Raw genomic sequence first — 57,274 nt, forward strand, 5'->3', positions numbered from 1 at the left:
CGCGCTGCTTCCCATTCACCCTGACTTCAATCGTGTCTCGTTTAGCGTCTGTCTGTAATTCGTAGACATGGGTTTCCGGAACTTCCTGCGTCTCGCCCGATTCATCCAGCTGGATGATGACCGTATTGTCTTTGATTTCGTAGTCTGCTGCCACAGCCTGCTCAGATTCGAAGACGATGTAGGACTGGTCTTTAGAAGAGAGCAGCTGAAGGGCCTGGTCGGGTTTGACCAGCTCCCAGACATCGCCCGGCACCTGATTGACTTCAGTGAAGCTCGTGACTTCCGGGTCACTGCAGGCTGACGATACGAGAGCTGCAGCAATCAACCAGCCATGTAATATCCTTTTCACATTCTTCCCCTCTCCCCGGGTGATCCGTTCGTTTATTTCAAATCAGGGCTCCTTGTTTCAAGTCGGGCTCCCTTATTGCAACTTCACACTCCTTATTTCAAGTCGGCACTCCTTATTGCAACTTCGCTTTCCTTATTTCAAGTCGGCACTCCTTATTGCAACTTCGCCCTCCTTATATCAAATCGGCATCCCTTATTGCAACTTCGCCCTCCTTATTTCAAATCGGGGCCCTATGCGGCAAATCAGATCCCCATGTGGCAGATCGGAGGCCTATGTGGCAAATCCGGGCGCCATGTAGCAAATCGGCACCCCATGCGGCAAAACCGGGCTCCTTGTGGCAAATCGGCACCCCATGCAGAAAATCACTGCGCCACACCGCAATTACACGCCCCTTATTGGGAACTCCCCCTCCTCACGGCACAAGCTTAAGCTCATCACCTTCCGCGGTCCCATCAATCCGGGTCTCATGGTAGTCCCCGTTCACCCAGTCCTCGACCTGGTCATGGAACCAGTCGGATTTGACATGGCCGCTCTGGCCGGGGCCGACGATATGCCAGGCGCGGGAAAGGTCAGAGAGATCCGCCACGAACCGCCAGGACGCGCCGTGGTCGGCCGTGCCGTCATGGTTGAATCCGGCGGCCTGGACGGTGATGTGGGAGCCGGAGACCGGCGTACTCGGCGGATTCAGGTACTGCTCCAGGATCGGAGAGGCACCGCCTACCGGGTGCGGGAAGACGAGCTGGTGATAGTCGCCCCATTTCCAGTTGTCCGCGTCATCCCCATAGGCGTCCGCGATTGACATGATTGCGCGCTTGAATGAATCTTTGACCCAGGCGTCCACGCCACCGTAACCCGTCACCCATGCACCCGGGTTACCGGCGTAAGCCTGCCGCATCATCTCATCGGATATGTGGTTCTTTCCGGTCATGAGCGAGTAGACATCGTCCGGCATGGAGGAGCGGAACATCGTCCGGGGCAATTGCTGGATCCAGCGATGGAAGATCAGCGGCGCACCGAGATCCTTATCGTCCTCGAGTTCCCACTCTTCCAGTATCCGGACGGCGGAAGCGTATTCTTCCGCAGCGCCCGTCGCCTGCAGCGAGCCGATCATCTCATCGAGAAACTCCTGTGCATGCAGGTTTTTCACATCCATCTGGAGGGCCATCATGTCCTCCGGCGTCAGGTCATCGCCTTCCCGGAGCACTTCCGCGATGCGTTCATAACGGTAAGGCTGTGCCCAGAAGTCTGTGATGTGGTACGGATAATCTTCCCCGATGACCCGGTTGTTCGCCGTTGCGATAAATCCTTCTTCGGGGTTTACGGAAGCCGGCAGCTCCTCATACGGGATATAACCTTCCCATCCATACTCCGGCGAATAAGCGGGCACCGGCAGCTGACCGTCCCCTTTCTTGCGGATCGGAATGTTGCCGTTCGCCTTGTAGGCAATCGTCCCGTCCTTCGAGGCGAAGACAAAGTTCTGCGCCGGCGCATTAAAGTTTTCCAGAGCCTTCTCGAATTCCTGCCAGTTGGACGCTTTGTTGTACGTCAGCACGGCTTCAAGCTCCCTCGTCGGCTCAAGCGCCGTCCATTGCATGGACAGCACTGCGCCCGGGCCGGTCTCTTCCAGCAAGAGGTTCGAGATGATGGGCCCCCTCCGTGTAGTGACCGCGTGGAATTCGACCGTCTCTCCGTCCTTCACCCGGATCGGCTCGTCGCGCACGTCCGCCTGCTCCCACTGCCCGTCGTAGAGGAACTGTGTCGGGTCTTTCGGGTTCGGCTGTTCGATATACAGGTCCTGCACGTCCGGTCCGACATTCGTCACGCCCCAGGCGATGTTCTCGTTGTGGCCGAGGATGATGCCGGGAACGCCTCCGAAGATGACGCCGGCAACATTCTGCTCCGGCGACTCCAGATGCATCTCGTACCAGATGGACGGCGTCGTGAGACCAAGATGAGGATCGTCGGCAAGAAGGGGCTTGCCCGATGCCGTCTTGTCGCCGGAGACGACCCAGTTGTTGCTGCCGTTGAACTCAGGCGGAATCAACGATGCATCAAAAGCTCCCGCGATCTGAACAGGGTTTTCCCTGTTCGCTTCAATGACAGAAGACGCATCCTCCGGATATTGAATAAAGAGTTCCTCCATCTTCTCCCCGTCGAAATGGTTCACTGCCCAGTGACGGAAAGCCAGCGCCTGCCAGTTTCCTCCCAGGTCATAGGCCATGAACTTGCCGATCGTCAGAGAATCAAGCGGTGTCCACTCCTCCGGCTCGTACCCGAGCAGGCTGAACTCGTACGGCAGCTTTCCGTCTTCTTTCGCCTGCCCGATATAGGCATTCACCCCTTCGGCAAACCAGCCGAGGACCTGCTTGGCTTTCTCTCCGTATGCCTCATGCGACTGTTCTGCAGCATGGCGGAGACTGAACGTGCGGAACAGCTTGTCGGATGGCACCGCTGCCTCGCCGACCACTTCCGCAAGCGTGCCGGATGCCTGCCTCCGGGCCAGGTCCATCTGGAACAGCCGGTCCTGCGCCTGGACATACCCTTGTGCCCGGTACAGATCCGCATCAGACTCCGCACGGATATGCGGCACGCCCTTGCTGTCCCGCACGACCGTCACACCCGACTCCAGCACCGGCACGCGGAGCTCGCCTTCGGTGACGGGCGCGGACCTTCCTATGTAGATGTTAATAAAAATCAGTGCGGCAACACCGAGTATCACGGCCACCCCCGCCGCATACAGGACGAAACGCAGCCATTTTGGCCACTTCCTCATTCCATCATCCCCCCTGACCTTTTGAATTCTCCCCTTTCCTGGAAAACCCTTCTTGACCCGCATTGGACACGCACAAGAAAAAGCAGACCCGGACGGCTGTCAGCCGTCGGATCTGCTTTCTTTTTCCTGTATGAGTTTTTCCCTGGCTTCCGCCAGTTCGTCCCCTTTCGAAATATCCGCCAGCCTGACGCCCGACCTGTGCGCAGCACGGATAATGACGTGTCCGGCTACAGGGGCCGTCAGGAAGACGAAGATGATTCCGAGCAGAAGGCGGACACTGATGAATCGCTCGACAGCCCAAAAATAGAGAAAGGCACCGAGCAGCGAAAGCAGGACCGCGAGTGTGGAACTTTTCGTTCCTGCGTGGGAACGGGTGTAAACATCAGGCAGGCGGATGATCCCGATGGCACTGATGACACTCATGACACCGCCGGTCACCATCAGGATCGCGGCAATGTATTCAACGATTGTGTCTGCGTTCAACGATGATCCCCCTCTCGATGTACTTCGAGAAGGCGATCGTCCCGATAAAGCTCAGTATTCCGAGAATCAGGATCACTTCCATGAATGCCTTTGTCAGGAGGATGCAGGACACGACTGCGATCGCCGCCAGCAGGTTCACACCGATCATGTCGAGTGCAATGACGCGGTCCGGCTTTGTCGGCCCTTTGATGATCCGGTAGACCGCAATGAGAATCGTGAATGAGAACAGCACGAGCGAGATGAGCATGAGGAACTTCACCATTATCGCGTCACCTCCATAATCGCTTGTTCGAAATTATTCAGCTGCGCAAGTAGCGCTTCTTTGGAGGAATCAAGATCCATCGCGTGGATGTACATCCCCTGACCGTCTTCGGTGATTTCCATTACGACCGAACCCGGCGTAAGCGTTAGCAGCAGGGAGAGCATCGTCACTTCGGCATCGCTCTCAAGGACGGTGTCGTATCGGAATATGCCCGGACGAATTTTCAATGTCGGGCTCAGGATCTGGGCGATGACAGAAATGCTCGACTTGACCAGTTCCCTGTTAAAGATCAGAACAAGCTTGATGATTGCGAACAGCTTGCGTAAATAAAATTGGGTTCCGAAGAAACGGTGCATGAAGAAGACGATGAAGATCCCGACGATGAAGCCCGCGATAAACGTTGTCGCACGAAACTGGTCCTCGTCAAGAAGCAGCATCCAGAGGAACGCGATGAACAGGTTCAGGAGGAACTGTGCGGCCGTCGCACCGAACCCTTCGTCTCCGGCAAACTTGTTCATGACTCCACCTCCCCGAGAACAGCATCAATGTACAGCTCCGGATTCGCCATCACGCGGGCCGCATCGGAGACAAACGGCTCAAGCGCCTGGGCGCCAACGCCGATCGCAACGACCAGCACGCCAAGCAGCGCAATCGGGATCAGCCTTCTGGTAGGCAGCAGCCTCTGATCTTCCCGATTGATGATCGTCTCGCCCCAGAAGCAGTTCATAAAGATGCGGAGCATCGAATACAGCACGACGAGGCTCGAGGCGAACCCGACGAAGAGCAGGAAGTAATCCCCGCCCTCGACTGCACCAAGGCCGACATACATCTTGCCGATAAATCCGCTGAGCGGCGGAATTCCGGCCAGGCCGAGCGTCGTGAGGAAAAGCAGCCAGCCGAGCGCGGGATAATTCCGGATCAGGCCGCTCATCTCCGTGATTTTCGTTTTGCCTGTCAGATAGACCATCGCCCCGACGATCAGGAAGAGGATTCCCTTGATGACCATGTCATGGATGAGGTAAAAGACAGACCCCTTGAATGCTTGTTCGTTAAAGACGGCCAGTCCGAGGATCATGAACCCCACCGCAATGATGACATTGTACGAAGCGATCTGGCGGATATCGGTATAGGCAACGGCGCCAAGACAGCCGCCGATGATGGTAAGGACCGCCATCGTTCCGATGATGGTGCCGAGGATGAAGTCATCGTGATAGAACATGAGCGTAAAGGTCCGGAACATCGCATACACGCCGACTTTCGTGAGCAGAGCCGCCATCAGCGCTGCGATCGGACCCGGCGGCGAACTGTATGAGCCCGGCAGCCAGAAGTAAAGGAAAAGCCCGGCCTTCAGCGCAAAGACGACCAGGAAGACAATCGCAATTGCACTCAGGAGAGGTCCCTGACCGGCTTCCGCCACACGGACCGAGACATGGGCCATGTTGAGTGTGCCGACCGTCCCATACAGAAACGCGAGAGCCACCAGGAAAAACCAGGAGGCAACCACGTTGATCGCGACGTATTTCATCGATTCGGCGAGGCGGACCTTGCCGCCTCCCAGTGTGATGAGAACATACGAAGCAAGCAGCATCACTTCAAAACAGACGAACAGGTTGAACATGTCTCCTGTCAGGAACGAACCGTTCACGCCCGCGACCAGGAAAAATGCGAACGGGTAAAAGAACATGTTCTCCATCCGCCGCTCAGTCGCCGTGAAGGCATAGGTGATGATCAGGGTGGACACGACAGAGGCTGTCAGGACCATGAGCGCGGAGAACGAATCCCCGACGAACAGGATGCCGAACGGCGGCTGCCAGCCTCCGAAGTCCAGCCGGATAATGCCGTCTTCACGGATCCTGAAGAGGATGTTCGTTGAGACCGCGACCAGTGACAGAAGCGACAGGATACTGACAATCTTCTGCGCCCTGATGGAAGGGCGCAGGAAAAACAGCACAAATCCGGTGAGCAGCGGAATCAGCATCGGGAGGACAAGAATGTTATTCACGATCAATCCTCCTGATGGTGTTCATATTGTCGGATCCGCTTTCCTCGTAGGTCCGGTAAGCCAGCACGAGCAGGAGCGCCGTGGTCGCGAAACTGATGACGATCGCCGTCAGGATCAGCGCCTGCGGCAACGCATCGGCGTACGGGCCTTCGGACTCCCGGAGGAGCGGCACCTTTCCTTCGCCCGCCCCGCCCATCGTGATGAGAAGAAGGTGGACGGCATGCGACAAAACTGCCGTGCCGAGGATGATGCGGACCATATTGCGGGACAGCAGCAGATAGACCGCCACAGTCACAAGGATGCCCACCAGGATGGTCATATGGAATTCCATCTGCTACACGTCCTTACTGATACTCAAAATGATGGTGACGACCGTGCCGATGACGGTAAGCGCGACACCCGCCTCGAAAATGGTCACGGTGGCGAGCTCGGTCAGACCGAAGATCGGCAGGTCAAAGTAACCGAAGCCCTGTGTGAGGAACGGTTTGCCCAATACGGCGGCACCTGTCCCCGACAGAAGGGATACCATCGCACCGAACGCCGCAATTTTGCGGAAGTCGAATGGCACTCCCTGGTGGACGGTCTCGATATCGAAGACGACGTACAGGAGGACGAGCGCCGAGGACAGGACCAGCCCCCCGACAAATCCGCCGCCCGGGTTGTGGTGCCCCGACAAAAACAGCTCCACGCCGAAAGTCAGGATAATGAACACAACGACCCGTGTAACGGTGCGGAGAATGACATCATTTTCCTTCAATGTCATCCCCTCCTTTCTTCGGCTTGAGGGCGATCAGCGTATAGACGCCGATGCCCGCGATAAAGAGGACCACAACTTCGAGCATCGTATCAAATGCACGGAAGTCCCCGAGGATGGCATTCACGATGTTGCTTCCGCCCGCCAGCTTGTACGAATCCTCGAAGTAAGATGATATGGATTCGTACACATCGTATCCCTGGACCGTCAGTCCGAATGCCGTGACAAGCGTGCCGGCGCCGATTGCAATCATCCCGTTGACGACTTTAGTCCGCAACGGGGAATCCTCGGGTTTCCATTCCGGTAGGAAGTGGAAACACAGGAGGAACAGCACGGTTGTCACCGTCTCGATGACCGTCTGGGTAAGCGCCAGGTCCGGCGCCCGGAAGAAGACAAAGAAGATGGCGACGGAATAGCCGAGCACACCGTTCAGAAGTGTCGCTGTGATGCGGGACCGGACAAAGAGCATGGCGATGGCGGCGAATGCCATGATGATGACAAAGGATATTTCAAAGATGCCGACCGGACCTGTGCTGAAGTCAGGTTCGTAGGCCCCGGTAAGGAAGAACATTCCGCCCGCGGCCACGAGGAAGAACAGATAAATGAAGACGAAATAATCACGGCTCCTGCCCGTCATATACAGGTCTGTCAAAATCGTGGAGCCGGCTTCACCTGTCTGGAGCAGCCATCGGTAGATGGAGTCCATCGTCCACCGGAACGGTGCGACACGATAGATCCTCTTCCAATGGCGGAACGTGATGAACAGCAGCAGGCCGAGAGCGATGACACCAAAGGTCATGAGAAGCGGCAGATTGAATCCATGCCACGCCTCAATCTTGGGGACAAGATTTGCCTCCTGTGAAAGAGCCGGGAACATGACCTGCATGGCGGGGCCGATGACATATTTCCCGACCACGTTCGGGAAGAAGAAAATCAGGATGACAAGTGCCGCGAGAATACCGGGGGCGACAAGCATCCCCTTTGGAGCCTCATGCGGCGCACGGTCGATCTTCTCCGGCTGGACCGGTCCGAGAAACGTCCGGTAAACAATAATGGTGCAGTAGACGAATGTGAACACACTGGCCAGCCACCCGATCACAGGAAAGATCACTTCGGCGCCTCCGGCAAATGGCTGTCCGGATGCGATGTCCACTGCAGCACCGAAGAACATTTCCTTGCTCAGGAAGCCATTGAACGGCGGCAGTCCCGCCATTGAGAAGCTTCCGATCACGGCGAACGTGAACGTCACCGGCATAAAGGACATCAGTCCGCCTAGTCGGCGGATATCCCGCGTGCCGATTTCATGGTCGACGATTCCGATGACCATGAAGAGCAGTCCCTTGAACGTTGAGTGATTCAACAGATAGAACAGCGCTGCAAACCCGGCAGCCGCATAAACCGTCGGATTCCCCGCCGCATCAGCGGACAACGCTGCGGAACCGAAGCCGAGAAGGCTCATGATCAGTCCGAGCTGGCTGATTGTGGAATAAGCCAGGAGAGCCTTCAGGTCGTTCTGCTTCATGGCGTTGAACGCCCCCCAGAGGAGCGTCACAATCCCGGCTATGCTCAGTGACCAGAACCAGGCATCCAATCCGCCGAACAGCGGTGTGAACAGCGCGACCAGGTAGATCCCCGCCTTGACCATGGTTGCGGAGTGCAGGTATGCGCTGACCGGGGTCGGCGCCTCCATTGCATCCGGCAGCCAGATGTGGAACGGGAACTGGACTGATTTGGTGAACGCACCGAGCAGGATCAGGAACATGGCAGGGACAAACAACGATTCTCCTGCAAGTGTATCCCGCATCCCGATGATTTCACTGATGCTGAACGTACCGGTCATGAAGTAAAGCATGAGGAAGCCGGCCAGCATCGAGACCCCGCCCATGACCGTGATGAGCATCGCCTTCTGTGCCCCGTAGCGGGAACCCTTCCGGTGATACCAGAAAGCGATGAGCAGGAAGGACGAAATACTCGTCAGTTCCCAGAATGTGTAGAGAAGCATCAGATTGTCCGAAAAGACGACGCCGAGCATGGCGCCCATAAATAGGAGCAGATAAACATAGAAGTGGCCGAGCGATTCCCTCGGCGAGAGGTAATAAATAGAATAAAGGGCGACAAGCGTACCGACCCCGGTGATGAGGAGCGCAAAAATCATGCCGAGTCCGTCAACACGGACCGCAAGATCAATGCCGGCATCCGGAATCCAGGCATAGGAGACCGCGACGACCTCACCGTCGGCGATCCGCGGGATGAGCCGGACGAGGCCGGCAAACAAAATGAGCGGCACCGCCATGACATACCAGCCAATCAGCCGGTCGCCGAGCAGCCGGTGCGCGGCGGGCAGAAGCGCTGCCATGATGAATGGGAGAAAGATGACAAAAACAGCGTACATGTGAACCTCCAATCAGCGTGGTGAACCCCTTCCGGGTAAGCCGCCTTGACGGAATGACCGGCAGGGCGCATAATATGGGGCAACAGCGTCCGGACCCCTGGCGGAAAATACGGACAGCCGTTATGTAGAAAGGGCATACGAAACACAGCGGCCGCATCCGACGGCCCTGATTTCCCACTTAAAAGTATACAGGAAATCCGACCCTTTCGCACTTCATGCCCCACCTGTCGCCGGTTTTGTTGTATTTTCCGTGAAGATGTCTTATAATGTTTTGGTTTTCGAATGAGGCACCGGGCAGTTGTCCCCGGGAAGCCAGCTATTATGAACAAGAGGTGACTCACCGCCATGTTGAAAAAGCCGGGAATGGATGAGTGCATTCTCGTTTGCGTCTATTATGGCCCGAACGGCGAACGGTTGATCCGGAGAGGCCATAAAATGGCCAGCATGCTCAATTGCCCGTTTTATATCCTGACGGTCGACCCGCTTCCGTACGACCAGTTTGACGCAGACAAGTCTGAGTATGTGGAGCGATGGCAGGAGCTCGCGGAAGATCTCGGGGCGCAGGCGTTTATCCTCCGGGACAACGAGCGTCTCCCGTCCGCCAAGGCCATCAAAGAAGTGGCCTACGATAAAAATGTGACCCAAATTGTCATCGGCCAGACCGCCCAAAGCCGGTGGGAGGAAATCACGAGGGGATCATTCATCAACGTCCTGCTCCGGGAGATCCCGTTTGCCGACCTGCATGTCGTTTCTGTCGCGAGGAACATCAAATCCGTCGAAGAGGATATGTATGAAAAGGGTGTGCGTGCATACCTGGTGAAGGACGGCGAGGGCTACCGAGTCAGCTTCACCCAGTCGAAAGGCTGTGAATTCGAGGGAATCTTCTTCAAAGAGATGGGGACCGACTTCAACAACGGAATCTTCAAGTTCATGCACGACCACAAAATGTGCCAGGTGCATGTAGATGATGACCGGATTGCAGAGACTGGAACCGTCGAACGCATGGCGGAGGAAAAGCACGTCCAATAATTAAAATCGGCTGTCCATCAGGGCAGCCGATTTTTCTGCCGCTTGCAGGAACAAACTCAAAAAAGGAGCGCGGACATCAGTCCGCGCTCCTTCCCGTTTATGATTCCTCACCGACAATCTTCACTTCAAGTTCAAGGTCGACGCCGAAGTTGCTCTTGACTGCATCCCGTACCATTTCAATGGTGCGGATATAGTCGGTTGCTGTTGCGCCGTTTTTGTTCACTATGAATCCTGCGTGCTTCGTCGATACTTCGGCACCGCCGAACCCTTTCCCCTGCAAGCCGGAATCCTGGATCAGCTTGCCGGCAAAGTAGCCCGGGGGCCGCTTGAACACGCTCCCCGCAGACGGAAACTCAAGGGGCTGCTTGGATTCGCGCTGGTGGGTAAGATCGGCCACTTTCGCGTCGATCTCTTCCTGGTCGCCTTCTTCCAGAGTGAACTCCGCGGACAGGACATAATAGCCCTTTTTCGCGATGATACTCGTCCGGTAACCCAGCTCCAGTTCCTCCTTCGACAGTACCATGCGCTCGCCCTCCGGTGTCAGGATCGTGCACCGGTGGATGATGTCCTTGATCTCGCCGCCGTAGGCGCCGGCGTTCATCACCATCGCGCCGCCGACAGAACCCGGGATGCCGCAGGCAAATTCAAAACCGGTCAGGCCGCGCGAAGCAGACTCCCTGGAGACCACTTTAATATCCGCCCCGCTTTCGGCATAAACGGACTTTCCGTCAAAGCGGATCTCGTTCAGGTTGGAAAGGTTCAGCACAATTCCTCGGACGCCTCCATCACGCACGACCATATTCGATCCATTCCCGAGCAGGAGTACCGGGATGCCATTTTCATGGGCATAGCGGACAACCGCCTGTACGCCCTCCTCGGTCTCCGGATCGCAGAACAGGTCAGCCCGTCCGCCCATCCGTGTCACCGTATGAAGCGAAAGCGGTTCATCTATTTTTACCTTATCATCCCCGATGACTTTTTTAAGATCATCGGCCCATTGCTGTTTGCTCATTGAATTGCCATTCCTTTCAGAGGCTCTCCGCCTTGACGCGGCGGGACTCTTACTCTCAAATCTTCATTCACAATTATATAGTATGCTGTCTGCCCGGCGTTTTGACAAGTCGCACCCATGAGGCAAATACATCCTGAGACGTATCAATTGACTCTCTCTGAATATTGTCTTAAATTCGAATTATCACAGCATTTCCAAGGAGGAGTTCCAATGGCAAAGACGAAATGGCAGATTGACGCGGCGCACTCTCACGTAACGTTTACAGTGAAGCACATGATGATCTCGAAAGTCCGGGGATCATTCGGAAATTTTGACGCAGAGGTCGAGGCGGACCCCGAAGATCTTACAGGAGCCTCACTCAAGTTCACGATTGATGTAAATTCGATTGACACGGACAGCGAGGACCGCGACAATCACCTCCGCTCTGCCGACTTCTTCGATACGGAAAATCATCCGGAAATCACATTCGTCTCCACCGACATCAAGCCGGACGGGGACGGCGAGTACAAAGTGACCGGTGACCTGACGATCAGGGGCGAGACCAAATCGGTCATGCTTGAAGCCGAGTATGAAGGCAGGGCCAAAAACCCTTGGGGCCAGGAAGTGGTCGCGTTCTCCGTGGACGGCAAGATCAACCGGAAGGACTTCGGCCTGACCTGGAACCAGGCACTTGAAACGGGCGGCGTCCTCGTCGGCGAAGACGTCAAGATTCACCTCGACCTGGAAGCGACCGAGGCGCAGCCCCAGACAGAAGATGCAGAAGAAGAAAGCCTCGAATCCTGATTGATATTAAAGGCGGCTGCCCGTTCATGGGCGGCCGCCTTTTTTACGTCAGAAAAGCCGCATCCTCTCCATAGGATGCGGCAGCTCCATCATTTCATGATTCTTCTTCTGCAACTTTACGGAGCGCCTGCTCGAACACTTCATCAGGCTGTGCTCCGGAAATGGCATATTTGCGGTTGAGGACGAAAAACGGAACGCCCTGCACGCCGAGCTGACGTGCTTCTTCGATATCTGCCCGGACATCTTCCTCGTAACGGCCGGATCCGAGGACGGCTTCCGCCTCTTTGCGGTCGAGCCCTGTTTCTTCCGCAATATCCGCCAGAACCTCCCTGCGCCCGATTTCACGATTTTCGATAAAGTAAGCGCGGAGAAGATTCTCTGACATTTCGGTTGCCTTCCCCTGCTCTTCCGCCCATTTTGCCAGCCGGTGTGCGCTGAAGGTATTGGCAGGGCGCATTTTGGAGAAGTTATATTCGAGTCCGACTTCTTTGGCAGCAGCGGTGACATTGGCTGTCATTCCTTCGGCCTGAGCAACGGTCGTACCATATTTCCCGGCAAGCACGGAGACCATCGACTCCTCTGACGTCTCGGGGGAATGCGGATCCAGCTCATAGCTTTTAAAGATCACTTCCGCCCCGTCCCCCAAGCCCGTCTTCTGGAGGGCATGTTCCAGTTTCCGTTTGCCGATGTAGCAGAACGGGCAAACATAGTCAGACCATACTTCTATTTTCATGTTAACGATCCCCTTCCGAATTGACTGTCTTCATTGTAGGGGGATACAGAACACGGGACAAGGAATCAGCCCGGCACGGTGCAGAGCAGAACGAAAGCGATTGGAGGACGCTCTATTGAATCAACCAAAGAGTAATGAGTCACTCTGGCTCGACACGGGATATCCGCGGGATCAATATCCGGAAGCCCAAGGCTCACTCCGCTGTGATGTATGCATCATCGGCGGCGGGATGGGCGGAATCGCGGCGGCCGAGCAACTGGCCAAGGCAGGGAAAGACGTCATCGTCCTGGAGAAGGACCGGGTCTTCGGTTCCACGACCAGCCACTCGACAGGAAAGGTGACCGCCCAGCATGACATCATCTATGCCAAGCTGATCAAGCAGTTTGACCTGGAAACGGCACGGACCTATTACAAGGTGAATGAACGCGCCGTACGCAGAGCCAGGGAAATGGCACGGGATGATGAGGCCCGCCCGCTTGACTCCATCCTGTACGCCCGTACGCCTTCAGGTACGGAGAATCTCAGGAAGGAATGGGAAGCCTACAAGGAAATCGGCATCCAAGGCGCATTCATCAATGAGACAGAGCTTCCGTTCACCGTGGAAAGTGCGCTGTCGATGCATGATGAGCTGCAGATCCACCCGCTCCGGTTCGGCCAGCGCCTGACACGGATGGCCGCGGACTCGGGTGCGCGCATTTTCGAAGATTCCGCCGTGAGGAAGATGGATTTCAAAAAACGGATTGTGGAACTTGAAAACGGGTCGGATGTCACCTTCAGCGAGCTGATCCTCTGCACACACTACCCGCTTGTCGGACTGCAGAACCTGAACGTCCTTAAACTTGAGGTGAACCGCTCCTATATCGTTGCCTCCAAAGCAGAGACGGAGCTGAAAAATCAATATCTGGGCGTGGATGCGGACTCACTGTCCATCCGCACCGCAGGAATCGATGGCCAGCCGTATCTATTGCTCTCCGGCAGCAATCACCTCGCCGGCATGAAAGAAGAGACCGGTGAGAACTACGGCGAACTGGCGGAGCATCTCCGGGAACAGTTCAGCGTGACCGACATTTCACACCGATGGTCGGCCCAAGACCCGAAAACGCCGGATGATGTACCGTATATCGGCCGCATCACTCCGGACCTTCCCCACATTTATATCAGTACCGGATTCCGGAAATGGGGGCTGTCCGGGTCGCTGGCCGGATCAGAAGTGCTGCGCGACCTGATCACCGGCCGCCCCAACGAAGCCATCCAGCTGTACAGTCCCGACCGCACCGGCTTCGGCGCGAAACTTCTCCAGGGCATCAAGCTGGCGGGGCTGACCGTCGGAGAACTGGCCGCCGGATATACAGTCCGCCTGGAGTCTCCAACCTGCACGCACCTGGGATGCAAAACCCGATGGAACGAGGGCGACCGCACGTGGGACTGTCCGTGCCACGGCTCCCGCTTCCGGGAGGACGGCTCGGTGCTGGAAGGCCCTGCGAAAAAGCCTCTCAATTTGTAACCACGATCCGCCTCCGGCATGTCCGGAGGTGTTTTCTTGTTGGTGCGGGACAGATGTGATTTCTGCTAGAGTGGTAGCAAAGGGGGAGCCGATGATGATTCTGAAACAGATCCGACTTAAAAAGCCGATGCCGGCTAAAGACCGATTTCCGTTCGGGCTGCCGGTCGTCCGGGAATTCGATTCCTTCACGTTCCGCTCCCCGGTCACCATCATCGCGGGTGACAACGGCACGGGAAAGACGACACTGCTGGAAGGCATCGCCGCAGCGGCGGACAGCATCCTGATCAGCCGCGAACCGATTGAAGGCAACCCTGCACTTGAACATGCACGGGAAATTGCGGACCACCTTACGCTCAGCTGGTCGGTGAAAACGCGGAACGGCTTTTTCTTCCGGGCACTGGATTTCGTGACCTACACCATTGCCGTGTCTCAAATGCGTGAAGATGCACGGGAGACACTGGAAGAAATCAGGAGCCGCAATGCACACAGCCTCGAAGCACAGCCCAATGCCAGGACGTACGCGGAGCTTCGGAATCTGTACGGCGAGGGGCTTGAATTCCGCTCCCACGGAGAAAGCTTCCTGGACCTGTTCACTGCCCGTTTCCGGCCGGACGGCTTTTACATTCTGGATGAGCCCGAGGCGCCCCTCTCTCCCGCCAAGCAGCTGACCCTTCTCGCGATGCTGCATGAAATGGTTGAAGAAGGCGCACAGTTCCTGATTTCCACCCATTCCCCGATCATCATGGCCTATCCCGGCGCCGACCTTTATGAGATCCGCGATGGCCGTCTCGACCCGGTATTGTTCGATGAAATCGAACATGTCCGCATGACGAAAGACTTCCTGGATGCGCCCGAACGATATCTGAGGCATTTATTCGGTCATTAAAAATCACCCGGCTCCCTTCAGTGGGAACCGGGTGATTTTTGTCAGTGTACCGGTGTCTTGAAATTGCTTCCGGAAATTTCACTGACCCGTTGGACGATAACGAATGCTTCGGGATCCGTCTCACGGATTGCCGTCCGGACATCTGCCATCTCAAGGCGGTCGACGACGACGTAAAGGACTTTCTTCGAATCATTGGTGAACGCGCCCTCACCGTTCAGAAACGTTACGCCTCGTCCCACGTTCTCGATGAGGCTCTTGGCCAATTCTTCCGCATGGTCTGAAATGACCATGACCGACAGGGACTCTTCTGTACCTTCGACGACCATATCGATCACCTTTGAGGCGATGAAGTAAGTAATCATCGAGTAGAACGTCGTTTCCCAGGTGAACACGAGCAGACCCGCCAGGATAAAGATGAAGACGTTCATGATCATGACCGTCTGTCCGACTGAGATCGGCCGCCGCTTGCTGATCAGGATTGCAAGGATCTCCGTGCCGTCCAGCGCACCGCCCATACGCATGACGAGCCCGACCCCGAAACCGAGGATGACCGCTCCGATGACCGTCGCAAGGAACAGGTCATCCGTCACCACGTCAGCCCGATGGAGAAAGCCGGTCGCGAAAGACAGCACGATAATGCCATAAAGCGCATATACAGTGAACCGGATCCCCATCCTTCTGTACCCTAGGAAAATGAACGGAATGTTCAGGACGATGATGAATAGGCTCAGCATGAACGGGGTCAGTTCCGACAAGATGATTGACAGTCCGATGACCCCGCCGTCCAGGATGTTGTTCGGGACGAGAAACAGTTCCAGCCCGATGGCCGCAATAATCGCACCGGCAGTGATCAGAAACAGCTGGACCGGGATGGACTCGGATAAAAACTGATGCTTTGAACCTGACATCTGATAGACTCCTATTCTGAGGCAGTGGCCCACAGTAAAGTATGAGGAAAAGACCCGCACTGATGCAACCTAAATTTCCTTCCGGTTCCAAAGACAGTAAAAGCCCCGGCGATGCCGGGGCTTTACTTCATCTCTTATTTTGCCAGGGCTTCCGTCAGGACCGGAACAATCTGCTTTTTGCGGGACACGATGCCCTGCAGAACAGCCAGGTTGTCTTCCAGCGCAACATTGAATGCGCCGCATGCTGCCTGTGCTTCGCTGCCGAGTACGAGAACGGTCGAATCATTGCTCAGGATGTCCGTAATTGCCAGCATGTAAAGACCCAGCTCACGCTCTGCAATCACACGGTAAAGCAGGTCTTCCAGCTCTTTCTTGCGGCCGATAACATCGCTGACGTCGACCGTGTTGACCTGGGCGATAACCACTTTCTTGCCGCCCATCTCAAACTCTTTGGCATCCATGTTGACGAGCTCCTCAAGCGTCTTCTTGCTGAGGTCGGCACCCGCCTTCAGCATGGCAAGTCCATACTCTTCGGCATTGACGCCCGCGATTTCCGCCAGCTCGTCCGCAGCCTTGCGGTCTTCGGCCGTGAATGTCGGAGATTTGAAGAGCAGCGAGTCGGATATGATTGCCGACAGCATGAGACCTGCGATGTTCGCCGGGATCTCGATGCCATTTTCTTTGTAGAGCTTGTTCAGGATCGTCGCCGTGCAGCCAACAGGCTCAGCACGGTAGTAGAGAGGATCGGCCGTCTCGAAGTTCGCAATCCGGTGGTGGTCGACAACTTCGAGGATCTTGACGTCCGCGATATCATCCGCACTCTGCTGGAACTCGTTATGGTCGACAAGGATGACACTGTCTGTTTCACCGCTGACGTTTTTGACGAGACGCGGCGCTTCAAAGCCGAACTTCTCCAGCGCGTAGGCCGTCTCGTCATTTACCTCACCCAAACGGACCGCTTCCGCGTCCATGCCAAGTTCCTTTTTCAGATGCGCATAGGCGATTGCTGCCGTAATCGAGTCCGTATCCGGGTTCTTATGTCCGAAAACCAGTACTTTAGACATTGATGATTCACTCCTGACCGTCTTGTTCGAATTTTCCTTCCTTATTCTATCATAACTCCCGGCCCGATAATAACGCCGCGAGGTCTTCTTTATTGATGAGAAAATCGGCGAGCGTATGCCGGTCGAGCACCGCGAGATACGCAAGCAGCGCCTGGTTCAGCGCACCGCGCAGGCCGCAGACCGGACTGAGCACACACTGATTCGCCGTGGTGCTGAAGCACTCCACAATATTGAAGTCATCCTCGGTCTGCCGGACGACTGTCCCGATGTTGATGTCATCCGGCGGCACAGCCAGCCGAACACCGCCTCCGCGGCCGCGGACAGTTTCCACATACCCTAACTGACCGAGCTGGTGTGTGACTTTCATCAAATGGTTCTTTGAAATTCCGTAGGCATCCGAAATGCCCTGGATTGTAGACAATTCACCGTCTTTTTTCGCGCCGAGGTACATGAGGACACGTAGCGCATAATCAGTATACATCGTCATTCTCATGCATCGTCACTCGCCTTTCCTTCCATATTATAATCTTTCGCATCCATTTCAATAAAGGAAAGCGACTTATTTGAATATTGACAGTTCCTTGAATGGATTGTGACTGAATTCTGACACCAACTTAAAGATGTATTTTATATATTGCTTTGAAGAAAGCACAGGAATATGATTAAGACAGATAAAGAACACCCAATCCAAACATCCGAAAGGGAGATGTAAAATGCTTTCCCAACAGACGATCGATATCGTGAAGTCCACCGTTCCCGTACTCGAACAGCACGGCAAGACGATTACTACAGTTTTCTATAAGAATATGTTTGAAGCGCATCCCGAGCTCCTGAACCTCTTCAACCACGCCAACCAGTCCCGCGGCCGCCAGCAGACCGCACTTGCCAACACCGTGCTCGCCGCAGCGAAATACATCGACAATCTCGAAGCGATCGTTCCTGCAGTTGTTCAGATTGCTCACAAGCACCGCGGACTCGATGTACGGCCGGAACACTATCCGATCGTCGGCCATCACCTTCTCGGCGCGATCAAGGAAGTACTCGGCGACGCAGCCACACCTGAGATCCTCAACGCTTGGGGCGAAGCCTACGGGGTGATCGCGGATGCCTTCATTGGCGTCGAGAAATCCATGTATGAAGAAGCGGCAACTGCAGAAAACGGCTGGGACGGCTTCAAGGACTTTGTCGTCGCGAAGAAAGTGGAAGAAAGCGACGTCATCACTTCCTTCTACCTGAAGCCTGCAGACGGCAAAGGCGTACCGGCTTACAAGCCAGGCCAGTACCTGACCGTCCGCGTGACGATCCCTGGCGAGAAGTACCTGATGATCCGCCAGTACAGCCTGTCCCGCGCGCCGCAGGAAGACATGTTCCGCATCTCCGTGAAGCGTGAAGACGAGTGCAATCCGGAAGGCAAGGTCTCGACCTTCCTCCACCGCAGCGTGAACGTCGGCGACACGATCGAAGTCAGCGCACCTGCAGGCAACTTCTTCCTCGATACCGAAGCGGCCACTCCAGTCACACTTATCAGCGGAGGTGTCGGCCTCACACCGATGATGGCCATGTTCGACCATATCACCAGCAATCAGCCGGAGCGCAAGGCGGCATTTATCCACTCCGCACGCAACCCGCAGCTCCAGGCGTTTGACGGCGACCTCCGGGAAATGGCGGCAGGTAACGACAACGCCACTTACTCCGTCCGATACTCTGATTCGGACGGCTTCCTGGACCGCGACTTCCTCCGCAGCCGCGTCATCGATGGCAGCGATGTCTACCTGTGTGGCCCGGCACCATTCATGAACGCGATGATCATTGAACTGAAAGCGATCGGCGTACCGGTCGGCAAGATCCACTACGAATTCTTCGGACCTGCGGCAGAACTTGAAGCCATCACGGCGTAATTCCGGAGCATGCAAAACCCCGACCGGAATCCCGGTCGGGGTTTTATTGTGTACGGTGTTTGCTTCACATTCAGAGGTCTATTCTTAACACTCGCACGGATTTACTTAACATTCATGAAGCTTTGCTTCACATTCACTCTCCACGTCGTCGCTTGTGGAGTTTAGGCAGCGCCGTGCCCCGATTCCATTTCTCGGATATACCGGATCGAAATCTGGTTAAACTCATCCGGCTGGTCGATGTTGCAGACATGCCCGGAGTTCCTGATCGTGATCAGACGGAACTTCTCGCTGCGGCTGACCACTTCCTCGACGGGCGGGATGAATAGATAGTCTTCTTCCCCCATCAGGAAAAGCGTCGGCACACCGGTCGTCGTCGACTGCAGGCGCGCCAGATAAGGGTTAATGAGCTTTGTTAGCGAGAACCACTTCACAAATTCCTTCTGGCACATCTTCTTCGCCTGATTGACGAATGCGAGACGGGATTCTTCATGTTCTTTCCTTGGCATGATGATGTAGGCAAAGAGTTTATATAGCAGCATGTACGGAACGAACCGCTTAAACGTGTTCCCTGCCCAAAGCAGGAGCTTCGTGCGGATGTTGAGCCCGATTACCGCGCCGCCCAGAATCAGCGACTTGACCCGCTCCGGATGCCTTTCCGCCAGTGTTTGGGCGACAATGGTTCCAAGGGACATGCCGATCATATGTGACCTTCTGATGCTGAGTTTGTCCATGACCTCGATCACATCATCGGCCACTTCGCGGAATGAGTCTCCCTTTTTCCACTTGCCCCGCTCGGAGCGGCCATGGCCCCGGAGGTCAAGCAGCAGCACATTATGTTCTTTCCTGAATTCCTTGATCTGCTTGAACCAGATGGATGAACTGCCTCCTGCTCCGTGGATAAACGTCACCCACGGATGTTTGTCACCCTTGATGTACGTCTTGTAGTGTAGCATGGGGACCTTCCCTTCAATACGGATGCTACCATTTAAACATCTTTCAAAATACTTTTCATCATATAACAATTACCAATAGGATATAAGGCTGCATTTTATTGAAGGTTGAATGACAATTTCGGAGACACTTCATCCATTATTCAGCGATTTCATTACGAAAATCGGCTCCGGTGATTCCTGAAAAGGATCATCCGGAGCCGGTTTATGATTACTTCTAATCAAATAACAATTTCAGTTTTCTGCGGGAACCTGCTTCCTTTCATATGTCCACATGCACCATTTGCCGATGTCCCGGAAGCCGATCCGCTTGTAGATGCGGCCCGCCGCAGGATTGTCGTAGAAAAGGCAGAGCATCTTCCCCTCATCCAATAGTTCACGGCAAAGCGCAGACATGCAGTAGGAGGCGAGGCCCTGCTGCTGATATCCCGGAATCGTCCCAACACCGACAATCATCGCGGACATCGTATTTTCTGCCGTGCTTGAGGCGGAGCTGATGATTCGGTCATCTCCCTCGATCAGCCACGCTCTTGCCGTCCCTTCCGCCAATGTGCGCCGTTTGTGCTCCGCACTGTATTCTCCGTCCGCAAATTCCGGGATTGCGTACATCTGGTCGATCAGCGCCGCCGCATCATCCGGAACCGCCTTCCGGACAGCAATTTCCGCCGGGATATCCGGAAGTTCCGCCGCCGTCTCGCATTTTGCATAGTAAAGGATTCTCGGATTGTCCGGCTTTCGATCCAGATACGGCTCCACCTTCCGGACGATCGGTTCGATCCCTGATAAAAAGCGGAACGACGGATCGGCGTTGAGGATTTCTGCAAAGCCGGCCGCGTCAAAGTCGCCGGGTGCCCACGCAATGTAATTATCCGTGTACTTCAGGAGTATGCCGCGTATCACCCCATCCTCCCCGAAGTCTCCCCACAGCGTCTGGATCGGATCGTCAAAGCCGTACGCCTCGATATCACCGATAATAAAGAGATTTTCTGCCGGCTGAACGCCGACAAACGCCATCGTTTCCTGCCGGTCCGCTTCAAGCAGCTGCCTGATCATGGTCCCGCCCCCCCTTTTTCGGTTTCGGGATATCATAGCACAACCAGGCAGCTCCATTCAATAGAATTTTCGGAATTCTTGAACCAAAGAAAACACGCCCCGGCTGAGGCGCGTTTCCCGGTTATTTTCCTGTTTCCGAAAAGCGTACGATACGCTCCCGGATTTCATCCCGGACCCGGCTGAAGACCTTGCGTCTTTCTTCTTCCGTCCCTTCCGCGCGTGCCGGGTCATCAAATCCCCAGTGATCATGGACCGCCTTTGACGGGACCGCGGGGCAATTGTCGCGGGCATCCCCGCACAGAGTGATCACATAGTCGGCCCGCTTCAGGAGGTCTGTATTGATCGTCTCAGATTGCTGGTCCGAGATGTCTGTGCCGGCCTCCTTCATCGTCCGGACTGCCTCAGGATTCAGGCCATGAGCCTCGATACCGGCGGAGCGTACGTCGAAGCGGTCTCCAAGAATGGCTTTTCCGAATCCCTCCGCCATCTGGCTCCTGCACGAGTTGCCCGTGCAAAGAAAGTAAATCATCTTCTTTTCCATCTGTAACACCTCAGTTAAGCACTTCCAGCCAGAGATAAAGGCCGGTCAGTGTGATGAACAGGACGGGAAGCGTCAGGACGATCCCGACCCTGAAGTAGTAGCCCCAAGAGATTTTAACGCCCTTGAGAGATAAAACATGCAGCCAGAGAAGCGTCGCAAGCGAGCCGATCGGCGTCATCTTCGGGCCCAGATCAGACCCGATGACATTCGCGTAGATCAGCGCTTCCCGCACACGGTCCGGCACATCCGCATCCCGGATGGCAAGCGCGTCGATCATGACGGTCGGCATGTTGTTCATGACCGACGACAAAATCGCCGCGATGAAGCCCATTCCGATGGTCGCCGCATACAGGCCGTGGCCCGCCGTCCATTCAATGAGGGAGGCGAGCACATCGGTAAGCCCGGCATTCCGGAGTCCATACACGACGACATACATCCCGACCGAGAAGAAGACGATCGCCCACGGCGCGCCTTTTACGACAGCCTTTTCATCCACCGCCTTGCTCGGTGCGGAGATGACGAGGAACAGGACGGCGACAATTCCTGCGATGATCGAAACCGGCAGGCCCAGCGCCTCGCTCAGGAAGTAACCGGCGAGAAGCACCGCAATGACCACCCATGAAAGGCGGAACAGCTTCATGTCCCGGATAGCCGAGCGGGGCTCCGCCAGCTTGGAGGCATCAAACCGCTTCGGAATACTTTTGCCGAAATACAGATAAAGCACGAGCATGCTCGCAGCCAGACTGAACAGGTTTGGCACGATCATGCGCGAGGCATACTCGGTAAACCCGATGCCGAAAAAGTCGGCAGAGACGATGTTCACGAGGTTAGAAATCACGAGCGGAAGAGATGTCGTATCGGCGATGAATCCGGACGCCATGATAAACGGAAGGATCAGCTTGTCCTTGAGGTCAAGCGCCCGCATCATGGCAAGGACAATCGGCGTGATGATCAGCGCCGCCCCGTCATTCGCGAATAATGCCGCAACTATCGCGCCGAGGAGCGTGACAAGGAAGAACATGCGGATCCCGCTTCCCTTGGCGAAGCGCGCCATATGAAGCGCCGACCATTCAAAGAAGCCGATTTCATCCAGGATGAGCGAGATCAGGATCAGTGCGACAAACGTGAGCGTCGCATTCCAGACGATGCCCGTCACATCCCACACGTCCTGAAGACTGACGACACCGGCAAGCAGTGCGACCACCGCTCCCGCAATCGCAGACCAGCCGATCGAGAGCCCCTTCGGCTGCCAGATCACAAAAACAAGCGTAACGAGGAAGATAAGTGCTGACAACAAGGCCATCATGGGGTGCAGCACCCCTTCTCGCCGGTTGCTTCAAGGTCGGTGACCGTCCGATCGGGAGCCGGCACTCTGGAAAGCAGGCCAATCAGAATGTCATGCAGCGGATGTGTTTGGTCGAGCGACCAGAACGTCCAGCGTCCCCGTCTTTCTCCCGATATGATGCCCGCTTCCTTCAGCCGCTTCAGATGCTGGCTTACCGCAGGCTGTGTCAGCCCGACAAGCGGCGTCAGGTCACAGACGCAAACCGGACCGCCTGTCAGCTGCTGCAATATTTTCAGCCGCGAGCCGTCGCCCGCCGCTTTCATGAATGTTTCAAGTTCCGTCAGTTCCACCGGAATCCCTCCAAAAAAGAATACCGGTTCATTGTATTTGTATCGGAACACATAAGTCAATGCTTATTTGTCAGCCAGATTTGAGCGCGCATAGGTTTCTATGCGCGCCCTGGAGTTCATAGTTTTTAGAAAGGGGGCAAGGGGGATATTCTCCTTGCGGGTTTGGGACCCAAGGTTTGGTCTTGATTGATAACATCTATGTTCTCTACTTATATTATAATCCTATCTGAGAATTATTTGCAGACTGTTTTTTCACTGATGTCCTGCCCTATACTGTTATACGCAAGTCTAAAAACATAAGGGATGTGGCTATATGAATGACCAAAAAAACGTCTTAGATCCTGGTCCGTTTTTTCACGGTACTAAAGCAGAACTGAAAATTGGAGACTTGCTTGAACCGTTGTACTTATCCAATTATCAGGATAAAAAATCAAACTATATCTATTTTACCGGAACATTAAACGCTGCTAAATGGGGTGCTGAATTAGCAAGATCTAATTCAAAAGAGAGAATTTATATTGTAGAACCCTTAGGCGATTTTGAAAATGACCCGAATTTAACTGATAAAAGATTTCCCGGAAACCCAACACGTTCTTATAGATCTAAATCTCCCTTGAAAATAATAGCTGAATTAGGTTCATGGGAAAGGCATTCGGATGAAGAAATTAATCATATGCTTGCATCTTTAAAAAAGTTAAGTGAAGAAGGAAAAAATGTAATATACGATTGATTTTCCGTTGAAAAGCTGTTGAATCGCCCAGCTGGATCTTTACAGGAGATCCTGCTGGGCTTTTCTTTGGAGGAAGGCGGTCTTCGGGCATCGACCTTCCGAAAGAGGAATAATAATTCTAATATACTTACCCCTCCACTTAGAGTGGTATTCTATGAGCGCTTCCGGCGATTCTATGCGCGCTCCCGACAGTTCTATGCGCGCTCGAGCGGATTCTATGCGCGGTTACCTGTTTCCTATGCGCGCTTGGGCGGGTTCTGCGCGCGCTCCTGCGTTTCATGAGAATCCTGCTCCGCTTTTCTCCCACAAAAAAGCGCGCCACACCGGGCGCGCTTCAAGATCAGATTTTATTTCCCTTCCAGCACACGCAGCGATTCGCGGTTGAATGCCGGGATGTCGTCAGGCTGGCGGCTCGTGACAAGCTGGTCCTGGCAGACGACGACTTCAGAGTCTTCGAATTTCGCACCGGCGTACTTCATGTCCTGTGCGATCGATGTGTAGCCGGTCGCATTGCGTCCTTCCAGCGCCTTTGCCGTAATCAGGAGCTGAGGGCCGTGGCAGATCGCAAGCACCGGTTTGTCCGCGTCCATGAACTCCTTCGCGAAGCTGACGAATCGCTCGTCCGCGCGGAGCTGGTCCGGCGAGAAGCCGCCCGGGATGAAGAGGGCGTCATAATCGGAGGCGCTGACTTCACCGATTCCCTTGTCGACAGTGACCGTCGCCTGTCCCTGCTTGCCTTCTACCGTCTTGCCGGCTTCTTTTTCGATCGTGACCACTTCGTGGCCTGCATCCTTGAACGCTTTTGCCGGGTCTGTGTACTCGCTGTCCTCAAACATGTCTGTAATGACCGTTGCAATTTTAGCCAATCTGATCACTCCTTTTTGAATGTCCCTTCCTACTTTTCCCTCCTCATTCCCAACTAAACATCAACGATATTTAGAGACGAACGGATTGCCCTCTTCAAAGAATCGCCACGGGTAGTGGACCGCATCTCCGGAGTTCCCGATGCCGACCCGCGGCCCTGTCTTCAGTTCTCCGCCGATTCCGGGCCCGGGGGCGATAAAAAGCGGCTCCTCGTACCAGAAGCCGCCGTACGATTCCATTGTGACCCCAAGGGCTTTCGATAGCTTGCCGGGTCCGTTAGTCAGATCAGGAATCTTAAGATGCCTTCCTCGCCGGTCCTGCATAAGTTCCACTCCCTCGATGGGTTCCGCTCCCCGGATCAGGACCGCATGCGGGGTTCCCTCCTGCCCGGCAACCACATTCATGAGTGTATGGGTGTGCATCTGATACGTATAAATGCGCCCCGGATCCGCGAACATCACCTCTGTCCGTTTTGTCCGGCGGTTGTTGAAACTGTGTGCCGCGCGGTCTTCCGGGCCGCGATACGCCTCCGTCTCGACAATCCTGGCGACTGCCAGCCCCTCCGGCGTCTCATGGACGATGTACTGCCCGAGCAGTGCGGGCGCCAGTTCCAGGACTGGCAGGGCAAAAAAATCGGGATCGATCGGCTTGTACATTCGTCCCCCTCCCTTTCTTAAAACCGAAACATTCTTCCATTCATTGTCTACCCGATATCGGTTATACTCAAATCAAACAGATTTAGGGGGAAATATCCACCATGAAGACACTCACCGAGGAAATCCTCGCCTTCAATAAAGCCCGCGGTTGGACGGAGGGCAACCGGGACGCGCGGAACCTTGCCATTTCCGTGTCGCTCGAAGCATCAGAACTCCTTGAACACTTCCAGTGGCAGTCCGGAGAACAGGCTGTCGCAAATAACCGCGAGAGCATCATGGAAGAGGCCGCGGATATCTATATTTATCTGCTCCAGCTGGCCGATGTCGCCGGGTTCGACCTGGACGAAGCTGCACTGGCCAAAATCCGGAAAAACGCCCTCAAGTATCCGCTGCCGGCGGGTGAACACCAATGAAACAAGTCAAGTTCCTCCTGCTCCTGGCCGCAGCCGGCGCACTCCTGCTTCTTTTCCGGCCGGAAGGAAAAGGCGGTAAAGCATCAGCCGATGTCGCAACCATCGAATCAGTCGATCCTCTGAAAAATCCGGGCCAGCCCGTCGCAGATTACCTTGTCTACCGTGCGCTCACGACAGGCGAAGCACGCATGGCCGTCACCGGCAGCAGCGTCACGAAAGGCTCAGGCGCATCCAACCAGTCGAAAACCTGGCGCGCCCTTACGCAGGCGCACCTGCGCACCGTCTATCCATCCCTCAACACCATAAAAGTTGAGAACCACGGGCACTCCGGCTACACATCCGTCCGCCTGCTCGAGGATGAAGTGACCGGCCCGGTCATCGCAGGACGTCCGGATGTCCTCATCATCGAAACGTCTGTGATCAACAATCATAATAAGAATGTCACACTTGAAGATACCTATGCATCACTGGAACAATTGCACACCCTTTATTCCGGGACACTGCCTGAAGCCCGAATCCTTTTCATCTCGCCGAACCCGATAACCGAAAACAAGTTCGGACCGCCGGTGAACACACTCGGGCTCCGCTTCACCGACTACGTCTACGGCACCCAGACTTTCATCGAGGACAAGGGCTGGGCATACATTAACATTCATGATGAAATGCTTTCGCTTATGGACCAGCGGGGTGTCAGACTTCAGGAAACGCTCAAGGACGGCATCCATCCGAACGACCTCGGATACCGCATCTGGGCAGACGCCATCTGGCCGCATCTGACAGCCAAGTAAAGGGAGTTTGGGGATTTTCACACTGGGGGGATTTCAGATGGACCTGCATTCACTGAAACAAGACCTTGCACTGCGCAACAAAAACGGGCTGCCGTTCCTGCTTTCGGGAATGGTCGTCTGGACACTGATCACCGCCGCCTTTTTATTGCCGATCGAGCTCCGGTTCCAGAATATCGCTTTGCTTGCGCTGACCGGTATACTGTTCCCGCTCGCCATCGGGCTTGCCGCCTTGCTGAAAGCCGACTGGAAATCGGAAGGCAATCCGCTCGGCAGCCTGGGGCTGGTGTTCAACGTTGCTCAGTTCGCCTACTTCCCGCTCGTCTTCTGGGCATTCGGCAGCCAGCCGGAAGCAATGGTGTTTGTCTTCGCCGTCATCACAGGCGCCCACTTCCTTCCTTATGGCTGGCTGTATGATACCCGTGCGTTCTACCTCATGGCACCGGTCATGGCAGTCGCTGCAACGATCGTCGGTTCGGCAGCTGCACCGGACAGCCTGTGGGCGGTCCCGCTCACCATCCTTGTCCTGCTTGCCGTACTCAACGCATGGTTGCTTGCAGATTACAAAAAGAAAGCCGGCATCGCCGGAATGGAGAAAAGAGCCGTCTGAATCGGCTCTTTTTTTGAACGGGGGAACTAGTGGATGGATATTCGATTGGAACCGCTCCGGCGCGAAGACGCCAAGTTGCTGTATGCCTTTGAAGCGGATAACAGAAGATTCTTCGAAACTGCAGTGCCTGGCCGCGGCGATGAATATTACCGTTATGAAGTGTTTCTGAAGCGGTTCGACGACCTTCTTGAAGAGCAGGCTGCAGGCGGATCCCGCTTTTTCCTGATCAAGGACGAAGACAACCGGATCCTCGGCAGAATAACCCTGACCGACATCGACGCTGAGACCGGTACCGCCGAGCTCGGCTACCGGATGGCCAAAGCGCATGGAGGAAAAGGTGTGGCATCCCGCGCTTTGAAAGAGTTGCTTCATCTCTCAGGCGGTTTCGGAGTTCGGAGGATTCTCGCCAAAACCACAACGTCGAACATTGCTTCCTGCAGAGTCCTTGAGAAAAACGGATTCCTCTGCACCGGGACAGATCAAGAAACATTTGTCATGAACAACGGGATCATGAGATTCACCCATTATGAATGGAACCATAATTAAAGCACGCCGGGACTTTTCCCGGCGTGCTTTATTTGCTGTCGGCGGAGATGAAAAAATCCGCCAACAGCACGGTATCTCCAGGCTTACCGGGCATGAGCCACTCCCTAAGTCCGAACCCAACGTTCTGAGTCCGGTTCCGGCATCTTAAGTCCGACCGCGGATTCCTAAATCCGAATCCGATGCCCAAAGTCCGATTTCCCACCTTTTCGGAGCCGGACTCCAGTAAACCGCTCATACCCGGAACTCCGCCAGTGCCTCTTCCGCCCTCGCGGAAAAACTGGCGCCCGCTCCCCAGTCGAATTTCATGAAGGCGCCGCTTCCGCCGCCGGAGCCGGTCAGCCGGACCTTGGTGCGCCCGTCACCGTCAAAGTTGTCGGCGATCATCGTGAGGGTGGCCCGGTTGCTCGTTCTCATAAAGTATTTTTCCATGATGAGGACGACCATTTCCCGGCCGCCCGTGTTCCGCGTATATTGGTCGACGATCCGGCCACTGACCGAACCGGCTGTCAAAGCCTCGATGACCAGGTCCGCCGCACGCGACGGGTTGACCGACACAAAGAGATCTCTTGTCTCCATCAGAAAACCCCCTTTCCGGTTTTTACGGAAAGGGGGTTGCCGAGGTTTCACTCAAGCTCGATCTGCTTTGTCTCGGTTCCGAGAATCAGGACAGCTGCGACTCCGATGAGCACGGCGCCGGTGAAGATGCTGAAGATCGGGCCAAGCCCGACACCGGCACCCGCAAGCGAGCCGACAAGCAGCGGTCCGAAGATGCCGCCAATCCGGCCGACAGCGGCTGCCGTCCCTGTTCCGGTCCCGCGGATCACGGTCGGATACTGCTCGGGTGAGTAGGCATAGAGTGCGCCCCATGCCCCGAGGTTGAAGAAGCTGAGGAACGCGCCTGCCGTGAGCAGCAGCCAGGTTGTATCCGCGTTTCCGAATACAAACGCACTGATCGCCGTACCGATCATGAAGACACTCAGCACGAACTTGCGGCCGACCTTTTCAATCAGCCAGGCCGCAGTGAAGTATCCTGGCAGCTGCGCGAGTGTCATGAGGAGGACATAGCCGAAACTGTGGATCATGTCAAAGCCCTTCATGACCATGACACTCGGCAGCCATAGGAACATGCCGTAGTATGAGAAAACCACTGTGAACCAGACGATCCAGAGCATGACGGTCGCCCGGCGGTATTTCGCCGAGAAGAGTGCCTTCATATTTCCGGCAATGCTCCCCCGCTTTTCCTTTTTCGCCGTGAATTCCGGCGAATCCGGAAGATGGATCCGCAGGTAGATGGCGTAGAGTGCCGGCAGTGCAGTGATGATGAGCGCAATGCGCCAGCCGTACTCCGGAATAACAAAGTACGAAATCAGGGCAGCGATCAGCCAGCCGCCTGCCCAGAAACTTTCAAGCAGGACAACGACCCGCCCCCGCTCCTTCGCACCGACACTTTCGGAAACAAGCGTGGAGGCAACCGGCAGTTCTCCGCCAAGTCCTGCCCCGACGATAAATCTCAGGACAAGGAATGCAGCGAGGCCCGTCGTTGCCGCGGACAGCCCGCTCGCAAGCGAGAACAGCACAAGCGTCAGGATGAAGACGTTCTTCCGGCCGATCCGGTCAGCCAGAATACCGAAGACGAACGCACCGACCGCCATGCCGATTGAGTTGACACTGCCGATCCAGCCCATTTCCCCCGGAGTCAGCGCCCAGTCTGCAGCAAGCGCCGCAATGACAAAGGAAAGGATGCCGACGTCCATGGCGTCGAACATCCAGGCAAGCCCGGCCGTACCGAGCAGTCTGTTACGGGAAATGGCAGGCTTTGGAGCCTGCCGTTGTGCAGTTGAGGCCATATATCTTCACCCGTCTTTACAGTTGTATAGTTTTGTTGACTCCATAACTATACAATGTCCCAGACAGTTTGACAATATCCATCATGAAACGAGTACAAGACTGATGGCCATGACCGCCATGCCGGCAATCATGCCGTAAATGGACAAATGGGCCTCGTCGAATTTCTGCGCGGCGGGAAGCAGTTCATCCAGGGAGATAAACACCATAATCCCTGCTACAGCCGCGAAGATGACTCCAAACATGACGCCGTTCAAAAACGGCATCAGGATCAGGAAGGCGATCACGGCTCCCGCCGGCTCCGCAAGTCCCGACAGAAAACTCAACTTAAATGCCTGCTTCCGATCTCCTGTCGCGAAGTACATCGGGACGGACACCGCGATGCCTTCCGGAATGTTGTGAATGGCAACCGCAATGGCGATGGCCACGCCCAGTGTCGGGTCCTGGAGGGCTGATGTAAACGTCGCAATCCCCTCCGGGAAGTTGTGGATCGCGATTGCCAGCGCGGTGAAGATGCCCATCTTCTTTAATCGGGCATATTCATCATTCGTCGGTCCCTTCCCGATGTCCTCTACACTCTTAACGTCATGCGGATTGCCCGTCGACGGGATGAAGCGGTCGATGACCGCAATTAGCATCATCCCGCCGAAAAATCCGGCAATCGTCGCCCAATACCCCGGTGTGCTGCCAAGTTCATACGTCAGCGCATCTTTTGCCTTGACGAAAATTTCGACAAGCGAGACGTAAATCATGACACCTGCCGAGAAACCAAGCGAGGCTGACAGGAATTTCGTGTTTGTCCGGGAAGTAAAGAACGCGAGCAGACTCCCGATACCGGTCGCCAATCCCGCAAACAGTGTCAGACCGAATGCGAGCCAGATGTTTCCTTCCATTCAACCATCCGCTTTCTGGTTTAAGATGATGCTATTATATGCTACAAAGTTTCCCTTGTGCAACTTATCCGCGAAGCAATTTTCGAAATTTCGCTTCAAATATGACGGACCCGTGCAGCAGAATTTTAGGATATGCCGTCATGGATTTGCGTGGTGCCGGCTCGAGCCTCAGATCGCAATCCAACTGCACAAAAAAACCGCGCACATGGCGCGGAGCGGAATGATCAGCACGAAAGCGATGCAGGCATATACTTTTCCTCGAATAACCCCGGCGGGAGCGGTGCATCAAAGTAGTGGCCCTGGACAGCACGGCATCCGATATCCAAAAGGAATTGCAGCTGTTCTTCCGTCTCGACGCCTTCTGCGATCAGGCCGCAGTTGAGGCCTTCCGCCAGCGATACGATTGACTTCAGGATTGCTTCCGATTTGCTGATCATGCCGATTCCGGAAACGAAGAATCGGTCGATTTTGATTTTATCGACCGGGAAATTTGTCAGATAGGATAGGCCCGAAAAACCTGTTCCGAAGTCATCGATTGCGACGGAGATGCCTTTGCTCCGGCATTTTCTCAGGTTGGAAAGGACCAGATCCGAGCTGAGGATTTCTTTCCACTCGGTGATCTCGATCTCGAACCGTTCCGGAGGGATGTTCCACTTGCGGAGCATCTCCATCACGGTAGCGTAGAATCGCCTGTCATCCAAAAGATGAGATGTCACGTTCACGGCAATCCGCGGAACACTGCCGTATTTCTCGGTCCAGCTTTTCCCTTCCGCCAAGACGAGGTTGAGAAGATGAATTGTCAGTTCCCTGATTTTCCCGCTTTCCTCTGCAATCGGGATGAACTCGTCAGGGGTAAGGATGCCGAGTTCGGGATGGTTCCACCTCGACAGTGTTTCAATACCGATCAGACTGCCGCACTCCCCGTCCAGTTGGGGCTGGACAACACAGGAAAACCCCTTCTTCTTGAACTCTCCAGAGAACAGGTCATCCTCAATTATCCGCCTGCGTTCAATTCTCGTCCTCATTTCATCGCGGAATATCATGAAGCTGCTGCCCCTATTTGTCTTTGATTCATGCATCGCGGTACCCGCCATGCTGAGCAGCTCGGCTGTTGTCTCACCGTCTTCCGGGCAGCGGCTGATTCCCACGCTGACAGAGGCGGAAAAGCTGACATTGTCGTTCAGCCTCACAGAAGCGGCAGTCTGCTTAAACACTTCCCGGATCCACTGTTTCAGTTGTTCCGGTTCCGTCCTGCCAGTAATCAGGATAAACTCATCCCCGCCCATCCGGGTGATTGCATCTCCGTCCTGAAGAAGACCTTTCAGCCGGTCCGCAATCTGCCGGATATAGTGGTCTCCTGCCTCATGCCCATGGAGGTCATTAAGTTGGCGGAAGCTGTCGATATCAATGAGCACGACGGAAAACGGCTCCCCGTTCCGGATGTTTTTTTCAATCATCTCAATCGCGGAACGGCGATTCGGAAGGCCGGTCAGATCATCCCTGTAAGCGAGCACCTCCAGCCGGGCCTCCGCCTCTTTGTAGCGGCTGATGTCGTGGAACAGGACCGCAATCCGGCCATCGCCGATTTCTTGCGCATCCACCTGCAGCCAGAGTCCCACCGGACGGTAATAGATTTCCTTTGTTTCGGGGACACCCGTTTTCCGGATGCGGTCGTACATCTCCTTGAGTCCTGCGGGCACCGCATCCGGAAATTCTGCCCAGGCGTTTTTTCCGACCAGGTTTTCCCCCTCCCGGCCAAGAATACCGGATGCCTTTTCATTGATATAAATGAAATCCGACTGCCGGTCCAGTACGTAGAATGCACTGGCCAGCCCGCTCATGATGCGGATGGCATCCTGTTCGTCAAGAAGACCGCTGTGCATCCGGTTACTGCCGTTATTGCCGTGTCTCTTCAAGTTGCTTCCACCTCCTTTTCAGGCCAAGTCAGCCGGCTGGACCGGTAGATCTCCGGAGCGCCCTGCCGATTGTCTGCCAGTCTTCCTCTACCTCTGCACGCAGTGACGGGTTGTAGAACACTGAGGCCGGGTGGAAGGTCGGAATGATGGTCCTGACATCCTCGGTCAGGCTGTATGTTACGTCATCCGGGTCCGCCAGGTACTGCACCGGCGCCTCGATCAGCTTCCCGTGTACGTCCGATACTTTATAGCCTTTGCCGAGCAGGCGCTGAAGGCCGATGTTGCCGAGCGTGACGATGAGCTTCGGCCCTACCTCCCGCATTTCCGCGTCCAGGAGCGGCGCATGGGCAAGGATTTCTTTTGCCGTCGGAGCACGGTTATACTTGCGCTCGGTAAGCGTGCCGTCGCGCTCCTTTTTCGTGCCCCAGCGGTATGGGCGGCTGCGCACGGCGCTGGTGATATAGACATCCTCTCGGCGCAGCCCGATCGAGGCAAGGGACTTCATAAGTTCCTTGCCGGCACGTCCGATAAACGGGATGCCGTCCACCAGTTCAAATTCCCCAGGTGCCTCGCCGATAAGCATCAGTTCCGGCTTTTCAGGACCCTGCCCATAGACAAACCCTTCCACCGGAGCATCCCCCATCCGCCGGCGGCCGAGTTCCGCAAGTTCTTCGCTGATTCTGTACATCCATTCACCACTTCTTTCCTGCTATCCCTTATCTATACCACAAGCACCGAATCCTTAACAATAAGGGATTTCCCCGATCAAGATTGGATGCGATTCCTATTCCAGAAAGAAAACAGGATTACCAGCAGAAGCAGATAGGCTGTGCCGGCTGCCCAGCCTGCCAGCACATCCGTTGCATAATGTCGCCCGAGGGCAATTCGGGAAAGACCTATACCCGCTATCAGAACACCACCAACGGCCAGGATTGTTCTTCGCCAGGATGAAGATTGGATCCTCCGAATGACAATCAGGACGATTGAACTGATATAAAGCAGTCCCATCTGCGCATGGCCGGATGGGAAGCTATAGCTTTCCAGCTGCCCGGGCATCTCAGGCCTGAGACGCCCAAACCACTCTTTCAGCCACTCATTTATCGCGTATCCCACACCCACCGCCAGAACGATCAACAGCGCATCGCGCGGCGAACGCCTGATCAGAAGAAGAACGATCACCACAAAACAGATTGTGGCAATTGTTGATGGGTTGCCCAGGAAACTGAACGGATGCAAAAACGATGCGTCTTTGAACCAATCGGATAAGATCCTGTCAAACGCCTGCATCGGCGCAGATTCATAGAAAACGGCAAGCAGGATAAACAACATCGCTGCAGCAATTGCCGCAACGACTTTTCCTTTATTATTCTTTTTCATCCGATATCCCCCGGCAATTCAAACTTTCCTTCATTTTACCACTGGTGGCTGGAGGCATACCCAAAAATATCAATTCCCGTTTCAGCCTGATTCCTGCCTGTCCCCCTATTTTTTCGGCAAACAAAAACACCCTGCTTTATGCAGGGTGTTTGCGGACCGATCAGAGGCTTCCTTCGATTTCGGAGATCATCTCTTTCAACGATTGGAGGCCGCCTCCGGAGAGGTACCAGTATTCAGCATTCAGGTAGTGGATCTCGTCGTTCTTGTAAGCATTCGTCTTCTGAACAAGGTCGTTCTCGAACGATTGTTTTACGCTGGAATCCTCGCCGATTGCAGCGTCACGGTCGATCACGTACAGAAGATCAGGGTTTGTGTCGAGGATATACTCGAATGTGATGTTCTGGCCGTGCCTCGAAGACTCGATTCCCTCATCCGCCGGCTTCAGGCCGAACACATCGTGAATCAGGCCGAAGCGGGATGCCGGACCGAAAGCACTTACCTTGCCTTGCGTACCGAGAACGATCAGCGCTTCCTCTTCAGTTGCTGAAGTCTTCTCTTGGATATCGGCAATACGGCTGTCGATTTCTTCAAGCTCCTGAGTCATTTGGTCTTCCTTGCCAAAGATTTCAGCGACCGTATTCATGTTTTCCTTGAACGACTCAACGTAGTTCATCTCATCAATCGGAATATAAACCGTTGGCGCAATCTCTGCGAACTGGTCATATAGGGAAGCCTGGCGGGCGGAGATAAAGATGACATCCGGCTTAAGTGCATGGATTGCTTCAAAATCCGGTTCCTTCAGGCTGCCGACATTGGTGTATTCGTCAGACTCATACTGTTCAAGGTAAGACGGCAGAGTCGCCTTTGGAAGCGCCGCTACATCCACCTCAAGTTCATCCAGTGTATCAAGGATTCCGTAGTCGAAGACCACGACATTTTCAGGTGTTCCCTCGATGACCGCTTCGCCGAGCTCATGCTCGATTGTCATTGCATTGCTATCTTCCGCTGTTTCTTCGGTTGCGCCGTCTGAGGAACCGCTGTTTTCCTTGTTCTCTTCAGCGCTGTCGTTGCCGCATGCGCCAAGGATCAGGAGAAATGCCATCAGTACGGCAAAGAATGTCAACTTTTTCATCGTATATCCCTCTGCTTTCATTCTGAAGTTAACTGATATCAGGAATTAAAGTAAACGCAGATCCGGCAGTTGCTCATCTGCTTGATTGGAATGTCCATGTCATAGATTTCTTTGAGCGATTCGGAATTGATGATGTCCTCGGTCGGCCCGTCTTTGATGACACGGCCGTCCTTCAGCGCCACAATCCGGTCGGAGTAAACCGACGCAAAGTTAATGTCATGAAGGACGATGATGACCGTCTTGCCCAAATCATCCACGAGACGGCGGAGGATTTTCATGATCTGGACGGAATGCTTCATGTCCAGGTTGTTGAGCGGCTCATCGAGAAGGACGTACTCAGTGTCCTGGGCGATGACCATCGAGATGAACGCACGCTGGCGCTGGCCCCCGGACAGTTCATCCAGGTAGTTGTCCTGCATATCTCCCAGTTCCATATACTCAATCGCCTGGTCGATAATGCGGATGTCTTCTTCGTTCAGACGTCCTTTCGAGTGCGGGAATCGTCCGAATGAGACGAGTTCCCGGACCGTAAGGCGGACATTCATGTAATTGGATTGCTTCAGAATCGACACACGCTTGGCGAAGTCGTTCGACTTCATCTTGCGAACATCATCCTTGTCGACCAAAACCTCTCCCGTGTCTGCATCGAGCAGGCGGCTTACCATAGAGAGCAGGGTGGACTTACCCGCCCCGTTCGGTCCGATGAACGAAGTGATCTGACCACGCTGTATGTTGACCGAAACCTTTTCGACGACGGCTTTTTTGCCATAAAACTTGGACAGCTCACGAACTTGAATCATGCGGATCGACTCTCCTTAAGTAGTAGATAGATGAAATACACGCCGCCTGCGAATTCGATGACAACACTCAGAGTGGTCGAGAAGGTGAAGACACGCTCGACGACCCACTGTCCCCCGATAAGGAGAATCATACTCAGGCCGGCTGCAGCCGTAATCGTGATGGAATGCTTATAAGACTTGATGAACTGGTAGCTCAGATTGGCGACGATCAGCCCGAAGAAGGTGATCGGACCGACAAGTGCAGTGGATACGGCGATCAGCACTGCCGACATGATCAGGGTGCCGCGCACCATCTTGTCATACGGTACGCCAAGGTTCATGGAGATATCCCGTCCAAGCGAGATCACATCCATAATCTTCAGCTGGCGCCATCCGATGACGATACAGACGGCGACAACCGCAATCGAAAGCCAGACCAGATCTGCATTGACGTTGTTGAAGCTGGCGAACATTGCATCCTGGACGGTCAGGAACTCGTTCGGGTCAATCAGCACCTGAAGGAATGTCGAGATGCTTGCGAAAAATGTTCCGACGATAATCCCGACCAGCAGCAGGAAGTAGACCGGCCGGTTCCCCTTCTTGAAGAGGAACTGGTAAAGCAGCAGTGCGAAAATGATCATCGCCGCGACAGACAGGATGAAGTTGACCTGCTTGTTGACGACCGTTATATGGGTTGAGCCCAGGAAAAAGATGATGAGCGTCTGGATCAGAATATAGAGCGAATCCAGCCCCATGATGCTTGGCGTCAGGATGCGGTTCTGGGTGATTGTCTGGAAGACAACCGTTGCGTAGGCGATTGCGATGCCGGTCACGGCCATTGCCGCAACCTTGACGCCCCTTCTCGGGAGGGCGTAGTCATAGCTGCCGTTGAGGTCATGGAACAGATACAGACCGACAGACAGCGCCGCCAGCGCATACAGGATAATGAGTTTTGTGGAATCACGCATAGGCTTTCCTCCTGAACAGCAGGTAAAGGAAGATGCCGCTGCCGATGACCCCGACCATCAAACTGATGGAAATTTCATATGGATAAATCAGCACACGTCCGAGAATGTCACAGACGAGCAGGAAAATTGCTCCCATGAGCGCCGTGTGCGGCAAAGTCTTCTCAAGATTGTCTCCCTTGATGATGGAGACGATGTTGGGGATGATGAGTCCGAGAAACGGAATCATGCCGACCGTGAGGACGACCGTTACAGTAATCAATGCAACCAGGATCAATCCGAAGTTCACGACGAACTTGTAGTTGAGGCCGAGGTTCCTGGAGAAGTCCTCCCCCATTCCGGCTACCGTGAAGCGGTTGGCATACAGGTAGGCAAGAACCAGGATCGGGACGCTGATATAAAGCAGTTCATAGCGTCCGGACATGATCATGGAGAAATCCCCCTGCAACCAGGAAGAGATGTTCTGGATCACATTCGACCGATAGGCGAAGAATGTCGTCAGGGACGACAAGATGTTCCCGAACATCAGTCCGACCAGCGGAATGAAGATCGCATCTTTAAACTTGATGCGCTCCAGAATCTGCATGAACAAGAGTGTTCCGGCGAGGGCAAATACAAACGAGATGGCCATCTGCTCGAGTATCGTCGCATTCGTAAACAGCAGCATGGAAACGAGGATCCCGAGGCGGGTCGCATCCAGAGTCCCTGCTGTAGTCGGCGAAACAAACTTATTCCGGCTCAACTGCTGCATGATCATACCGGCAACGCTCATGCCCGCCCCTGCAAGCAGGATGGCAACGAGCCGCGGCACACGGCTGATCAAGAATATTTGGGTTTCTTCGGAACTCCAATCCAAGAGGTCCATTGGTGAGATGCTGCTCGCCCCTACGAACAATGATAAGAATGATAGGATGACGAGCCCGGCAATCATATAACGTGTCTTCATGGCTATCCCCGATGCACTGCGATTTGAAAGGCAATTGAGAATGTTCTGTTGAAAATCATTCTCAACCCTTTGCAATTGTTATTATAGCACGCGTTATCAGGAAGTCAAAGGTTAAATGAAAATGATTATCATTTAGATTAGAATGATTATCATCTGATATATTACTGCCGAAGTTAGTTTTTTCAGAAAGTCGTTTTTCCCTGTCGCTCGGTCAAAAATCCACTGCTTCAACCTTGAGTACATACAAAAAAACCGCAGCGGCCGGCTGCGGTTTTTGCTGATCTTTTTATTGCTGCGGAATTTCGACGGCAGAGTCGATGACTTCCTGAGGAATCTCGATCTTCTCAATGCCGTTGATGTTCGAGTAGGCTGTCTTCGAGTCGATGTCGATGTTGACTGCCTCGCCCTGCTCTTCGATCGTCATCGACATGACCATATTCATCGCGGTCATGTTGAACGATTCCTTATCGACATAAATCTCGTACTCAAGTTCGTTGATGTTCATGTTTTCGAGGGCCTGCTGCTCTTCTTCGCCCATCTGCTCGAGTGCTTCGGGAGGAAGCTGCTCTTGAAGCGTCTGTTTGATCAGCTCGTTGAACTTTTCGCCGTCGGCCGTCAGCTTCAGGATGTACTCGTCCTCGTTCTGCTCGAACTTCATATCCTTGGCGTATTCCTGCAGCTGCTCAAGCTGTTCCGACGGCTCAGGCTGCTGGGTCAGCTGGTCCAGTCCAGGAATGGCTCCGGTCATTTTCATCCACTGTCCTGCTTGAGGGTCAAGCATGTACATCGTGCCGTCTTCGGTCACATAGGCTTCAATCTCCATCGACATTTCTTCATTGTCCGGGGCGCTCATGGACATGGTGCCCTTCTGATGCAGCGCGAGCGGCTCAAGTGTCATTTGCATATCCATGTCGGTGTTTGTGTTCATCTCCACTTCCTGGGAAGGGATTGAAATCTTCTGGTCCATTTCGACAGCTGCTTCGGCACTCTTCATCTCTTGGGAAGCACTCAGCGTTTTTTCATAGACTTCCTCTGCCGTCAGGTCACTCTGCTTTTCTTCCGGGGTGCCTTCCGTCGGCTCGGCCGTTTCGCCGCACGCCGCCAGACCGAGTGTCAGGGTTCCGGCCGCCATGGCCATCAAGAGTTTCTTCATATAGAATTACCGCCTCTCTGGTTTGGGTACAGTCCGTAATACGGCAACATTCGTGGTAAAGTTCCGTTTTTTTGAAGAAACCCAACGAAAGTCCTATCCCTCTTCCGAATTCTTCTTAATTCGGCTATAATAACGGAAATCGAAATATCTTCATGGAGGGTCCCATGCTGAAGCAATTCTTCTCTTATTATAAACCGCATAAGCGGCTGTTCATGATCGACTTTTCAAGCGCGGTTTTCGTCGCACTGCTTAAGCTCGCCTTTCCCGTTGCCGTGCAGTGGTTCATCGATGAACTGCTCCCGACCGGCGACTGGGGCCGGATCGTCTGGATCAGCCTGCTGTTGCTCGGGGTCTACCTCCTCAGCACGTTCCTGCAGTTTGTCGTTTCCTACCTGGGCCACAAGCTCGGAGTGAACATTGAAACGGACATGCGGCAGCAGCTGTTCGATCATGTACAGCGCCAGTCGTTCCGCTTTTTCGACGACCTGTTCGATATCGGTGAACTTGCCCATCACGGACCGGAAGACATTTTCATCGCCATCATGACAATCATCGGTGCGTTCTCGATCATGTACACGATCAATCCGGAGCTCGCGCTGATCACGATCGTCATGATTCCGTTCCTCGTCGCAGTGATCACATTCTGCAACACGAAGATGAACAAGGCATGGCGCAACATGTACAGCCGGATTGCCGATGTAAATGCCCGCGTCGAGGACAGCGTGTCCGGGGTCCGGGTCGTGCAGTCCTTCACGAACGAGTCATTCGAGATGAAGCGATTCCGGAAAGACAACGGAAGTTTCAGGCTGGCTAAAATCGCAGCCTATAAAGTGATGGCCTGGACGCACTCCAGCATGTACATGATGACCCGGCTCGTTACACTGCTTGTCCTCGTGGTGGGCGCCTGGTTCACCTTTAACGGCCGGCTGTCCTATGGTGAGCTCGTCAGCTTCGTGCTGTTCGTCAATGTGCTCATTAAACCGGTCGATAAGATCGCGGCGCTTCTGGAGATGTATCCGAAAGGCATGGCCGGATTCCGGCGGTTCCGTGAACTGCTGGATGAGGAGCCGGAAGTGATCGACAGTCCGGATGCCGTTGAAGTTTCCAGGCTGAACGGCAACATCCGCTTTGACCGGGTGTCGTTCCGGTATGACGGATCCAAGCCGGTGCTGAATGACATTAGCCTGTCCATCCGCTTCGGGCAGACCGTCGCGTTTGTCGGGCCGTCCGGTGCCGGCAAGACGACCATCTGCTCGCTGATCCCTCGCTTCTATGACGTCGACGGCGGGGCGATCACCATTGATGGCATCGACGTGAGGGACATGACGATGAAGTCACTGCGCTCACAGATCGGCATCGTGCAGCAGGATGTGTTCCTCTTCACCGGCACCATTTTTGAAAACATTGCCTACGGCAAACTCGGTGCGACTGAAGAGGAAGTTTACCGGGCCGCCCGCAAGGCCCATTTGGAAGAGTTCATCTCCGATCTTCCCGATGGTTACGAAACGCAGATCGGCGAGCGCGGCCTCAAGCTTTCCGGCGGCCAGAAACAGCGGCTCGCCATCGCCCGGATGTTCCTGAAAAACCCGCCGATCCTTATCCTTGATGAGGCCACTTCGGCCCTCGACACCGAGACGGAGCGGATCATACAAAGATCCCTCGAGGAGCTGTCCGAAAACCGGACGACTTTGGTCATCGCCCACCGTCTCGCAACGATCCGAAACGCCGACCGTGTTGTTGTCGTGACAAAGGACGGCATTGCGGAAGACGGAGGCTATGATGAACTCGTCCGCAAAGGCGGCGTCTTCGCCAACCTCCACAACATCCAGTTCCAGGAAGCCTGATTCACCCCCCTGCCCGAAGAGGGCAGGGGATTTTTCATTTCACGCCACGCTCTCAACATAGAAGAATTCAGATTGGAGTGGTATACTATTACGGTTATCATTTTTTAGGAGGTCCTGAACGTTGAACACCACCCATGCGTCCGACAGAAAGCGGACGATTATATATGTAGCCATCTTCCTGCTCGTTGCCATTATCGGCCTTGCTTATGTAAAGTGGCTTCCATATGTTGATAAAAGCATCACCGCCATCACGACCCAGTCAATCGGTGATTCGATTCTCGGGGATCCGGCAGATGCCGGAACATTCTCCTGGGAAAGCACATGGTCTTACACGGTCACGTACTTCCTGGCGGTCTGGAAAGCGGCTGTTCTCGGGATTGTCCTCGGTTCGCTCGTCCAGGTGCTGATTCCGTCGGACTGGCTTCTGCGCACTCTCGGAAAGACATCATTCGGCAGTACGGCCATCGGCGGCCTGACGAGCCTTCCGGGCATGATGTGCACCTGCTGTGCGGCCCCCGTGGCAGCAGGCCTCCGGAAAAAGAACGTCTCAATCGGAGCGGCCCTTGCTTTCTGGCTCGGCAATCCCGTCCTGAACCCGGCCGTCCTCATCTTCATGACGTTCGTCCTTTCCTGGGAATTCACGCTGCTCCGTGCCGTATTCGGCATCGTGCTCGTATTCGGAATCAGCTACCTGGCGAACCGCTTCGCCCCTCAGCCGGCTCCGGAAGAACTCGCCCGGAAGGTGGAAGAAGCGGAAACGGCGCTTGCACCGGAAGAAGGAAGCTTCCTTTCACGCTGGCTAAAGAGCATGGGCAGGTTGGCACTCTTCATTATCCCGGCCTACTTTATCTCGGTTCTGCTCATTGCGGCAGTCCGCCCATGGCTCTTCCCGCTGCTTGACAGCGCATCCGGGAACACGCTGCTCATGATCCTGCTCTTCGCGATCGGCGGCATGCTGTTCGTCATCCCGACCGCCGCGGAAATCCCGATCATCCAAACTTTCATGTCCGCCGGGCTTGGCACCGGACCTGCCGCCGCCCTTCTTATCACCCTGCCGGCCATCAGCCTGCCGTCACTGATCCTCGTCTCCGGCGCGTTCCCGAGGAAAGTCCTCTGGTTCGTCGCCGGAGCGGTCATCCTGCTCGGCGTCCTATGCGGGCTCGTCGGCATGTGGGTACTGTAATAGTGGATCGTAGTGTTATGAGTTAATGGAAATCCCGCTCCGGGTGACGGAGCGGGATTTTTGATTGGGGCACTCCTTAATCCATATCGGGGGGCTCTTACTCCAAGTCAGGGGCACCTTACTCCATATTGGCAGCTCTTACTCCAAATTAGGCAGCCTTACTCCAAATCTGACGGTCTTGCTTCAAATCTCCGGCCCTTGTTACAACTCGCCGGCCCTTATTGCAACTCCACACTCCTTATTGCAACTCCTCCCCTTATGCCGACTCCCATCCCATAAGAAAAACCCGCTGCCTTCCCGGCAGCGGGTTTCAGAGTTTCTTCTATTAAAAAGATGCGGTTTCCATGTAGTTTGGTTTGAGCAGTCCGCTTTCGATCTCTTCGACGAAGTGGCAGGCGGCTTCGTGGCCCTGTTTCATGCCATCGTGTGTTTTGAGTTCAGGCACGTCGACACGGCATTTATCCTGGGCAAACGGGCATCGGGTGTGGAAGCGGCAGCCCGTCGGCGGGTCGATCGGAGAAGGCACGTCGCCCCGGAGGACGATGTGTTCCCGCTCCCGCTCCGGATCCGGCACAGGAATGGCTGACAGGAGCGCCTTCGTATACGGGTGTTTCGGGCTATCGAAGATCGAGTGCTTGTCCCCGATCTCCATGATTTTCCCGAGGTACATGACGATCACGCGGTCCGAAATATGGCGGACGACGCCGAGGTCGTGGGAGATGAACAGATAGGTCAGACCATACTCATCCTGCAGCTCTTCCAGCAGGTTCAGCACCTGGGCCTGGATGGAGACGTCCAGCGCCGAAACGGCTTCGTCACAGATGATGAGTTTCGGATTCACCGACAGCGCACGGGCGATGCCGATCCGCTGGCGCTGGCCGCCCGAGAATTCGTGCGGATAGCGGTCCGCCTGGCTGCCGTTCAGCCCAACCGTCTCCAACAGTTCGATGATCCGCTTGCGGCGTTCCTTCCTCGGCAGCACGTTCTGGATTTCCATCGCTTCGTTGAGGACATCCGAGATCGACTGGCGCGGGTTGATCGAGGCATACGGGTCCTGGAAGATGATCTGGAGATCCTTCCGGTATTTCCGCATTTCCGATGTGGACAGGGAAGCAAGGTCGGTGCCTTCGAAGTACACCTTGCCGTCAGACGGCTCCTCAAGTCGCAGGATGGCGCGGCCGGTTGTGGATTTCCCGCACCCGGATTCACCGACGATGCTGACGGTTTCTCCCTCATAGACAGTGAAGCTGATATCATCGACTGCCTTGACATGGTTGACCGTGCGGCCGAAGAAGCCGCCCTTGATCGGGAAGTGCTGCTTCAGTCCTTCAACCTTGAGCAATTCTCTTTTCTCCAAAGACATCCACCTCCTTCGGCCCTGGCCATTCTTCATCATAGATCCAGCAGCGTACCTGGTTGCCTTCCCCGTCATCAAACAGATCAGGCAGTTTTTCGCGGCACAGGTCTGTTGCCGCCGGGCAGCGCGGCGAGAACCGGCAGCCTTTCGGCATATTGAACGGTGACGGAACGATGCCATGGATCGGGACAAGTTTTTCCTGATCCGCGTCAGGACGCGGCAGCGATTTCAGCAGGCCGACCGTATACGGATGACGCGGCTTGCGGAACAGTGTCCGCACATCGCTGTATTCAACCACCTGTCCGGCATACATGACCGCGACATAATCGCACGTTTCCGCAACGACGCCGAGGTCGTGGGTGATGAGAATCACAGACATGCCGAGGCGATTCTGAAGATCCCTTATGAGGCCCAGAATCTGTGCCTGGATTGTCACGTCGAGCGCGGTTGTCGGCTCGTCCGCGACCAGAACCTCCGGATTGCAGGCCAGGGCCATCGCGATCATGACACGCTGGCGCATCCCGCCGGACAGTTCATAAGGATATTGCGTGACACGCTTTTCCGGAGATGGGATGCCGACCAGCTTCAGCAGGTCGACGGATTTGGCCATTGCCTGTTTTTTATTCATGCCCTGGTGAGTCGTTAGGGATTCCGAAATCTGCTGGCCGACCGTGAAGACCGGGTTCAGTGAAGTCATCGGTTCCTGGAAAATCATCGAGATCTGGTTTCCCCGGATGCTCCGCATTTTCTTTTCCGAGAAATCAAGGAGATTCTCGCCTTTATAACGGATTTCACCGTCGACCACTTTGCCGTTTTCCGCAAGGAGCCGAAGGATCGACAGAGAAGTGATACTCTTGCCGGACCCCGACTCGCCTACGATTCCTAATGTTTTACCTTTCGGGACGGAGAAGCTCACGCCGTCAACGGCTTTGACTTCCCCCTCGTCCGTGAAGAAAGAGGTGCGCAGGCCGCGCACATCCAAAATCGTTTCTTCCAATTGTTCTTTCCTCCTTAGGCCGTTGGCCGGGACCGATCAGTTCAGGTCGATCCGCTTGTTGAGCAATTTATATGAGATATCTACGATCAGGTTAACGAAGACGAACAGGACTGAGAGGACCAGTACGGCACCTTGAACAATCGGGAAGTCCCGCTGGGTGATGGCCTGTACCGTCAGACGGCCCATGCCGTTGATGGCGAAGATCGTCTCTGTCAGGACCGCGCCGCCGAGGAAGCCGCCGAATTCAAGGCCGACAACCGTGACGACCGGGATGAGTGCGTTCTTGAGCGCGTGCCGGTACGTGACGATTCGGTCGGTGAGGCCCTTGGCCCGTGCAGTCCGGATATAGTCCTGGTTGATGACTTCAAGCATCGAAGACCGGGTCATGCGGGCGATGATCGCCGCGCCGCCCGTTCCGAGCGTGATGACCGGCAGGATGACCTGCCGCCAGCTGTCGCCCCAGCCGGACGGGCGCAACTTCGCCCACTCCGGCAGCCAGTCCCCGCCGATGGCGAACCAGTCGATGAGCACAAGGCCAAGCCAGAAGTTCGGCATGGACAGGCCGAACAGCGCGACAATCATGATGGCCGTGTCGGCCAGCGTATAGCGCCGGACGGCCGAGATGATCCCCGCCATCAGTCCGAGGAAGACGGCGAGGACGGTGGCATAGAATGATAATTCCACCGTGACCCAGAAGCGGGCTGCGATCTCATCCGAAACGGCACGGCCGCTCCGGACGGAATTGCCGAGGTCGCCCTGAAGGACGCCACTCATATAGTTGAAGTATTGGACATGAATCGGGTCATTCAGGCCGAGCCGTTCCTCAATCTGTCTGACTGTCTGCTCCGATGCACCTTCCCCTGCGATGATCTGGGCCGGGTTGCCCGGGATCAGATGCATCAGGGAGAAGACGAGAATGGAGACACCGATGAGCACCGGAATGGTCTGAAGGACCCGCCGGATGATGTATTTTAGCATTTCGCTTCTCCCTCCTTATTTGTTCGCTTTCGGGTCAAGCGCATCGCGCAGCCCGTCACCGAAGATATTGAATGCAAGTACGACGAGGACGATGGCGATCCCCGGAATCAGAATCATGTGCGGCGACTCCGCCATGTACGAACGTCCGGCAGAGAGCATCGCGCCCCACTCCGGTGTCGGCGGCTGCGCGCCGAGGCCGAGGAATGACAGTCCGGCGGCAGTCAGGACCGCAGTCGCGATTCGGAGCGTTGCCTGGACGATGATCGGTGACAGAACGTTCGGCAGGACGTGCTTGAAGATGATTCTGAAGTCGGAAGCACCGAGCGCCCTCATGGCGTCGATATATTCAAGTTTCCGGACCGACAGAGTGGATCCGCGCACGATCCGCGCAAAAGCCGGGACCGAGAAAATCCCGATTGCGATGATCATGTTCTGGATGCTGCCGCCGAGTACACTCACGATGGCGAGCGCGAGGAGAATCCCCGGGAAGGCTAACAGGACGTCCATCAGACGCATGATGACCGTATCAATTTTACCGCCATAATAACCGGCAATAATTCCGAACAGGACACCAATGATTCCGCCGATCATCACCGAGACGAACCCGACAATCAGTGTCAGGCCCGTCCCGTAGATAATCCTGGAAAAGATGTCTCGCCCATAGTTGTCAGTCCCGAACCAGTGCTCCGCGGACGGAGGCTGGAGCTTGTTGGTGATGTCCGTGGCGTTCGGGTCTGTGTTGACAAGCATCGGCCCGAAGATGGCCACCAAGATGAAAAACAGCACAACAATCCCGCCTACAAGGGCCGACTTGTTCTTTTTGAACCGTTTCCAAAAGCCCTTGTAGAGTTCGAGACGAGGATTGTAAGCCTTTTCACTCCCGGTGGCTCCGGCTGTTTGCTCAGACATAGTAATCCCTCTTTCCCCAAGACGGCAATGAAATTCCGCCTTTTTCTCAATATCTATAATCGATAGTCTACCATGAATAGTGCAAATTCGACACATGAATTTAAATACGGAAAAGTACAAAAATATAATAATTTTTGATACTATTAAATTACCTTTTTCCTCTCTACTGGGTTGAAGCGCGAAAGAGTTCATACATTTATATCAACTCTATAGCGTTTTCACCGGGCGGCTATTGTCATCAACATTTTGATATGGTATATTCTTTCTGAATATTGCGGTCGATTGCGCAATATCAAAACAACATAATAGGGGGAGAATTTGCATGAAGAATAAGCGCAGCTCATTGTTGCTCTTGATCCTGCTGCTCGTCGTCTCCATGTTCCTCGCGGCGTGTGCCGGCGGCGGAGATGACAGCGCTTCCGACAGTGGCACTGATAACGGCAGCAAGGACGAAGAGGGCACAACTGAAGGCGGCGGCGAAGGCGGCGACCTCATTCTCGCAGTCCTTTCCGATGCTTCTTCGCTTGATCCGGCCGGATCAAACGATGTTCCGTCCTCCAACATCCAGGCGAATGTTTTTGAAACTCTTGTCAACCGCAACGATGACAACGAGATCGAGCCTGGCCTTGCGACGGAATGGAACGCAATCGACGACACAACTTGGGAGTTCAAGCTCCAGGAAGGCGTTAAATTCCATGACGGCGAAGAGTTCAACGCAGAAGCAGTCAAGAAAAGCCTTGACCGCGTACGCGATCCTGAAATCGCATCTCCTCGCTTCTTCCTCTTCGAGATGATTGAGAGCGTGGATGTCGTGGACGACTACACTGTCCAGATCAAGACAGCGTATCCGTTCGCACCGCTTCTTGCCCACCTGTCCCATAACGGCGGCAGCATCATCAGCCCTAAGTCCATCGAAGAGGACTACGCGGCTATGGAAAACGGCGAAGAACCGGGTTCCGTCATCTCCGAGAACCCTGTAGGCACCGGCTTCTTCAAGTTTGAAAGCTGGAACCCAGGTTCCGAGGTCAAACTCGTGAAAAACGAAGACTACTGGAACGAACCGGCAAAGGTCGACTCCGTCACATTCAAGGTCGTCCCTGAAGCAGCGACACGTGTAGCCGAGCTCGAAACAGGCAACGCACACATCATCGACCCGGTTCAGCCGAATGAAGTTCAGCAGATCAACGATTCCGGCAACGGAACGGTCCACCAAAAGCCATCTTCGAGCCTCTCGTATATCGGCTTCAATACGGAAAAAGAACCTTTCAACGACGTTCGCGTGCGCCAGGCGATCTCGATGCTCGTAAACAAGGAAGACATCATCTCCGGCATTTACGAAGGCTTCGGCATCCCGGCGAAAGGTCCTCTGGCACCTGGAATCTTCGGCTATAACGAAGACGCCAAGCCGATCGAGTACAATGTTGAAGAAGCGAAAAAGCTGCTTGAAGAAGCCGGCTACGCTGACGGCTTCTCTACAAGCATCTGGACGAACGACAACCCGCAGCGCGTCGACGCAGCGGTCCTTCTCCAGCAAGAGCTGAAGAAAGTCAATATCGAAGTCAAGATCGAACAAATGGAATTCGGTACGTACCTCGACCAGACGGCTGCCGGCGAGCATGACATGTTCATCCTCGGCTGGTCCAACCCGACAGGCGATGCGGACTACGGCATGTATGCCCTCTTCCACTCGTCGCAGAAGGGTGACCCGGGCAACCGCTCGTTCTACGAGAACCCTGAAGTCGACAAACTCCTTGACGAAGGCCGCCAGGAAACAGATCCTGAAGCCCGCCAGGAAATCTACAACAAGGTTCAGGAACACCTGATCGAAGACGCACCGATGGTCTACATCCACCACCAGGAATACCTGACAGGCCTTGCAAATGGCGTCGAAGGCTTTGATATCGACACTTCCGGTATCTACCAGCTGAAGAACGTCACTCTGTCCGAGTAATCCAAAAAGCGCCCTCCCGCAATTGCGGGAAGGCGCTTTTGTTTTGATAGGAGGAACTCATGAACTTTGCAGGTTTGCAAACGCTCTCTTCATTTTTGCCTGTTTATGGCCGGTGAATCCCTATTGTTCACCTCAAGTTTGTGTGATATATTTCAGAAATATCGCATTAGCCATAATTAGCGGTAAGAAAAGGGGGATTACACCATGAGAAAAAAATCACATTTGCTCCTGATCCTGACTCTCGTACTGTCCATGTTCCTTGCGGCATGTGCAGGCGGCGGCCAGGAAGACACCGGCGCTGAAACCGGCAACGGTGATGACGGAACAGCTACAGGAGGCGACCTGGTCCTGGCAGTCCTGTCCGATGCTTCGACACTGGACCCACAGGGCTCGAACGATGTTCCGTCCAACAATATCCACAATAACCTGTTCGACACCCTTGTCGAACTGAACGAAGACAATGAAATCGTCCCAAGCCTGGCAACAGAATGGGATACGATCGATGAGACGACTTGGGAGTTCAAGCTCCGTGAAGGAGTCAAATTCCACGACGGCACAGACTTCACCGCTGAAGCGGTCAAGAAGACCTTCGACCGTGTACGCGACCCTGAAGTCGCATCCGGCAAGGCCTATCTGTATGAAATGATCGAGAGTGTTGAAGTCATCGACGATTACACCGTCCAGTTCAAGACAGCTTATCCGTTCTCTCCGCTCCTCTCCCACCTGTCCCACTCCGGCGGTGCCATCATCAGCCCCAAGCTGATCGATGAAGACTATGCCGCGATGGAAAACGGTGAAGAGCCGGGCTCGGCCATCAACCAGCATCCGGTCGGCACCGGATTCTTCAAGTTTGAAAGCTGGGATCCGGGCGTCGCAGTCAAGCTCGTGAATAACGAAGACTACTGGGACGGCGCGCCTAAGGTGGACTCCGTCACGTTCAAGGTCATTCCTGAAAGCGCGACACGCCTTGCAGAACTTGAAACCGGAAATGCCCATATCATCGACCCGCTTCAGCCGAACGAAGTGGCACAGATCGAAAGCGGTGATTACGGAACCGTCAACACGCAGCTTTCCCGCGCCCTGTCGTTTGTCGGCTTCAACACAGAAAAAGAACCGTTCAATGATGTCCGCGTCCGCCAAGCCATCTCGATGATGATCGACAACGAAGAAATCGTGAACGGCATCTATGACGGACATGGTTTGCCGGCACACGGCCCGCTGGCCCCTGGCACCTTTGCCTACGATGAAAACATCGAAGGTCTCGGCTACAATCCGGAAGAAGCGAAAAAGCTGCTCGAGGAAGCGGGCTATGGCGATGGTTTCGAGACGACCATCATCACCAATGACAACCCTCAGCGAATCGATATCGCCGTCCTCCTCCAGCAGAAGCTGAAGGAACTGAACATCGATGTCAAAGTCGAGCAGATGGAGTTCGGCTCTTACCTCGAAACACTGACAGCAGGAGACCAGGACATGTACCAGCTGGGCTGGTCCAATGCGACCGGCGATGCTGACAATGGACTCTACTCCCTCTTCCACTCTTCGCAGAAAGGGACAGGAGCGAACAAAGCATTCTACGGCAATGACGAAGTCGACAAGCTTCTGGATGCCGGCCGCGCGGAAATCGATGAAGCGAAGCGCAAAGAGATCTACGACCAGCTTCAGCAGATTCTGATTGAGGAAGCTCCGATTTCCTATATTCACCATCAGGAGTACCTGACCGGTGTTGCCAACAATGTTAAAGGATTCAGCGTCGATCCTAGCGGCTACTATCAGCTGAAAGACGTCACGCTGAACTGATGATACAGAAAACTCCCTCCCGTTTTTTTCGGGAGGGAGTTTTTTCTGTTGCAAATTATTCTTCAGGCGGAGCGAGGAAATCACTGAAGCGGTTCCGGTCGGCCTCCCTGATTTCAACGTCCATGAGTGTCCCATCTTCCGTATACTCGGTCTCTTTTACATCTGCATGCTCATTCAGGTACGAGACGACCTCTCCGCGGCCGAATGGAATCAGCAGCCTGACCCGGACGTAGTCTCCGAAGATTTTCGAAGCGATCATCCCGATGAGCTCACTGATGTCGCCGGAATCCTTCGCGGAAATCCAGATACTGTTCCCTTGTCTTCTTGGATGCTCCAGATCCGCAAGATCAGACTTGTTGTAAACGTGCACTTCCGGGATTCCTTCGATGCCGATGTCGGCAAGTGTGTCTTCTGTGACGTCCATCATGTAGCGGTGCTCAGGATGCGATACATCGACGACATGGAGCAGAAGGTCTGCATCTGCCGCCTCCTCAAGTGTCGAGCGGAACGCCTTCACCAGGTGGTGAGGAAGCTTCCCGACGAATCCGACTGTGTCAGTCAGAAGAAACTCCCGATTATCCTGCAGATGAATGTTGCGCACCGATGTATCCAGTGTTGCAAACAGCATGTCCCGCTCGAGCACATGCCTGCCCGCCCCGTCCCCGATGCCTGCAAGCATCGAGTTCATGATCGTCGACTTGCCCGCATTCGTATAGCCGACCAGCGAGACGACCGGCACGTCTCGTTTGACCCGCCGCTTCCGCTGCGTCTCGCGGTGGCTCTTCACCGATTCCAGCTCGCGGCGGAGGCGGGCGATCTGGTCTTCAATCCTCCGGCGGTCGAGCTCCAGCTTGGTTTCACCCGGCCCGCGGGTTGCCACGCCGCCGCCCGTCGATCCGGCCTGCCGGCTAAGCGAGGCGCGCAGGCCGACGAGGCGCGGCAGCATGTATTGCAGCTGTGCCAGTTCCACCTGGAGCTGGGCCTCACGGGTTTTTGCCCTTCTTGCGAAGATATCCAGGATCAGCATCGTCCGGTCGATCACCTTTGTATCAAGCTCCGTTTCCAGGTTCCGGATCTGTGAAGGTGACAGCTCATCGTTGAAAATGACGAGATTGGAATCCGTCTCATCGTGGAACATCAGGATCTCCTTCACCTTTCCGGAGCCAATGTAATGGCTCGGGTTCGGGCGCTCGAGATTTTGCGTGACCGTGCCGGAAACTTCCACACCGCAAGCCTCCGCAAGGCTTGCCAGTTCCTCCATCGAATAATCGAACTGCTCATCGTCGTCAAGACGGACGCCGACGAGCACGGCCCGTTCCAGTATTTCTTCCATTGAAATCCCTCCAGTTGTGGCTGCCTGTGCTCAGTATACCCTTCCTGCAGGACTTCAGCGCGTTCCATCGAGGGTGATGGCGACATCAGTCAGGCGCTCATGTCCCTCTCCCTGACTAAAAACAAGTTCGGCATTTTCAAGCACCAGCCGGTTGCCCTTCGGCTGGCTTAGTCCAAGCATTTCAGCCCAGCGGCCTGCTGCCGCCTCCGGCTCCCTGACCCTGAAAACGGCCTCCGTGATGTGGGATGCCAGGTTTTCTTTTGGCATCGTCCCTGACGCGAGCAACTGCTCCATCCTTGCATCGTCCTCCACTCCCCAGTCGATAAAGAATGGATTAGGCAGACCATCACCAATCTCCTCGTCAATGAAGAGCAACTTCCACTCCAACAGATTTCCCGATGCCGTCCTGCGTGAAGCCTCCTGCACGCCGGTTGTCCGGAAACCTTTTTCATGCAACTTCTTTTCAAACTGATACAAATTTCCCGGCCTCAGGCAAATCGTCCCCCACCCAGGACCGTACGCCGTCAGGTCATGAACGAGAAGGCGTGCCAAGGGCTGAGTGCTCATTTCCGCAATTTCCGGTTTTTCGACGGACAGCGCTTCAATATAGGCATTCCGTGCATAATAGAGCGCATTCTGTGTGCCCCACTGCTCATGCCGGCCGCCAGGCGCACCGTTCATTCCCTGTTCTTTCCAGACTGCCGCATCCTCCACAGGCGTCCGTTTGCTGAAATACACGACATGATCTAGTTTCAAACTGCTCTCCCCTTTCTATTTTTTTCGACAAACTTAGTCATAAAGTCCTAACTTTTCCGTCAATTTCCGATTTAGCCTTGAAGCCCCCGTTCATCTTCGTTACCCTCGGGTATACATCTATTATGTAACCTCTACATAATAAAAACCAAATTAACAGAAGGAGAGGAACATGGACAGTTCAAACTGGAAAAACCCAGTCTTTATCGTATCCGCACTATTTATCCTGGCCCTGATCATCGTCGGTGGGGTGGTACCGAATGCATTCGCTTCCGCAGCCTCTGTTGTCTACGACTTCATGATTGACACATTCAGCTGGTTCTACCTGCTGGCCGTCTTCATCTTTATCGTTTTCCTGCTGGGACTCGCACTCAGCAAATACGGCAGGATCCGCCTGGGTGCCGAAGACGAGAAGCCCGAGTTCTCGTTTTTCACTTGGATCGCCATGCTATTTTCGGCGGGATTCGGTGCGGGCCTTGTGTTCTGGGGCGTAGCCGAACCAATGAGCCATATGTACAACCCGGCTTTTGAAGATCTCGAGCCGATGACGGAAGAAACCGCCCGGAATGCCATGGGCTACTCAATTTTCCACTGGGGCATGCACCAGTGGGCGATGTTCACACTCACTGGCCTGGTCATCGCCTTTCTCCAATTCAGGAAAAAGAGGAACGGTCTCATCTCGACTGCCCTCGAGCCGGTCACAGGATCCTCGAAGCCAGTCAAGACGGCGATCGATATTTTCTCCGTCATCGCAACCATCATGGGGATGGCCACGTCAATCGGTTTGGGCGTGCTCCAGATGAACGGCGGGCTCAATGCCGTCGCCGGCATTGAGATTTCCCCTTATGTCCAGCTGGGCATCATCGCCGTCATGATGGTCGCCTATCTGCTGTCGTCAACAACGGGGCTGCACCGGGGAATTCGCTATCTCAGTAACCTCAACCTCGGACTTGCTCTCGGACTTTTACTTTTCACCTTCTTCGCAGGACCGACCGTCTTTATCCTTGAGACCTTTATCGTCGGACTAGGTGACTATATTACCAACTTTGTCCAGTATAGCCTCCGGATGGAGCCTTACAAGGACCGTCTCTGGGTCCAGGAATGGACGGTCTTCTACTGGGCATGGGTCATGGCCTGGTCGCCGTTTATCGGAGCGTTTGTTGCACGCGTCTCCCGTGGCCGGACCATCCGTGAATTCATCACCGGCACGCTGATCATCCCTCCTGCAATCGCCATGTTCTGGATGGCAGTATTCGGCGGCACAGCCATCCATAGTGACTTGAACAACGGCACCAACATTGCGGAATTGGTCAATGAAGACGTCACGACTGCCCTCTTCACGATGTTCGACCAGACTTTGCCGCTGCCGGGACTGCTTTCGGTTCTTGCCATCCTGCTGATCTTTACCTTTATTGTGACATCCGCCGACTCGGCCACGTATATCCTGGCCAGCATGACGTCAGGCGGAACGCTGAATCCGAAGATGCCGGCCAAGCTGATCTGGGGCATTCTTATGGGGGCCATCGCAGGAGTCCTGCTCTTTACGGGCGGCATCAACGGCCTTGAAACCGCATCACTCGCCTCGGCACTTCCGTTTGGCATCATCCTTATCATGCTGATGTTCTCCATGATCATCCTTCTAAAGAGAGAACCGCTGCCGGTCAACAAACGGGAACTGCGCCGCTTCCAGCACCTCGAGAACCTGTCGAAAAAAGAAAAAGTCGATCGAACAACGAAATAAAACAGATCCGATCCGGTCTTATGGCCGGATCGGTTTTTTTCCTATTAAAATAACCGGAAAGCCAGTCGGCTTCCCGGTTGTGTTGTTCACTTGTCCTCGCGTTCGAGCAGCTCAAGAGATTCTGTGAATTCACGCTCGATCTCTTCGTTCGGACGGTAGGTCGCATTACTGACCAGCACCGCCACGAGCAGGCTAAGGAGGAATCCTGGAACAATCTCATAGAGCGTATCGGAGAGGGCATCGATGTTGCCCCAGATCATGACGACGATCGCACCGGTGATCATAGCCCATAGTGCCCCCTGGGATGTGAGCTTGCGCCAGTACAGCGAAAGCAGGACGACCGGGCCGAATGCGGCCCCAAAGCCGGCCCACGCGAACGATACCAGCTTCAGAATCGTGTCGTTCTGTTCCCAGGACAGGGCGAATGCCACAAGCGAAACGAACAGGACTGCAAGACGGCCGTACAGAACATAGGTCTTGTCTTCAGCATCCGACTTGATGACTGCCTTATACAAATCCTCAACCAGCGCGGAAGACGTGACAATCAGCTGGGATGAGATTGTACTCATGACTGCCGCTAGTACCGCTGAAAGGATGATCCCCGCAATAAACGGATGGAAAATGACCTGCCCCATTTCAATAAAGATGGCTTCCGGATCGGTCAGCGTCAGTTGCGGATTCTGCTGGAAATACGCGTATCCGACAAGTGCCGTCAGCAAAGCACCGATCAGGCTCAGCATCATCCAGCCGATTCCGATCCGGCGGGCGGAACGGGTCTCCTTGACAGAACTGATCGCCATGAATCGGACGATGATATGCGGCTGGCCGAAATAGCCGAGCCCCCAGGCGAGCGAGGAGATGACTCCCGCTGCCGTCGTGCCTGCAATAAGGCTCAGGTGTTCCGGTTTGGCTTCACGGATCGTGCTGATGGTCTCAGCCGGTCCGCCCGTCAGGAAGACGCCGACAACCGGCACCATGATCAGTGCCAGGAACATGATGATGCCCTGAACAAAGTCCGTATAGCTGACTGCGAGGAACCCGCCGAACAACGTGTAGGCCACAACGACAAGAGAAACGATGATCAGACCGGTATGATAATTCAGGCCAAACGAGCTCTCGAAGAAGACACCGCCCGCGACCATTCCGGAAGATACATAGAATGTGAAGAATATCAGGATGATCAGTCCGGAAGCAATCCGCAGAAACGGCGAACGGTCCTTAAGACGGCTCTGCAAATAGCTCGGGATGGTGATTGAGTTGCTTGAAACCTGTGTGTATGTACGGAGCCGTGGTGCAACATAAAGCCAGTTCAGAAACGCACCGGTGGTCAGGCCGACCCCAATCCAGATCTCCCCCAGCCCTGCAAGATAGATGGCCCCCGGGAACCCCATGAGCAGCCATCCGGACATGTCTGCCGCACCGGCACTGAGTGCAGTGACCGCGGGTCCGAGCGAGCGGCCGCCGAGCATGTAATCCGTGAGGTTGGCAGTTTTTCTGTAGGCGTACCAGCCGATAAGCAGCATAGCCACCATGTAGATAACGATTGCGAGTAATTTGAAAGTAGTATCTGACACAATCTCACTCCCCCTTCTGTAACCCATCCTAACATAAGACCTGAGCCTATATGACTGCCAATTTGGAGAAATGAGAAATCAGTAGAAGAAAAGAGATGATACTGGCGAAAAAGTGGAAATAAGCAAACTGACTCTCCATTATTTCCCGGGAAATCGACTGGGGATGACAAAGAGAGTGTCGGTTGATGCCCCCTGAACAAATGCTTGATGAAACAGTCCGAATGGCGGAAGTAACTGTCCGTTAAGTAGACTTTAGGTCAAGGTTTAACCTCCTTATCCAAGGGAATTCCCTTGGATAAGGAGGCGATCCAGCATGCCATGGAATGATCAGGATTATCCGGACTCGTTCAAGAACCTGGACGAGCCGGTCAGGGAGAAAGCGATCGAGATTGCCAACGCCCTCGTGCGTGACGGCTATGAAGACAGCCGTGCCATCCCGATCGCGATGGACCAGGCGCGCGAATACGTACACGGAGACGATGACGACGGAAGGCAGGTATACGAAGTCAGGGAAGACGGAGAAGAATGGGTGCTCAGCAAAAAAGGAAGCGACCGCGCCATTCTGCGTGAGGACACAAAAGATGACCTTCTCGAGAAAGCCAAGCCGCGTGTCAATGACAGCAATGGGGTGCTGAAAATTTATAAGGGCGATGGCGAACTTGAAGATACGCTTTATGAAGGGTGAAGACCGCATGGGATGCGGTCTTTTTCTTTGCATATAATTTTGAGAAGACGCTGATTAACTTCAGCGAGACGTTGCTTTAGTTCATTGTGACGTTGACATACTACTGCACGAAAAAAGGCCGTCCCGGGTTCCATGCAGGGACGGCCTTTCCATTATTTTGCCCCGATTCCGGTGCGTTCCTCGGACATCTCGCGGAGCTTGAATTTCTGGATCTTGCCTGATGCGGTCATCGGATATTCGTCGATGAACTCGATGTAGCGGGGAATCTTGTGGTAGGAAATCTTCCCTTTGCAGAACTCGCGGACCGACTCTTCCGTCTCCTCCGCGCCCGCTTTCAGGATGATCCAGGCCATCAGTTCTTCACCGTACTTCGGATCTGGCACACCGACAACCTGGACGTCACTCACGGACGGATGCGTATAGAGGAATTCCTCGATTTCGCGCGGATAAATGTTTTCCCCGCCGCGGATCACCATGTCCTTGATGCGGCCCGTAATGTCGAGGTAGCCGTCTTTGTCCATCACGGCGATGTCGCCGGTATGGAGCCAGCCGTCTTCATCGATCGCCATCCGGGTCGCCTCTTCATTGTTATAGTAACCCTTCATCACGTGATAGCCGCGTGTGCACAACTCGCCGGGCTCCCCCTGGGCAACTTCCTTTCCGGTCACCGGGTCGATGATCTTCACTTCGACATGCGGATGCGGCTTGCCGACCGTTGCCACACGCTTCTCGATCGGATCATCCGTCGTGGTCTGCGTGATGACCGGAGAGGATTCCGTCTGGCCATAGCAGATCGTGATTTCCTCGGCGCCCATTTCGTTGATGACCTGTTTCATCACTTCGATCGGACAGGTCGAGCCGGCCATGATGCCGGTCCTGAGTGTCGATGTGTCAAAGCTCTTGAACTCCGGATGCTGGAGCTCTGCTATGAACATCGTCGGCACGCCGTTAAGCGCTGTACACTTCTCATCCTGCACAACCTTCAGTACGGTCAGCGGGTTAAACTGCTCGATAATGACAGAGGTGGACGCATGTGTCACTGCGGTCAAAGTACTGAGGACGCAGCCGAAGCAGTGGAAAAACGGCACCGGAATGCACAGGCGATCCTTCTCGGTCAACTTCATCCGGTCACCGATCAGTTGTGCGTTATTGACGATGTTGTTGTGAGTCAGCATGACGCCCTTCGGGAAGCCCGTCGTTCCCGACGTGTACTGCATATTGATGGCGTCATCCGGGTCAAGAGACCGGAATACTTCTTCCAGTTCCTCATCTGATACCCCGTCAGCCTTCGCCTCGAACTCCGACCACTTGAACATCCCCGGTTCATCGCGCTCCGTCATGAGGATGAGACGCTTCAGGTTCGGGAGGCTCTTGCATATGATCTCGCCCTTTTCCGAGACTTCCGCCTCCGGGCATACCTGCCGGACGATATCGATATAGCTCGTCCCCTTGAAGCCCTCATCCAGGATGAGTGTTGTCGACTCTGACTGCTTCAGCAGGTACTCGAGTTCCGCTGCCTGATAGTTGGTATTTACCGTCACGAGCACG

At 54.7% G+C, this 57,274-nt stretch carries 55 protein-coding genes and 1 pseudogene (2 of these 56 cut by a window edge); 16 read left to right on the forward strand and 40 right to left on the reverse strand.

Annotated elements, in window-relative coordinates:
- The 9 genes from AV656_RS10860 to AV656_RS10900 all read right to left on the reverse strand — a co-directional run.
- On the reverse strand, nucleotides 1-349 hold the 5' portion of the coding sequence (locus tag AV656_RS10860; protein WP_156484851.1) for a hypothetical protein. 26 nt of this gene lie to the left of the window's left edge; the window shows 349 of its 375 coding nt (coding positions 1-349); the start codon lies at nucleotides 347-349; its stop codon lies beyond the left edge, outside the window.
- A gap of 412 nt (nucleotides 350-761) precedes the next feature.
- The gene (locus tag AV656_RS10865) at nucleotides 762-3,122 is read right to left on the reverse strand and encodes a penicillin acylase family protein (protein WP_063181857.1); all 2,361 of its coding nucleotides are present in this window, start codon (nucleotides 3,120-3,122) and stop codon (nucleotides 762-764) included.
- Nucleotides 3,123-3,221: 99 nt separating this feature from the next.
- Nucleotides 3,222-3,605 carry a Na+/H+ antiporter subunit G gene (locus AV656_RS10870; protein ID WP_063181859.1) on the reverse strand — a complete coding sequence of 128 codons (384 nt, stop codon included), beginning with the start codon at nucleotides 3,603-3,605 and terminating at the stop codon, nucleotides 3,222-3,224.
- Entirely contained in the window at nucleotides 3,583-3,867 is a 285-nt protein-coding gene (locus tag AV656_RS10875; RefSeq protein WP_063181861.1) for a Na(+)/H(+) antiporter subunit F1, read from the reverse strand. The genes AV656_RS10870 and AV656_RS10875 overlap by 23 nt, the downstream gene beginning before the upstream one ends.
- Nucleotides 3,867-4,385 carry a Na+/H+ antiporter subunit E gene (locus AV656_RS10880; RefSeq protein WP_063181863.1) on the reverse strand — a complete coding sequence of 173 codons (519 nt, stop codon included), beginning with the start codon at nucleotides 4,383-4,385 and terminating at the stop codon, nucleotides 3,867-3,869. The genes AV656_RS10875 and AV656_RS10880 overlap by 1 nt, the downstream gene beginning before the upstream one ends.
- On the reverse strand, nucleotides 4,382-5,869 hold the full coding sequence (locus AV656_RS10885) for a Na+/H+ antiporter subunit D (protein ID WP_063181865.1): 1,488 nt from the start codon (nucleotides 5,867-5,869) through the stop codon (nucleotides 4,382-4,384). The genes AV656_RS10880 and AV656_RS10885 overlap by 4 nt, the downstream gene beginning before the upstream one ends.
- Nucleotides 5,862-6,200 (reverse strand): Na(+)/H(+) antiporter subunit C, encoded by a 339-nt coding sequence (locus tag AV656_RS10890; RefSeq protein ID WP_063181867.1) that lies wholly within the window; start codon nucleotides 6,198-6,200, stop codon nucleotides 5,862-5,864. The genes AV656_RS10885 and AV656_RS10890 overlap by 8 nt, the downstream gene beginning before the upstream one ends.
- Nucleotides 6,201-6,203: 3 nt before the next feature.
- Nucleotides 6,204-6,626: a Na(+)/H(+) antiporter subunit B gene (locus tag AV656_RS10895; RefSeq protein ID WP_082818716.1), complete on the reverse strand. Its 423-nt coding sequence runs from the start codon at nucleotides 6,624-6,626 to the stop codon at nucleotides 6,204-6,206.
- A complete protein-coding gene (locus AV656_RS10900) occupies nucleotides 6,613-9,015 on the reverse strand; it encodes a Na+/H+ antiporter subunit A (protein WP_063181872.1) in 2,403 nt (800 codons plus the stop codon). Before AV656_RS10900 ends, AV656_RS10895 begins: the two co-directional genes overlap by 14 nt.
- 345 nt (nucleotides 9,016-9,360) lie before the next feature.
- Here AV656_RS10900 and AV656_RS10905 point away from each other — a divergent pair, with 345 nt between their 5' ends.
- Nucleotides 9,361-10,044 (forward strand): histidine kinase, encoded by a 684-nt coding sequence (locus AV656_RS10905; protein ID WP_063181874.1) that lies wholly within the window; start codon nucleotides 9,361-9,363, stop codon nucleotides 10,042-10,044.
- A 97-nt stretch (nucleotides 10,045-10,141) separates the two neighbouring features.
- Here AV656_RS10905 and murB read toward each other — a convergent pair whose 3' ends face one another.
- Nucleotides 10,142-11,056, reverse strand: a complete 915-nt coding sequence (gene murB, locus AV656_RS10910; RefSeq protein WP_063181882.1) for a UDP-N-acetylmuramate dehydrogenase — start codon at nucleotides 11,054-11,056, stop codon at nucleotides 10,142-10,144.
- A gap of 210 nt (nucleotides 11,057-11,266) precedes the next feature.
- Between murB and AV656_RS10915 the strand changes: the two genes are divergently transcribed.
- Nucleotides 11,267-11,839, forward strand: a complete 573-nt coding sequence (locus AV656_RS10915) for a YceI family protein (protein ID WP_063181884.1) — start codon at nucleotides 11,267-11,269, stop codon at nucleotides 11,837-11,839.
- Nucleotides 11,840-11,933: 94 nt separating this feature from the next.
- On the opposite strand, the gene AV656_RS10920 is transcribed toward AV656_RS10915, so the two are convergent.
- Entirely contained in the window at nucleotides 11,934-12,572 is a 639-nt protein-coding gene (locus AV656_RS10920; protein WP_063181886.1) for a DsbA family oxidoreductase, read from the reverse strand.
- 115 nt (nucleotides 12,573-12,687) lie between these two features.
- On the opposite strand from AV656_RS10920, the gene AV656_RS10925 reads away from it, so the two are divergent.
- Together AV656_RS10925 and AV656_RS10930 are read left to right on the forward strand one after the other, a co-directional pair.
- On the forward strand, nucleotides 12,688-14,076 hold the full coding sequence (locus AV656_RS10925) for an FAD-dependent oxidoreductase (RefSeq protein ID WP_063181888.1): 1,389 nt from the start codon (nucleotides 12,688-12,690) through the stop codon (nucleotides 14,074-14,076).
- A gap of 94 nt (nucleotides 14,077-14,170) precedes the next feature.
- A complete protein-coding gene (locus AV656_RS10930; protein ID WP_063181890.1) occupies nucleotides 14,171-14,962 on the forward strand; it encodes an AAA family ATPase in 792 nt (263 codons plus the stop codon).
- Between the two features lie 41 nt (nucleotides 14,963-15,003).
- Here AV656_RS10930 and AV656_RS10935 read toward each other — a convergent pair whose 3' ends face one another.
- The 3 genes from AV656_RS10935 to AV656_RS10945 form a co-directional block, all read right to left on the reverse strand.
- Nucleotides 15,004-15,870 carry a YitT family protein gene (locus AV656_RS10935; RefSeq protein ID WP_063181892.1) on the reverse strand — a complete coding sequence of 289 codons (867 nt, stop codon included), beginning with the start codon at nucleotides 15,868-15,870 and terminating at the stop codon, nucleotides 15,004-15,006.
- Between the two features lie 134 nt (nucleotides 15,871-16,004).
- Nucleotides 16,005-16,934, reverse strand: coding sequence for a manganese-dependent inorganic pyrophosphatase (locus AV656_RS10940; protein WP_063181894.1), 930 nt, complete (start codon nucleotides 16,932-16,934; stop codon nucleotides 16,005-16,007).
- Nucleotides 16,935-16,983: 49 nt separating this feature from the next.
- Complete coding sequence (locus AV656_RS10945) at nucleotides 16,984-17,427, reverse strand: RrF2 family transcriptional regulator (RefSeq protein WP_063181896.1); 444 nt, start codon at nucleotides 17,425-17,427, stop codon at nucleotides 16,984-16,986.
- Nucleotides 17,428-17,647: 220 nt separating this feature from the next.
- Between AV656_RS10945 and hmpA the strand changes: the two genes are divergently transcribed.
- Complete coding sequence (gene hmpA, locus AV656_RS10950) at nucleotides 17,648-18,832, forward strand: NO-inducible flavohemoprotein (RefSeq protein ID WP_063181898.1); 1,185 nt, start codon at nucleotides 17,648-17,650, stop codon at nucleotides 18,830-18,832.
- 161 nt (nucleotides 18,833-18,993) lie between these two features.
- Here the strand turns inward: hmpA and AV656_RS10955 are convergent, their stop codons facing one another.
- The 5 genes from AV656_RS10955 to AV656_RS10975 all read right to left on the reverse strand — a co-directional run bounded on the left by AV656_RS10955 (nucleotide 18,994) and on the right by AV656_RS10975 (nucleotide 23,011).
- Nucleotides 18,994-19,785, reverse strand: coding sequence for an alpha/beta fold hydrolase (locus AV656_RS10955; protein ID WP_063181900.1), 792 nt, complete (start codon nucleotides 19,783-19,785; stop codon nucleotides 18,994-18,996).
- A 231-nt stretch (nucleotides 19,786-20,016) separates the two neighbouring features.
- Entirely contained in the window at nucleotides 20,017-20,835 is an 819-nt protein-coding gene (locus AV656_RS10960; RefSeq protein WP_063181902.1) for a GNAT family N-acetyltransferase, read from the reverse strand.
- 121 nt (nucleotides 20,836-20,956) lie between these two features.
- The gene (gene arsC, locus AV656_RS10965) at nucleotides 20,957-21,376 is read right to left on the reverse strand and encodes an arsenate reductase (thioredoxin) (RefSeq protein WP_063182975.1); all 420 of its coding nucleotides are present in this window, start codon (nucleotides 21,374-21,376) and stop codon (nucleotides 20,957-20,959) included.
- Between the two features lie 10 nt (nucleotides 21,377-21,386).
- Nucleotides 21,387-22,682, reverse strand: coding sequence for an arsenic transporter (locus AV656_RS10970; protein WP_063181904.1), 1,296 nt, complete (start codon nucleotides 22,680-22,682; stop codon nucleotides 21,387-21,389).
- Nucleotides 22,679-23,011, reverse strand: a complete 333-nt coding sequence (locus AV656_RS10975; protein WP_063181906.1) for an ArsR/SmtB family transcription factor — start codon at nucleotides 23,009-23,011, stop codon at nucleotides 22,679-22,681. Before AV656_RS10975 ends, AV656_RS10970 begins: the two co-directional genes overlap by 4 nt.
- A 313-nt stretch (nucleotides 23,012-23,324) precedes the next feature.
- On the opposite strand from AV656_RS10975, the gene arr reads away from it, so the two are divergent.
- Nucleotides 23,325-23,741 (forward strand): NAD(+)--rifampin ADP-ribosyltransferase, encoded by a 417-nt coding sequence (gene arr, locus AV656_RS16150; protein ID WP_082818718.1) that lies wholly within the window; start codon nucleotides 23,325-23,327, stop codon nucleotides 23,739-23,741.
- A 347-nt stretch (nucleotides 23,742-24,088) separates the two neighbouring features.
- Here arr and AV656_RS10980 read toward each other — a convergent pair whose 3' ends face one another.
- On the reverse strand, nucleotides 24,089-24,607 hold the full coding sequence (locus AV656_RS10980; RefSeq protein ID WP_063181909.1) for a type 1 glutamine amidotransferase domain-containing protein: 519 nt from the start codon (nucleotides 24,605-24,607) through the stop codon (nucleotides 24,089-24,091).
- Nucleotides 24,608-24,667: 60 nt separating this feature from the next.
- The gene (locus AV656_RS10985; protein ID WP_063181911.1) at nucleotides 24,668-25,261 is read right to left on the reverse strand and encodes a DNA-3-methyladenine glycosylase; all 594 of its coding nucleotides are present in this window, start codon (nucleotides 25,259-25,261) and stop codon (nucleotides 24,668-24,670) included.
- 101 nt (nucleotides 25,262-25,362) lie between these two features.
- On the opposite strand from AV656_RS10985, the gene AV656_RS10990 reads away from it, so the two are divergent.
- Genes AV656_RS10990 through AV656_RS11005 form a run of 4 tightly spaced genes read left to right on the forward strand, consistent with a single transcriptional unit; the run spans nucleotide 25,363 to nucleotide 27,615 of the window.
- Complete coding sequence (locus AV656_RS10990) at nucleotides 25,363-25,674, forward strand: nucleotide pyrophosphohydrolase (RefSeq protein ID WP_063181913.1); 312 nt, start codon at nucleotides 25,363-25,365, stop codon at nucleotides 25,672-25,674.
- The gene (locus AV656_RS10995; protein WP_063181915.1) at nucleotides 25,671-26,462 is read left to right on the forward strand and encodes an SGNH/GDSL hydrolase family protein; all 792 of its coding nucleotides are present in this window, start codon (nucleotides 25,671-25,673) and stop codon (nucleotides 26,460-26,462) included. The genes AV656_RS10990 and AV656_RS10995 overlap by 4 nt, the downstream gene beginning before the upstream one ends.
- 37 nt (nucleotides 26,463-26,499) lie before the next feature.
- A complete protein-coding gene (locus tag AV656_RS11000; protein ID WP_063181917.1) occupies nucleotides 26,500-27,069 on the forward strand; it encodes a DUF7010 family protein in 570 nt (189 codons plus the stop codon).
- A 33-nt stretch (nucleotides 27,070-27,102) separates the two neighbouring features.
- Nucleotides 27,103-27,615: a GNAT family N-acetyltransferase gene (locus AV656_RS11005; protein WP_063181919.1), complete on the forward strand. Its 513-nt coding sequence runs from the start codon at nucleotides 27,103-27,105 to the stop codon at nucleotides 27,613-27,615.
- Nucleotides 27,616-27,846: 231 nt separating this feature from the next.
- Here AV656_RS11005 and AV656_RS11015 read toward each other — a convergent pair whose 3' ends face one another.
- The 11 genes from AV656_RS11015 to AV656_RS11065 form a co-directional block, all read right to left on the reverse strand.
- On the reverse strand, nucleotides 27,847-28,191 hold the full coding sequence (locus AV656_RS11015; protein WP_063181923.1) for a DUF6054 family protein: 345 nt from the start codon (nucleotides 28,189-28,191) through the stop codon (nucleotides 27,847-27,849).
- Between the two features lie 47 nt (nucleotides 28,192-28,238).
- Nucleotides 28,239-29,462, reverse strand: a complete 1,224-nt coding sequence (locus AV656_RS11020) for an MFS transporter (RefSeq protein ID WP_063181925.1) — start codon at nucleotides 29,460-29,462, stop codon at nucleotides 28,239-28,241.
- A gap of 81 nt (nucleotides 29,463-29,543) precedes the next feature.
- Nucleotides 29,544-30,353, reverse strand: a complete 810-nt coding sequence (gene zupT / locus AV656_RS11025; protein ID WP_063181927.1) for a zinc transporter ZupT — start codon at nucleotides 30,351-30,353, stop codon at nucleotides 29,544-29,546.
- A gap of 224 nt (nucleotides 30,354-30,577) precedes the next feature.
- Nucleotides 30,578-32,269, reverse strand: a complete 1,692-nt coding sequence (locus AV656_RS11030; protein WP_063181929.1) for a putative bifunctional diguanylate cyclase/phosphodiesterase — start codon at nucleotides 32,267-32,269, stop codon at nucleotides 30,578-30,580.
- Between the two features lie 28 nt (nucleotides 32,270-32,297).
- Nucleotides 32,298-32,957, reverse strand: coding sequence for a uracil-DNA glycosylase (locus AV656_RS11035; protein ID WP_063181931.1), 660 nt, complete (start codon nucleotides 32,955-32,957; stop codon nucleotides 32,298-32,300).
- 77 nt (nucleotides 32,958-33,034) lie between these two features.
- Entirely contained in the window at nucleotides 33,035-33,646 is a 612-nt protein-coding gene (locus AV656_RS11040) for a phosphatase PAP2 family protein (protein WP_063181933.1), read from the reverse strand.
- A gap of 160 nt (nucleotides 33,647-33,806) precedes the next feature.
- Entirely contained in the window at nucleotides 33,807-34,778 is a 972-nt protein-coding gene (locus AV656_RS11045) for a siderophore ABC transporter substrate-binding protein (RefSeq protein WP_063181936.1), read from the reverse strand.
- A 38-nt stretch (nucleotides 34,779-34,816) separates the two neighbouring features.
- Nucleotides 34,817-35,578 (reverse strand): ABC transporter ATP-binding protein, encoded by a 762-nt coding sequence (locus tag AV656_RS11050; RefSeq protein ID WP_063181938.1) that lies wholly within the window; start codon nucleotides 35,576-35,578, stop codon nucleotides 34,817-34,819.
- Nucleotides 35,575-36,525: an iron chelate uptake ABC transporter family permease subunit gene (locus AV656_RS11055; protein WP_063181940.1), complete on the reverse strand. Its 951-nt coding sequence runs from the start codon at nucleotides 36,523-36,525 to the stop codon at nucleotides 35,575-35,577. The genes AV656_RS11050 and AV656_RS11055 overlap by 4 nt, the downstream gene beginning before the upstream one ends.
- The gene (locus AV656_RS11060) at nucleotides 36,518-37,468 is read right to left on the reverse strand and encodes an ABC transporter permease (protein ID WP_063181942.1); all 951 of its coding nucleotides are present in this window, start codon (nucleotides 37,466-37,468) and stop codon (nucleotides 36,518-36,520) included. The genes AV656_RS11055 and AV656_RS11060 overlap by 8 nt, the downstream gene beginning before the upstream one ends.
- A gap of 286 nt (nucleotides 37,469-37,754) precedes the next feature.
- Nucleotides 37,755-38,621, reverse strand: a complete 867-nt coding sequence (locus AV656_RS11065) for a DUF6612 family protein (RefSeq protein ID WP_063181944.1) — start codon at nucleotides 38,619-38,621, stop codon at nucleotides 37,755-37,757.
- 164 nt (nucleotides 38,622-38,785) lie between these two features.
- Here AV656_RS11065 and AV656_RS11070 point away from each other — a divergent pair, with 164 nt between their 5' ends.
- Nucleotides 38,786-40,465 carry an ABC transporter ATP-binding protein gene (locus AV656_RS11070; RefSeq protein WP_063181946.1) on the forward strand — a complete coding sequence of 560 codons (1,680 nt, stop codon included), beginning with the start codon at nucleotides 38,786-38,788 and terminating at the stop codon, nucleotides 40,463-40,465.
- Nucleotides 40,466-40,586: 121 nt separating this feature from the next.
- A complete protein-coding gene (locus AV656_RS11075) occupies nucleotides 40,587-41,648 on the forward strand; it encodes a permease (RefSeq protein WP_063181948.1) in 1,062 nt (353 codons plus the stop codon).
- A 325-nt stretch (nucleotides 41,649-41,973) separates the two neighbouring features.
- Here AV656_RS11075 and AV656_RS11080 read toward each other — a convergent pair whose 3' ends face one another.
- Genes AV656_RS11080 through nikC form a run of 4 tightly spaced genes read right to left on the reverse strand, consistent with a single transcriptional unit; the run spans nucleotide 41,974 to nucleotide 45,889 of the window.
- A complete protein-coding gene (locus AV656_RS11080) occupies nucleotides 41,974-43,005 on the reverse strand; it encodes an ABC transporter ATP-binding protein (protein WP_419865557.1) in 1,032 nt (343 codons plus the stop codon).
- The gene (locus AV656_RS11085) at nucleotides 42,977-44,002 is read right to left on the reverse strand and encodes an ABC transporter ATP-binding protein (protein ID WP_063181952.1); all 1,026 of its coding nucleotides are present in this window, start codon (nucleotides 44,000-44,002) and stop codon (nucleotides 42,977-42,979) included. The genes AV656_RS11080 and AV656_RS11085 overlap by 29 nt, the downstream gene beginning before the upstream one ends.
- Nucleotides 44,003-44,038: 36 nt before the next feature.
- Nucleotides 44,039-44,980: an ABC transporter permease gene (locus tag AV656_RS11090; protein ID WP_063181954.1), complete on the reverse strand. Its 942-nt coding sequence runs from the start codon at nucleotides 44,978-44,980 to the stop codon at nucleotides 44,039-44,041.
- A gap of 15 nt (nucleotides 44,981-44,995) precedes the next feature.
- Nucleotides 44,996-45,889, reverse strand: a complete 894-nt coding sequence (gene nikC / locus AV656_RS11095) for a nickel transporter permease (protein WP_063181956.1) — start codon at nucleotides 45,887-45,889, stop codon at nucleotides 44,996-44,998.
- A 322-nt stretch (nucleotides 45,890-46,211) separates the two neighbouring features.
- Here nikC and AV656_RS11100 point away from each other — a divergent pair, with 322 nt between their 5' ends.
- Together AV656_RS11100 and AV656_RS11105 are read left to right on the forward strand one after the other, a co-directional pair.
- Complete coding sequence (locus AV656_RS11100; RefSeq protein WP_063181958.1) at nucleotides 46,212-47,840, forward strand: glutathione ABC transporter substrate-binding protein; 1,629 nt, start codon at nucleotides 46,212-46,214, stop codon at nucleotides 47,838-47,840.
- A 204-nt stretch (nucleotides 47,841-48,044) separates the two neighbouring features.
- Entirely contained in the window at nucleotides 48,045-49,640 is a 1,596-nt protein-coding gene (locus AV656_RS11105) for a glutathione ABC transporter substrate-binding protein (protein ID WP_063181960.1), read from the forward strand.
- A 55-nt stretch (nucleotides 49,641-49,695) separates the two neighbouring features.
- Here AV656_RS11105 and hflX read toward each other — a convergent pair whose 3' ends face one another.
- Together hflX and AV656_RS11115 are read right to left on the reverse strand one after the other, a co-directional pair.
- Nucleotides 49,696-50,973 (reverse strand): GTPase HflX, encoded by a 1,278-nt coding sequence (gene hflX / locus AV656_RS11110; RefSeq protein WP_063181962.1) that lies wholly within the window; start codon nucleotides 50,971-50,973, stop codon nucleotides 49,696-49,698.
- A 54-nt stretch (nucleotides 50,974-51,027) separates the two neighbouring features.
- Nucleotides 51,028-51,729 (reverse strand): VOC family protein, encoded by a 702-nt coding sequence (locus AV656_RS11115; protein WP_063181964.1) that lies wholly within the window; start codon nucleotides 51,727-51,729, stop codon nucleotides 51,028-51,030.
- A gap of 169 nt (nucleotides 51,730-51,898) precedes the next feature.
- Here AV656_RS11115 and AV656_RS11120 point away from each other — a divergent pair, with 169 nt between their 5' ends.
- Nucleotides 51,899-53,467: a BCCT family transporter gene (locus tag AV656_RS11120; protein WP_063181965.1), complete on the forward strand. Its 1,569-nt coding sequence runs from the start codon at nucleotides 51,899-51,901 to the stop codon at nucleotides 53,465-53,467.
- 86 nt (nucleotides 53,468-53,553) lie between these two features.
- Here the strand turns inward: AV656_RS11120 and putP are convergent, their stop codons facing one another.
- Nucleotides 53,554-55,041, reverse strand: coding sequence for a sodium/proline symporter PutP (putP, locus tag AV656_RS11125; protein WP_063181967.1), 1,488 nt, complete (start codon nucleotides 55,039-55,041; stop codon nucleotides 53,554-53,556).
- Nucleotides 55,042-55,354: 313 nt separating this feature from the next.
- Here putP and AV656_RS11130 point away from each other — a divergent pair, with 313 nt between their 5' ends.
- Nucleotides 55,355-55,726, forward strand: coding sequence for a DUF2188 domain-containing protein (locus AV656_RS11130; protein WP_063181969.1), 372 nt, complete (start codon nucleotides 55,355-55,357; stop codon nucleotides 55,724-55,726).
- A gap of 152 nt (nucleotides 55,727-55,878) precedes the next feature.
- On the opposite strand, the pseudogene AV656_RS11135 reads toward AV656_RS11130, so the two are convergent.
- Nucleotides 55,879-57,274, reverse strand: a pseudogene (locus AV656_RS11135) (AMP-binding protein); its annotated part runs 251 nt beyond the window's last position; the annotation flags it as partial.

The organism is Bhargavaea cecembensis, from assembly GCF_001619585.1.
GTDB lineage: Bacteria > Bacillota > Bacilli > Bacillales_A > Planococcaceae > Bhargavaea > Bhargavaea cecembensis_A.

What these genes read in the sequence shown, in the direction of transcription:
- AV656_RS11120 (WP_063181965.1), top strand. Translation starts at nt 51,899, where the DNA reads ATGGACAGTTCAAACTGGAAAAACCCAGTCTTTATCGTATCCGCACTA.
- AV656_RS10880 (WP_063181863.1), bottom strand. Translation starts at nt 4,385, where the DNA reads ATGAACAAGTTTGCCGGAGACGAAGGGTTCGGTGCGACGGCCGCACAG.
- AV656_RS10940 (WP_063181894.1), bottom strand. Translation starts at nt 16,934, where the DNA reads ATGTCTAAAGTACTGGTTTTCGGACATAAGAACCCGGATACGGACTCG.
- arr (WP_082818718.1), top strand. Translation starts at nt 23,325, where the DNA reads ATGAATGACCAAAAAAACGTCTTAGATCCTGGTCCGTTTTTTCACGGT.
- AV656_RS10955 (WP_063181900.1), bottom strand. Translation starts at nt 19,785, where the DNA reads ATGCTACACTACAAGACGTACATCAAGGGTGACAAACATCCGTGGGTG.
- AV656_RS11050 (WP_063181938.1), bottom strand. Translation starts at nt 35,578, where the DNA reads ATGATTCAAGTTCGTGAGCTGTCCAAGTTTTATGGCAAAAAAGCCGTC.
- murB (WP_063181882.1), bottom strand. Translation starts at nt 11,056, where the DNA reads ATGAGCAAACAGCAATGGGCCGATGATCTTAAAAAAGTCATCGGGGAT.
- AV656_RS11065 (WP_063181944.1), bottom strand. Translation starts at nt 38,621, where the DNA reads ATGAAGAAACTCTTGATGGCCATGGCGGCCGGAACCCTGACACTCGGT.
- zupT (WP_063181927.1), bottom strand. Translation starts at nt 30,353, where the DNA reads ATGGAAGGAAACATCTGGCTCGCATTCGGTCTGACACTGTTTGCGGGA.
- arsC (WP_063182975.1), bottom strand. Translation starts at nt 21,376, where the DNA reads ATGGAAAAGAAGATGATTTACTTTCTTTGCACGGGCAACTCGTGCAGG.
- AV656_RS11020 (WP_063181925.1), bottom strand. Translation starts at nt 29,462, where the DNA reads ATGGCCTCAACTGCACAACGGCAGGCTCCAAAGCCTGCCATTTCCCGT.
- AV656_RS11045 (WP_063181936.1), bottom strand. Translation starts at nt 34,778, where the DNA reads ATGAAAAAGTTGACATTCTTTGCCGTACTGATGGCATTTCTCCTGATC.
- AV656_RS11000 (WP_063181917.1), top strand. Translation starts at nt 26,500, where the DNA reads ATGGACCTGCATTCACTGAAACAAGACCTTGCACTGCGCAACAAAAAC.
- AV656_RS10935 (WP_063181892.1), bottom strand. Translation starts at nt 15,870, where the DNA reads ATGTCAGGTTCAAAGCATCAGTTTTTATCCGAGTCCATCCCGGTCCAG.
- AV656_RS11100 (WP_063181958.1), top strand. Translation starts at nt 46,212, where the DNA reads ATGAAGAATAAGCGCAGCTCATTGTTGCTCTTGATCCTGCTGCTCGTC.
- hmpA (WP_063181898.1), top strand. Translation starts at nt 17,648, where the DNA reads ATGCTTTCCCAACAGACGATCGATATCGTGAAGTCCACCGTTCCCGTA.
- AV656_RS11130 (WP_063181969.1), top strand. Translation starts at nt 55,355, where the DNA reads ATGCCATGGAATGATCAGGATTATCCGGACTCGTTCAAGAACCTGGAC.
- AV656_RS10995 (WP_063181915.1), top strand. Translation starts at nt 25,671, where the DNA reads ATGAAACAAGTCAAGTTCCTCCTGCTCCTGGCCGCAGCCGGCGCACTC.
- AV656_RS10985 (WP_063181911.1), bottom strand. Translation starts at nt 25,261, where the DNA reads ATGTACAAGCCGATCGATCCCGATTTTTTTGCCCTGCCAGTCCTGGAA.
- hflX (WP_063181962.1), bottom strand. Translation starts at nt 50,973, where the DNA reads ATGGAAGAAATACTGGAACGGGCCGTGCTCGTCGGCGTCCGTCTTGAC.
- nikC (WP_063181956.1), bottom strand. Translation starts at nt 45,889, where the DNA reads ATGTCTGAGCAAACAGCCGGAGCCACCGGGAGTGAAAAGGCTTACAAT.
- AV656_RS11005 (WP_063181919.1), top strand. Translation starts at nt 27,103, where the DNA reads ATGGATATTCGATTGGAACCGCTCCGGCGCGAAGACGCCAAGTTGCTG.
- AV656_RS11105 (WP_063181960.1), top strand. Translation starts at nt 48,045, where the DNA reads ATGAGAAAAAAATCACATTTGCTCCTGATCCTGACTCTCGTACTGTCC.
- AV656_RS10900 (WP_063181872.1), bottom strand. Translation starts at nt 9,015, where the DNA reads ATGTACGCTGTTTTTGTCATCTTTCTCCCATTCATCATGGCAGCGCTT.
- AV656_RS10990 (WP_063181913.1), top strand. Translation starts at nt 25,363, where the DNA reads ATGAAGACACTCACCGAGGAAATCCTCGCCTTCAATAAAGCCCGCGGT.
- AV656_RS11035 (WP_063181931.1), bottom strand. Translation starts at nt 32,957, where the DNA reads ATGTACAGAATCAGCGAAGAACTTGCGGAACTCGGCCGCCGGCGGATG.
- AV656_RS10970 (WP_063181904.1), bottom strand. Translation starts at nt 22,682, where the DNA reads ATGATGGCCTTGTTGTCAGCACTTATCTTCCTCGTTACGCTTGTTTTT.
- AV656_RS10875 (WP_063181861.1), bottom strand. Translation starts at nt 3,867, where the DNA reads ATGGTGAAGTTCCTCATGCTCATCTCGCTCGTGCTGTTCTCATTCACG.
- AV656_RS10865 (WP_063181857.1), bottom strand. Translation starts at nt 3,122, where the DNA reads ATGAGGAAGTGGCCAAAATGGCTGCGTTTCGTCCTGTATGCGGCGGGG.
- AV656_RS10905 (WP_063181874.1), top strand. Translation starts at nt 9,361, where the DNA reads ATGTTGAAAAAGCCGGGAATGGATGAGTGCATTCTCGTTTGCGTCTAT.
- AV656_RS11055 (WP_063181940.1), bottom strand. Translation starts at nt 36,525, where the DNA reads ATGCGTGATTCCACAAAACTCATTATCCTGTATGCGCTGGCGGCGCTG.
- AV656_RS11070 (WP_063181946.1), top strand. Translation starts at nt 38,786, where the DNA reads ATGCTGAAGCAATTCTTCTCTTATTATAAACCGCATAAGCGGCTGTTC.
- AV656_RS10930 (WP_063181890.1), top strand. Translation starts at nt 14,171, where the DNA reads ATGATTCTGAAACAGATCCGACTTAAAAAGCCGATGCCGGCTAAAGAC.
- AV656_RS10945 (WP_063181896.1), bottom strand. Translation starts at nt 17,427, where the DNA reads ATGAGAATGACGATGTATACTGATTATGCGCTACGTGTCCTCATGTAC.
- AV656_RS10960 (WP_063181902.1), bottom strand. Translation starts at nt 20,835, where the DNA reads ATGATCAGGCAGCTGCTTGAAGCGGACCGGCAGGAAACGATGGCGTTT.
- AV656_RS11060 (WP_063181942.1), bottom strand. Translation starts at nt 37,468, where the DNA reads ATGAAGACACGTTATATGATTGCCGGGCTCGTCATCCTATCATTCTTA.
- AV656_RS11015 (WP_063181923.1), bottom strand. Translation starts at nt 28,191, where the DNA reads ATGGAGACAAGAGATCTCTTTGTGTCGGTCAACCCGTCGCGTGCGGCG.
- AV656_RS11090 (WP_063181954.1), bottom strand. Translation starts at nt 44,980, where the DNA reads ATGCTAAAATACATCATCCGGCGGGTCCTTCAGACCATTCCGGTGCTC.
- AV656_RS10920 (WP_063181886.1), bottom strand. Translation starts at nt 12,572, where the DNA reads ATGAAAATAGAAGTATGGTCTGACTATGTTTGCCCGTTCTGCTACATC.
- AV656_RS11040 (WP_063181933.1), bottom strand. Translation starts at nt 33,646, where the DNA reads ATGAAAAAGAATAATAAAGGAAAAGTCGTTGCGGCAATTGCTGCAGCG.
- AV656_RS10890 (WP_063181867.1), bottom strand. Translation starts at nt 6,200, where the DNA reads ATGGAATTCCATATGACCATCCTGGTGGGCATCCTTGTGACTGTGGCG.
- AV656_RS10915 (WP_063181884.1), top strand. Translation starts at nt 11,267, where the DNA reads ATGGCAAAGACGAAATGGCAGATTGACGCGGCGCACTCTCACGTAACG.